Raw genomic sequence first — 55717 nt, 5'->3', positions numbered from 1 at the left:
CGCCGGCGGCGGTCAGGACGTTGGCGGCGGTCGAGCGGGCGCCTGATATTTCGGCCCAGATCGCGGCGAGGTGGCTCTTGCCGCTGCCTTCCGGGCCGGCGAGCCACATGATCCGGTTCGGCCATTCCGGCCAGCTGTCGATCAGCGCCACACCGGCCGCGTTGGCGGGGCCCTCGAGGAAATTGTCCCGGCTGAGGCTCTCCGCATGCGGAAGCGAAAACGCCAATTGTCGGGGATGGACGCGGCCTGCCACGCTTGTCTTGCTCCATGCCGGCGCGCCGGCCCGTCTGAAGAGAATTCCGACTTGATCGGGCGGGAGTTGGCCTTTTGCGGGGCCGCATTCCCTCATTTGGCCTCGATCGTACTCATGTGCCGCAGCCATTCGACCAGATAGAGCGACACCGAGGAGAGCGTGAAGACCGTGACGAGGCCCATCAGGATGATATCATAAGGGGCCGGCTTGAAGCCGAAGGCAAGCGCCGCCAGCACCAGCGCCGCGAACGCCACTTGTGCAACGGTGTTGAGCTTCGACACTTTCGACGGCTTCATCTCGACCGGCCGGTCGAACAGCCAGGATACGATCACGGCGGCGACAATCATGATGTCGCGCGAGACCACCAGGATCACGATCCAGCGCGGGATCGCGCCCCAGATGCCCAGCGCCATGTAGATCGAGACCAGCAACGCCTTGTCCGCGAGCGGGTCGAGCAGGGCCCCGAGCTCGCTCGTCATGTTGAAGCGCTTGGCCAGGAAGCCGTCCACGGCGTCGCTGATACCGGCGATCAGGAAGACGGCGAACGCGACCTCCATTTGGCTCGACACGATGGCCCAGACGATGATCGGGACCAGCATGATGCGGCCCAGCGTGATGATGTTCGGAATACTCACGAAAGCGCTTCCCGGCACCCGGTCTGACCTCGAATCCGGCCCCTCGGGAGGCTGAACCGGTTGATATCTACATAGTATAGGCAGGAGCGCCATGCGAGCCATTGCGTGTCCCCGGAATTCGACGTAACCAGCCGCAAACCCACTGGAAATCGGGCATGACCGACCGCAAAAACGGCCTCACTTACGCCGATTCAGGCGTCGATATCGACGCGGGCAACCGCCTGGTCGATCTGATCAAGCCGATGGTGCGCGCCACAGCGCGGCCGGGCGCCGACGCCGAGATCGGCGGCTTCGGCGGCCTGTTCGACCTCAAGGCGGCCGGTTTCAAGGACCCCGTCCTGGTCGCCGCGACCGATGGGGTCGGCACCAAGGTCAAGATCGCGATCGAGACCGGGCTGCACGGCGGGATCGGCATCGACCTCGTCGCCATGAGCGTCAACGATCTCGTGGTGCAGGGCGCCGAGCCGTTGTTCTTCCTGGACTATTTCGCCTGCGGCAAGCTCGACCCCGAGGCCACGGCCTCGATCGTTGCGGGCGTCGCGGAAGGCTGCCGCGAATCCGGCTGCGCCCTGATCGGCGGTGAGACCGCCGAGATGCCCGGCCTGTACAAGGACGGCGATTACGATCTCGGCGGATTTGCCGTCGGTGCCGCCGAGCGCGGTACGCTGCTGCCGCGCAAGGACATCGCGGCGGGCGACGCCGTGATCGGTCTTGCTTCATCAGGCGTGCATTCCAACGGCTTCTCCCTGGTCCGCAAGATCGTGGAACAATCAGGCCTCGGCTTCACCGCACAGGCGCCGTTCGCACCCGTGATGACGCTCGGCGGCGCGCTGCTGACACCGACGCGGCTCTACGTCAAATCCTGCCTGCGCGCGATCCGCGAGACCGGCGCGGTGAAGGGCCTTGCCCACATCACCGGCGGCGGCTTCACCGACAACATTCCGCGGGTGCTGCCGCAGCATCTCGGCGTCGGCATTGACCTCGCGCGTCTGCCGGTGCTGCCGGTGTTCAAATGGCTGGCGGCACAGGCCGGCATCGCCGAGCTGGAAATGCTGCGCACCTTCAATTGCGGCATCGGCATGATCGCGATCGTCGAGCCCGACAAGGTCGACAAGGTGATCGAGGTCTTCACCGACGCCGGCGAGACCGTGGCGCAGCTCGGCACCGTGATCCCGGCCGAGGGCGAGCACCGCGTCGTCTATAACGGCCATCTCGATCTGGCGCTGTGATGAAGCGCCGCGTCGCCATCCTGATCTCCGGCCGCGGCTCCAACATGGCCGCGCTGATCAGGGCCGCAAGCTCGGCGGATTTCCCGGCGGAGATCTCGGTTGTCATTTCGAACAAGGCCGATGCGCTCGGACTGGAACGGGCCAAAGCGAGCGGCGTCAACACGCTGGTGATCGAGAGCAAGCCGTTCGGGAAGGATCGCGCCGGCTTCGAGAAGGTGCTCCAGGCAGCGCTCGATGAGCACGGTATCGAGCTGATTTGTCTCGGCGGCTTCATGCGCCTGTTCACGGCCGAGTTCACCAAAGCCTGGTACGGGCGGATGCTCAACATCCATCCGTCGCTGCTACCGTCGTTCCCCGGCCTTGATCCGCACGGCCAGGCCTTGCGTGCCGGCGTCAAACTTTCCGGTGCGACGGTGCATTTCGTGATCCCCGAGACCGACGCCGGCCCGATCGTGATGCAAGGCGCGGTGCCCGTCAGCGACCACGACACGGGAGATACGCTGTCGGAGCGCATCCTCGAAGTCGAGCACCGCATCTATCCCGAAGCGCTGCGGCTGCTGGCAACCGGCAAGGTCCGGATTGAGGGCGATGTGTGCAAGACGGATGGCAGCGGGCCGTCTGAGAATTTCCTGATTGCGCCGGTGGTGGGCTGAAGCGCCGTCCTCGCGGCGCTCATCGCAAATAAAATCCCCCGGCAGAGCCGGGGGCAACGTCATGATCTCTCGTGTGTCAGCTTCGAGAGAAATCAGGAGACCTTGAGGTTCTCCGCGGATGCCTTGCCGCGGTTCTCCACGAGGTCGTATTCAACCACCTGGTTCTCGTTGAGGGTCGAGAGTCCGGCGCGCTCGACGGCGGAGATGTGAACGAACACATCCTTGTCGCCGCCGTTCGGCTTGATGAACCCATAGCCCTTGGTCGGGTTGAACCATTTGACGGTGCCCTTTTGCGGCATCGCTAGTCTCCTCCACTAGATAGAAAAAAGACGCGGCCGCCTTTTCGCGTGCCACGCCACAAACGGGCTTCCGGAAGTCTGTTCGAGTCTCAATGTCACGAAACGCACAGCCGAGCGGCCAATTCCGATTGTGTCCGATATTGCAACATGAAAATCGCGCGTTAGCAAGCCGCGCGCGCTTTTCAAGACCGGGCCGGGTACCATCGTTTGCTTTTTGCGACCTGTGGCCGCGGAACCACAACCGAGGGCAATAGGCACGGCGACAGCGTGCCAGGCGGTTGACCCTCCGTGGCAGTTCGGCCCAAATCGCCACACATGCGAGCCGTTCGTGTTGCATTTTTGCGGACCGCCCTTTGCTTCGGGATTAGTCGTCATGTGCTGCACCTCGCAGCCTTCAGGGACAGGGCAGACGATCGGGCGGAGCCGCGTCGGCAGGGTCGCGGCCGCGATCGCGATGGCATTTGCGATCGTCGTGATGATGTCGGCCATATCGCCAGTCCTGGCGCAAAGCACGACGCCAACGCCGACGCCGACACCCACGCCCACGCCCACGCCGTCACCGACTCCGGTCCCGACGCCGACATCGACCAATTACGACCAGTCGGTCCGCAGCGGCGCGCTCAATCTCGGCTCCAGCTTCCTGGAGCGGCTTGGCAACCAGGTATCGGGTGGTTTCAACCGGGCGTTCCGGACCAATCCCGGCGGCGGCGGCGCATCGGCCAGCACGGAAGATCCGCGTTACCGCACCTGGTTCGAGGGCTACGGCATCTCGGTCCGCTCCGATGCGCAAGGCGACTTCGTCGGCGACAAGCGCAAGACGGTTGGCGGCGTCGCCGGCTTTGGCGCGCGCGTTGCGCCGGGTGTCAATCTCGGCTTCTCCGTCGACCAGAGCCACACCGACATCGACGTGCCGCTGGCGCTGCAATCGGCGACGCTCGACCTGACGCAAATCGGATTCAGCGGCTCGGTCGACAAGGGCCCGTGGACCTGGGCCTTCGCCGTGGTGCACGGCTTCGGCAAGGTCCGCTCCAGCCGCGACACCGGTCTCGGCCTTGCGACCGCGGGCTATCGCGCGGCGATCGACGGCGCGCTGACCGAGATCAGCTATTACTGGACCCAGGACCAGATGCGTGTCGTGCCCAAAGGGGCGCTGGAATATGTGCGCGCCACCAGCGCGGCGTTCCAGGAGACCGGAGGCCTCGATCCGCTCAACGTCGGCTCGACGGCGCTCTCGCGCGCACGCGTCATGATCGGGGCCGAGGTCGGCCGTTACTTCGTCATCGATCAGAAAATCCTCGACCTGTCCGCCTACGGCAAGTTCGTCGACAATTTCTACCAGGATCTCGGGTCGATCCAGGTCAGCCTGGGAAGCCAGAGCATCATCGTTCCCGGCATCGGCGAGAGCCGTTACGGCGCGGATGCCGGCGCCTCGGCTTCGCTCAGCCTGACCAGTGTGGCGCGGCTCTACGTCAATTACGACGGCAAATTCCGCAACGAGCTGACCTCGCACCAGGGCATGGTCGGCTTCGAATATCGGTGGTGAGCGGACGTTCGCCCCTGCCTATGTCGGCGTCGCCGCGACATATCCCGTCAGCCCAAACCCCTCGCGCGCGGCCGTCATCATCGGCACCAGCGCGTTCGGATGGATGAACTCGTCGCGGAAGCAGGGATAGGTTTTGGGATCGAAGATCTGCTTGAGCCAGTCGACCACGATCTTGTGGCGCTCGGAGGTCCGGAACTCCTTGTGATAGGTGAGCCAGAGATCGGCGTGGTGGCTGACGCCGAGATCGACGGCGACCAGCGGCGCGCCGAGCGCGATCGAGACCGTCGGCAGGAAGCCGATGCCGGCGCCGCGTTCGACGGCGTAGAGCACGCCGACCGAGGAATTGGTCTTGATCCCGACGATGCCCTCCAGCGACTTCAGTCCGAGCACGCGGGCATAGGCGCCGTCGTCGACCTGCGGTGCGCTCTGCTTGATGATACGGTGGTCCTTCAGCTCCGCAAGGGTCGTCGGCACACCGTAGAGGTTTTCGTACTCCTTGGAGACGAACGGATAAATGTGCAGGCGGCCGAGCTTGGCGACGATCAGGTCGGGGTTGGTCGGCGGCTCGAGCTGGATCGCGATGTCCGATTCAAGCCGTGCGACGTCGGCCTGCTCCATCGCGCAACGCAGATCGACGGTGATCCTGCGGTAGGTCTTCTGGAAGTCGATCAGTCGCGGCAGGATCCAGAAATTGCCGGGCCCCTCCGTCACCGCGACGCGCACGGTGCCCGAGGTGTCGTTCGACGATCGCGAAGCGCGCCGGAAGACGTTGAAGGCATGACGCTCCATATGCGCAACGTCTGCGATCATCGCGGTGCCTTCATCGCTGAGCGTGAGCCCGCTCTGGTCGCGCAGGAATAGCTTGCAGCCGATGCTCTCTTCGAGCCGGTCGACCCGGCGCATCAGCGTGGTCGAGGTGAGCCCGAGCTCCTCGGCGGCATTGCGAAAACTTTTATATTTTGCGCATGCTAAAAACAGTTTCAAATCGTCCCAGGACGCATCCAGGGCCTCTTCACGGTGCTGCATCATCGCAGCACCCCGGTGCAATAACTGGTGCATACTCCTGATCTCCAGCCGCTAAGCTCGTCGACGTAGCGGGGCACGAAAGCCTCGAACGATAGAGGCGCGATATGGGTATGGAAAGGGGCTCGTTTGACGCAAGGCATGATTTCGATGCCTTGCCGCTGAGCCCGGATGTCGACGTCCGGTGCGCGCAATCTTCCGAAATCGCCGCGCTGGCGCAGATGGCGCACCGGCTGGTGCCGGGCGTGCGGATCGGAGCGGAAGAGCTTGCGCGATACGCCACGTTCGATCCCCAGAGCATTCTGACGTTCAGCCGAAAGGGCCATCTCGTCGGCGGCATGGCCTTTCTGTTTCTCAATGACCGCGGGCACGATGCGCTGCTGCTCGACGAGATCTGCCTTACCGCGCCCGAGACGCACTATCTCGCTGCCGCGAAGGAAGACGTCGCCGCTATCTACATCTGGGCGATCGCGGCGACGGGACGCGGCATCGCCGGTCTCGGAAAAGCGGCAGCACATCTGCGACAGCTAAGGTTTCGCGGCGCGGATTGCTATGCGCAGCCGTCAACGGTGGCCGGACGCGACATCATGAAGGCGACCGGCTTTGCACCGGTGCCAAGCTTCCAGCCCGACCTCTGGTGCTACGAGCGGCCCTGGCATCGGCAGCCGATGCGTATGTCCGCCGCAATCATTCAAGCAAGGAGTTTTGCAGATGCACGGTACTAGGATCCCTGTCGCCAAGCCCTGTTCCCGCGCCATCACCATCCGCCTTGCGCGCGATCCAAACGATCTCATGCTGGTCACCGCCATTCGTTCCGCGGTCTATCTCGCCGAGCAGGATTGTCCATTCGAGGAGGAGTTCGACGGCAACGACATGGTCGCGGCGCACTTCATCGGCTTCGTCGGCAACGAACCCGCGGGCTGCCTGCGGGTGCGCTTCTTCGGCGATTTCGCCAAGGTGGAGCGGCTCGCGGTGCGGCACCAGTATCGGCGCTCGCGCGTCTCCTTCAAGCTGGTGCAGGCCAGCGTCGACTATGTGAAGCGGAAGGGCTTTCGCAAGATCTACGGTCAGGCGCAGGACAGGCTGGTGGATTTCTGGGCGCATTTCGGCGCCAAGCCGCTCGGCCATAATCGCAAGATCACGTTCTCGGATTTTTCCTACACGGAGATGCTGTTGGAGATCGAGCCGGGCCCGGACGCGATCACGCTGGACAGCGATCCCTATGTGATCATCCGTCCCGAGGGCGATTGGGACCGGCCCGGCGTGCTCGACGCCTCGGCGGGGCGGGCGGTGACCTCACCGCTGCGGGACCTCGCGCTCGCCGACCGCTGAAACTGGTGCAGCTCGGCGCAAGACAATGCTGGCTTCCATCCATGACGATCCGCCGATCCTGGTCTGCGCGGATCTGCAGATCGAATATCTGACGCCAGGGCGCCGCCACGTCATTCTCGACGGCGACGCCGCCATGGCGCGCTGCCTGGAACTCGTGACGCTGTGGCGCGGCAATCTGTGGCCGGTGATGCACCTGAAGCGCATCGCGCAGGCCGCCTGGTTCAATCCGGCATCCAGGCTGACCGATTGGATCGCGGAGATGAAGCCGCGGCCGGGGGAACTGACGTTCGAGCATCCGCTGCCCTCCGCCTACAGCTCGTCGCGGTTTGTGGACTACATGTCCAATATCCGCAATGTGCGCTGCATTCTGGTCGGGTTTTCCCTGGACGAGACGATCCTGGCCACCGCCGCCGAAGGGTTTCACCGCAGCCATCGCTACCAGGTGGTCGCTGACGCCGTGGCTTGCCGCCAGCCGGGCACTGGCGATGCCGTCGCCTATAAGCATGCGGTAGTGAATGTCATCGGGAACTTTGCTACAATCCAGTCCAGCGCCGAACTGATCAGAACCAGCGGCGTCGTTGCGGTGTAGGCGGCCGCGACCGGCGGATGGGGTGAGAGATTGTCACGGGGAGACGAGCTCAAGGAGCTGGCCAGCGACCTGTCGCATGCCGCCGAGAAGGCACGCAGGCTTGGTCTGCCGACGACGGTCTATCTGCTGTCGATGGCGCTGGTGGAAGTGAGGGAAGCCGCAGCCGGCGCCGACGACGGGCATGACGACGACGCGGCGTGAGAGCTGCCTCGCCAACAGTTTCTGACGTGCGGTTCTGCGATGTGCCGTTCCGTGATGGGCTGCTTTGTCATTTGCGGCTTTGTGCAACGCTGCTGAGCGCTTGCTGCCGGCAAATTGGCGTTGCAAGTTCTGCGCTGTCGCAATAGCCAAGGGACTTGATCATCGAGTGATGACGCCGGCTATGCCTGCGACGTGACGCTTTCAAGGATCTTCGCAAATGTCCATGCTGCCCAATTCGCAAGAGGCCCGGGATGTGGCCTACCAGCTCCATCCCTACACCAATGCGCGCACGCATCAGCAGGCCGGTCCCCTGGTGATCGAACGCGGTGATGGTCCTTACGTCTTCGACGCGTCGGGCAAGCGCTATTTCGAGGCGATGGCCGGCCTGTGGAGCGTCGGGCTCGGCTTCAACGAGAAGCGGCTGGTCGAGGCGGCGCACAAGCAGATGCAGGCGCTGCCGTTCTATCACACCTTCTCCGCCAAATCGCACGGGCCCTCGATCGACCTCGCCGAGAAGCTGGTCGCGCTTGCGCCGGTTGCGATGAGCAAGGTGTTCTTCACCAATTCCGGCTCGGAAGCCAACGACACCGTGTTGAAGCTGATCGCCTATCGCTCCAACGCGCTCGGCCAGCCGCAGCGCAAGAAGGTGATCAGCCGGATGCGCGCCTATCACGGCGTCACCATCGCCTCCGCCAGCCTCACGGGGCTGCCGAACAATCACCGCTCGTTCGACCTGCCGCTGCCGAACATTCTGCACACGGGTTCGCCGCATTTCTACAAGGACGGCGCCGCCGGCGAGAGCGAGGAGGCGTTTGCGACGCGCCGGGCCGAGGAGCTCGACGCGCTGATCCAGAAGGAGGGGCCCGATACGATCGCGGCGTTCTTCGGCGAGCCGGTAATGGGGGCGGGCGGCGTCATCGTGCCGCCGGCGACCTATTGGGACAAGATCCAGGCGGTCCTGAAGAAGTACGACATCCTCTTGGTCGCCGACGAGGTGATCTGCGGCTTCGGCCGCACCGGCAAGATGTTCGGTTGCGAGACCTACGGCATCAAGCCGGATGCGATCGTGGTCTCCAAGCAGATCACGTCGAGCTATTTCCCGCTGTCGGCGATCATGCTGAACGAGCGCATGTTCGAGCCGATCGCGGACGAGAGCAACAAGATCGGCGTGCTCGGCCATGGTTTTACCGCCGGCGGCCATCCGGTCGGCTCGGCGATTGCGCTGGAGAACCTCAAGATCATCGAGGAACGCGGCCTGGTCGCGCATGCGGCCGAGCTCGGCGCTTACATGCAGGGCCGCCTGCGCGAGCTCGCCAGTCATCCGCTGGTCGGCGAGGTTCGCGGCGTCGGCATGATTGCAGCGATCGAGCTCGTGCTCGACAAGGGCCGCAAGACGGCCGCGGCAACGCCGGGCGCGGTCGGCGGCATCGCCAGCCGCATCCTCCAGGAGCGCGGCGTGATCTCGCGTAACATGCTGGACGCCATCGCCATTTGCCCGCCGCTGATCGTCAACAAGTCCCACATCGACGATCTGGTCGCCGCGATTTCGGGCGTGCTGGACGACATGAAGGCGGAAGTGGCCAAGCTGACGCCGGCGTAAGCCATACTGTCGCGTCGAATTCCGTCATTGCGAGCGAAGCGAAGCAATCCAGACTGCCTGTGCGGAAAAACTCTGGATTGCTTCGTCGCAAGAGCTCCTCGCAATGACGGGGTGGAGACAGCGAGCTCCAATCCATCCCCCGTCACCCTGAGGTGCTCGCCTCTTCGGCGAGCCTCGAAGGGCGACGGCCCGACTGCCGCAGCGGGGCGCTGCGCGGTTGGCAATTGGCAGCGATGTTACGCCCGCTGCACCCCGATCACGCGACCCTTCTCGATCGCCAGCGCCAGCTCGCCGCGCTTCAGCTTGAGCGCGGCATCGCCGAACAATTCGCGGCGCCAGCCGCGCAAGGCGGGCACGTCTGCCTCGTCGTCGGCCGCAATCTCCTCGAGATCGTCGACCGTCGCGATCACCTTGCTGGCGACCGCGTGGCGCTCGGCGGTCATGCGCAGCAGCACCTTCAACAGCTCGACGATGGCGGCGCCGTTGGAATTGTTGCGTGGCTTCTCGAGCTTCGGCAGCGTCGCAGGATCCCGCTTGAGCCCGCGCTCGACGGCGGCGACGATGTCCGCGCCCCATTTGGACTTCTCGAACCCTTTCGGCACCGAGCGCAGGTTGGCGAGCTTCTCCAGCGTGGTCGGCGCGTGGGTCGCGATGTCCGAGATCGCCTCGTCGCGCAGCACGCGGCCGCGCGGCACGTCGCGGCTCTGCGCCTCCTGCTCCCGCCAGGCCGCGACCTCCATCAGCACCGCGAGATCCTTCGGCTTGCGCACGCGGGTCTTCAGCCGCTCCCAGGCGCGTTCGGGATGGAAGTCGTAGGTTCTGGGGGAGGTGAGGACCTCCATCTCGATGGAGACCCATTCGCTGCGGCGGCGCTTCTTGAGGTCGGCATCGAGCGCGGCGAACACGTCGCGCAAATGCGTAACGTCGGACACCGCGTAATGCATCTGCTCTTTGGTCAGCGGCCGGCGCGACCAGTCGGTGAAGCGGTGGGTCTTGTCCGGCCGGTGGCCGGTGACCTTCTCGACCAGGGCGTCGTAGGCGATGCTGTCGCCGTAACCGAGCACCATCGCGGCGACCTGGGTGTCGAACACCGGGTGCGGGATGATGTTGGCTTGGTGCCAGATGATCTCGATATCCTGACGGGCGGCGTGGAATACCTTCAGCACGCTCTCGTTGGCCATCAGCTCGAAGAACGGCTTGAGGTCGATGCCAGCGGCCAGGGTGTCGATGACGATGGCTTCCTCGGCGCTGGCCATCTGCACCACGCACAGCAGCGGGTAGTAGGTGGTCTCGCGCAGGAACTCGGTATCGACGGTTATGACGGGGTGCTTGGCCAGCCGGCTGCAGGCAGCCGCGAGGTCAGCGGTGGTGGTAATCAAATCCATGAACGGCCCATGACACTTGATATCAGCCGTTCTGCCGAAAGCGCTGTGATGTCAAGGGGCTCGATGCGAATTCGAGCCTTGCATTGGGGCCGGAATCGCTTTTTCCGACGAAATTCCTATTCGTAGCGGACCCGGTGCGAGGATTTGCGGGCGCAGGGCAGCGCCACCACGATCACGCACATGGCGACCAGCGCCAACCCCAGGAACTCGAAAACCAACAGATCCACGGCGAAATCTCCAGAAACATTGATAGATTTGTCGGGGGTGTGTTGAGGGTCTGTTAATTCCAATGGTTACCGGCGGCGGGGCGGGCCGGATGGTGGACGGGGGGTTAATGGGGCCGTCCTTTATGTCATCAGCTTCGGCAGGGCTGCGGCCAAGGTATCCACGGCCACTCGGACCTTTGGCGGCAAGTGGGGTGAGCGCGGCCAGAGCGCGTGGCATTCGTAGAGGAATTCCGGATGGCCGCTGAGGAGACTGATCAGCGCGCCGGTGGCGAGGCGCTCGCGGACCAGCCAGTACGGCAGCCAGGCGAGCCCCATGCCCTGCGTGGCGGCATCGGCAATCGCCTCGAGATCGTCGAGCCGTAGCCGGCCGGACGGCATGATCTCGCGCACGGACCCGCCGCCTTGTGGAAACAGCCACGGACGGACGTGCCCCGAGCGGCGATAGATGATCGCCTGATGCGCGGTGAGATCGTCGATCGATTTCGGCTTGCCGCTTGCCCGCAAGTACGAGCGCGCGCCGCACACCACCATGCGCTGGCTTGCGATGCGGCGTGCGGTCAAGCCGGACTGGTCGTCGAGATCGCCGGTCCGGATCGCAAGGTCGTAGCCGGCCTCGATGATGTCGGCGATCGGATCGCCGAAGGAGAGGTCGAGTTCGAGCCGCGGATGTTTTCGCGCGAGCTTCATCAGCAAGGGAGCGATGCAGTGCCGGCCTAGCAGGGCCGGCATGGTCACGCGCAGCCTGCCGCGCGGCTCGGACAATTCGTCGGCAACGACGGCATCGGCGGCGTCCGCTTCGAGCAGTACCACGCGACAGCGCTCGTAATAGGCTTGCCCAGCCTCGGTCAGGCTCTGGCGGCGCGTGGTGCGGTTGAGGAGGCGGACGCCAAGCCGCTCTTCGAGGAAGCGCACATGCTTGCCGACCATCGGGCTCGACATTTCCAGGGCATCGGCCGCGGCCGCGAAGGAGCCGAGATCGACCGCCCGAACGAACACGGCCATGCTGGTGAGGCGGTCCACGATTGCAAACTCCTGGTTTCGACTGTTCGCCCGTTTCGGCGATTTATCCGCTTCTCCAGGGGCGGCATAGCTCCATTCAGTTCAACTGTTGGAGTGTCTCATGGCACGCGTCGTTCGCTTTCATCAACATGGCGGCCCCGCGGTGCTGCACCTCGAGACTGTCGAGGTTCCAGCGCCGGCAAAGGGCGAGGTTCAGATCCGGGTCAAGGCGCTCGGCCTCAACCGTGCGGAAGCGCTGTTGCGGCGAGGCACCTATATCGAGACCGCGAAATTCCCGTCGGGTCTCGGTCTGGAGGCGGCCGGGCTTGTCGAGGCCATCGGTGAAGGCGTGGCCGGATTTGCGCCGGGCGACGCCGTGAGCATCGTGCCGCCGATGTCGATGGTGCGATGGCCGGCCTATGCCGAGATCGCGACATTTCCCGCCGAACTCGTCGTGAAGCATCCGCCGGAGCTTGGCTTCGAGGCGGCGGCTGCCGTGTGGATGCAATTTCTGACAGCCTACGGCGCTCTGGTCGACATCGCCGGACTTCGGCGCGGAGACGTAGTCGCCATCACGGCGGCATCGAGCAGTGTCGGGCTTGCCGCCATCCAGATCGCGAACCGGGTTGGCGCTATCCCGGTTGCCCTGACGCGCACCTCGGCCAAGCGTTGCGCTTTGCACGATGCCGGCGCCGCCCATGTCATCGCCTCGGACGAAGAGGACATCCGATTGCGACTTGAGCGGATCGCAGGCTCAACTGGTGTCCGCGTGGTATTCGATGCGGTCGGCGGTCCCGCGTTCGAGCCGCTGACCGCGGCGATGTCGTCGGGTGGTATCCTAATCGAATATGGCGGGCTCAGCCCCGCTCCGACGCCGTTTCCGCTGTTCAGCGTCCTGACGAAGAGCCTAACGTTGCGCGGCTATCTGGTACACGAGATCATCAGCGATCCTCCGCGCCTTGCGCGGGCCAAGGCGTTCGTTCTCGATGGCTTGGCGGACTGTACGCTGAAGCCTGTTATCGCGAGGACGTTCCGGTTCGACGAGATCGTCGAGGCGCATCGCTTCCTGGAGTCGAACGAGCAATTCGGCAAGATCGTGGTGACGATCTGAGCTCGCGCCATCCCAACGAAAGCATTCGGCGCCCCGCATGACGGAGCGCCGATGATCGTTTGCAGATGTTGGCCGCCTTACGGCAGCTTCAGAGACGTCTCCGCATTGTACGGCTTCAGCGTCTCGTCGGCGGCCTTCTGCGCGGCGGCGAGGGCCTCCTTCGGCTGCTTCTTGCCGTTGAGGACCAGCATCACTTCGTCCTCGAGGTTCTTGCGGACGGGCACGGTCTTGTAAGTCGCAAACCACGGCTTTGCGACGTCGAGCTGCTCGACGGCGGTCTTGGCGTCGGGGTTCTTGTTCAGGAAGTCGACCATGTCAGGCGTCTTGTACGCCGCCATGTTGGGCGCGAAATAGCCGGTGGCGCGGCTCCACCAGGCGCTCTTCTCGGGCGAGGTCATCCACTTGATCAGCGTCCAGGCGGCCTTCTGCTTCTCGGCTTCGAGACCGGCCGGAACGATCAGCGAGGCGCCGCCGATCGGCACGGCGTTGCGGACGTTGCGCGGGATGAAGGCGACCTTGTAGGCGAACTTGGCGTTGTCACGCACGTAAGTGAGCGAGCCCGTCGACAGCATGATCATCGCGGCATTGCCGGAGATGAAGGACGTGCTGACGGCAGGGCCGGGCGTCGCGCCGGGCGGGTGGACCTTGTGCTTGGTGACGAGGTCGTTCCACCAGGAGAGCGCGCCCAGCATCGAGGGCGTGTCGTAGTAGACCTCGCCGCCGAACTCCTCGTTGTAGTAGCGCCCGCCATTGCTCATGGTGAGCGTTTCCATCATCCAGCCGCAATAATCGTAGGCGCAGGGGATCGCGATGCCCCATTGGGTCACCTTGTCGCCCTCGCGTTTGGTCAGCTTCTTGGCCCAGTCGGTGAGCTCGGCCCAGGTCTGCGGCGGCTTGCTCGGATCGAGGCCCGCCTCCTTGGCCTTGTCGGCATTGATGTAGAGCAGCGGCGTCGAATTGTGGAACGGCACGCCGTAGACCGAGCGGTTGATCACCGCGTTGCCGTGCAGGGCCGGGAAGAACTGGCCGAGGAACTGCTCCTTGGTGGTGCCGTCGGCCTTGATCAGCGCATCGAGATTGGTGAGCTCGTTCTCGATCTGCATGTCGAGCAGGAAGTTGGCCGACATGATCACCGCGGACGGCGGCTTGCCGGCCTTGATCGCGGCGCGCGTCTTGATCAGCGTGTCGTCATAGGAGCCGGTGTAGACCGCGGTCGCCTTGACGCCCGGGTGGGTCTCGTTGAACTCCTTGATCAAGGTGCCCATGTCGCGGGCGAGCTTGCCGTCGACGGGGACGGGGAAGAACAAGTCGATCTCGGTCGGGCCTTCGGCGAAGGCCGGGAAAGCGAGCGCACCGGCCATGGTGCCTATCATGGCGAGGCCGAGTGCAAGCCTGCGGGAAAACAGCATCGAAGAATCTCCTATTTGATGCCTGAGGTGACGAAAGAGCTGATGAATCGCTTCTGGAAGATCAGGAAGGTGACGAGCAGCGGGCCGATCACCATCAGCGTGCCGGCGGCAATGGTGCCCCAGGCCTGCGTGCCTTCGGCGGTCTTGGTGAAGACCGACAGGCCCACCGTGAGCGGCCGCTTGTCGGGCGAGTTGATCACCATCAGCGGCCACAGGAAGTCGTTCCAATGGCTGGTCACCGAGATGATGGCGAAGGCCGAGAAGCTCGGCATCGACAGCGGCACGTAGATGTGGCGGATGCGCTGGAGCAGGCTGGCGCCGTCGATCAGGGCTGCGTCTTCCAGCTCGGTCGGAATCGCCTCGAAAGCCTGGCGCATCAGGAAGGTGCCGAAGGCGGAGGCGAAGAACGGCATCATCACGCCGGTGAGCGTGTCGTAGAGTCCAAGCTGCGCCACCAGCGACAGGTTCGGCACGATCAGCAGCACCGGCACCAGCATCAGCTGCATCAGGAACAGGTAGAAGATCAGCGTCTTGCCGACGAACTTCAAGCGCGCAAAGGCAAAGCCCGCGAGCGTGATCGTGACGAACTGCACCAGCAGGATGCCGGCGCAGATGATCGTGGTGTTGAGCGTGTAGCGCGGGAAATCGCCGATCTCCCAGGCATCCCTGACGTTGTCGAGCGTCGGCTTCAGGCTCGGCATCAGCTCGGCCATGGCGTTGATGCCGTCGGAGGCCGGGCGCAGCGTCGCCACGACCATCCACAGAAACGGGATGAGCCAGACGATTGCGAGCAGCACGGTCAGCAGGAAGCCGAGCTTGGGCGTGATCTCGCCCCTTGTGGCGAGCGGAGCGTCTCCGAACAGGCGATCGAACAGCTTCATGGCCCGCCCTCGCGGTTCGCCATGGTGCGGAAGGAGAGCGCGGTGAGGCCCATCAGCGCGGCGAGCGTCAGCAGCGTCGCGGCCGAGGCCTTGCCGATATCGTAATGCTCGACCGCCTGCTGGTAGATGTAGAACAGCACGAGATTGGTCGAGTTCGACGGTCCGCCCTGGGTCATGACGAAGACGTGGTCGACCTGCGTCACCGCGTTGAGGATCGCGATGACGGTGACGAACAGGAAGGTTGGCTTGAGCTCCGGCAGGATGATGTGGCGCAGGCGCTGATATGGGCCCGCGCCGTCGAGATGGGCGGCCTCCATCACGTCCTCGGGCACGGCCTGGAGACCGGCGAGGAAGAACAGCATGTAATAGCCGGCATTCTTCCAGATCGTGATGACCATGATCGCATAGAGCGCGACGTCGGAATCGCCGAGCCAGTTCGGCAGCACCGGAAGCAGGCGGCCGATATAGTAGTCGAGCAGGCCGACGTTGGGCAGGAAGATGAACATGAACAGCGCGGAGGCCGCGACCATCGGGATCAGCACCGGCAGGAACAGCGCGGCGCGCAGCGCGCTGCTCACGACGTTGGTGCGCGCCAGCGCCAGCGCGAACAGCAGCGCGAGCGCGATGCTCGGGATCGCCGTTCCCACGGCGTAGATGAGGTTGTTGACGACCGCGCCGGTGAAGGCGGGGTCGGTCAGAACCGCGCTGATATTGTCGAGGCCGACGAAACGCAGCGGCGCCTTGGGCGTGGCGCGCTGATAGAGCGCATCGACGAGCACGCGTCCCATCGCGCCATAGGTGAACAGCGCGAGGAAGACCAGCGAGGGCAGCAGCAGCAGGTAGGCCGGCAGCGAGGCTTTGAAGCGGGTGATGAGGCGCTTCAGGACATCGAGGCGCGGTGCCGCCGAGGTCGCGACCGGGAGAGCCGCGGGTTCAGCGAGGCTCATCTCACCGTGCCGCGAAGTTGAGCGCATAGTCGCGGCCGTCGACTCCCGCCGGCGGCTCGAATGGGAAGCGCAGACTTTCGTCGAGGAAGTCGTGGCTGTGCACGACGACGTTCTCGTCGTCGATCAGCACCACGCCATAGGCGGGGGGCTCGTGGCTGGCGAGGTGCGGGGCGCCCGCATTGAGCTCGAACCAGACCTGGTGGTTGGTGCCGCGCAGCGTCGAGAACGGGATCTTGCCAAAACTGCCGAAGATCGGCCGGTGCACGTGGCCGAAGAACAGGTGCCGGATGCGCGCGCGGTAGGGTGCGATGATTTCGCCGAATTCGGTGCTCTGCTTCAGCCCGATCTCGTCCATCGCGTGGACGCCGATCGGGAAGGGCGGATGATGCATGAAGACGACGAACTCCTGCTCGGCAGGCGCGGCCGCAAGCGTGCTCGCAAGCCAGCCGAGGCGCCTTTCGCACATCTCGCCGGCGTGGCTGGTCTCGTCCAGCGTGTCGAGGAAGACGAACAGGCCGTGCTCGGTGGTGCGCGTGCCCTGCACGAAGCCGTTGGCATCGCGCGGCGCGGCTTTCAGCGCGTCGAGGCAGGTGACGCGCCGGTCGTGATTGCCGACCATGGCGATGTACGGGATCTTCAGCGCAGCCATCGCCTCGGCGAAATTGGCGTAGGATTCAGCCTCGCCCCAATGGGTGAGATCGCCGGTCACCACCGCAAAGGCGGCGTCGGGCTGGTGCTGGTTGATGTCGGCGATGGCGGCGTCCAGCCGGGCGCGCGGGTCGAGGCCGTACAGCTTCATCCCGGGGTTCGCGAGATGCGTGTCGGTGAGGTGGATGAATTTGAAGGGCATGGCGCTTGTCGGGACCGTTGGAGGATGGACGTCTCCGGCAAGACGACCCTGACAGGCGGTTAGTGCGGGTGTGTTTCAGTTTGATGACAGCGGTTCCGGGGTCCACAATCGCCGCTGCGTAGGGTGGATTAGCCGAAGGCGTAATCCACCACTGTGAGCCAACTTCAAGTTGTGCTATTGGAGGCAAATGTCCGACTACCGCCGCGCGTTCGTCCCCGGAGGCTGCTGGTTCTTCACTATGAACCTGCTGGATCGGCGGAAGGCCCTGCTGACCGATCAGATCGAAGTCTTACGAGAGGCGGTCGCAGCTACGCGCCGAAGCCATCCGTTCACCATCGATGCTGGTTCTGCCTGATCATCTGCACGCGATTTAGCAACTGCCGCCGGGCGATGCCGATTTTTCCATGCGTTGGCGCCTGATCAAGACGCGCTTTGCCAAGGCGCTCCCGGCCAATGAGCGACTGAGCGCCGTCCGTGCCGCGCGGAACGAGCGCGGCATCTGGCAGCGCCGATTCTGGGAGCATCTCATTCGCGACGAGAACGATTACGCTCGCCACTTCGAATACTGCTATTACAATCCCGTCAAGCACGGGCACGTCTCGAAGGTGTGCGACTGGCCGTACTCTTCGTTTCACCGCGATGTCCGCGCCGGATTGCTTCCGGAGGATTGGGGTGGGGACGCGAAGATTGAAGGTGAGTTCGGGGAGAGATCCTGATGACCGCGCCAGCTTGCAGAACGGGCGAGCGGAGCGCGGGCCAACTCTCTTGCGGCCATCGGGAGATGTGGTGGATTACGCCTTCGGCTAATCCACCCTACACACCGAACTCGCCTCACGTCCCGCAGAACGTCTGCAATACCCGCTGGTCCGGCAGCGGCGGATCGGCGTAGGCGGCGTAGTCCGGCTGGTCCTCGAACGGCCTCGCCAGCACCTTCACCAGTTCCTCGAACGGTGTGTAATCGTCGTCGTTCACGGCGGCCTGGATCACGGCTTCGACGCGGTGGTTGCGCGGGATGAACATGGGATTGACGGCGTGCATGGCGGCCTGCCGCTCGGCTGCGCTCTGCGGCTCCAGCGCGATGCGCGCGCGCCAGCGGCCGGCCCATTCGTCGAAAGCGGCGGGCTCCATGAACTGGGCGCGCACGTCGGCGCCATCATCGGCCGCGGCATCGCCGAGCTTGCGGAAGGTGAGGGTGAAGTCGGCCTGGTTCTTGGCCATGGCATCGAGCAGGTCCTGGATCAGGGCCTCGTCGTCGTCACGCATCGCGAACAGGCCGACCTTCCTGCGCAGGCCGGCCTGATAGGCGGCGCTGAACTGGTCCGAGAAGGCGCCGAGAATGTCCTGGGCCTCCGCGACCGCCTTTTCCTGCTCGTCCGAGAACAGCGGCAGCAGGCATTCGGCGAGGCGCGTCAGATTCCAAAGTGCGATGCGCGGCTGGTTGGCATAGGCGTAGCGGCCCATCTCGTCGATCGAGGAAAACACCTGCGCGGGATTGTAGGCGTCCATGAAGGCGCAGGGGCCGTAGTCGATGGTCTCGCCGGAGATCGAGCTGTTGTCGGTGTTCATCACGCCGTGGATGAAGCCGACCAGCAGCCAGCGCGCGATGAGCTCGGCCTGGCGCGCGACGACGGCGGCGAGCAGCGCGTGATACGGCCGCTCGGCGTCGCGCAGCTCCGGGTAATGCCTGATGATGACGTGATCGGCGAGCCGGCGAATGGCCTCGGTGTCGCGGCGGACGGCAAAGAACTGGAAGGTGCCGACGCGGATGTGGCTGGAGGCGACGCGCGTCAGCACCGCGCCGGGCAGCGCCGTCTCGCGAATGACGTGCTCGCCGGTGACGACGGCGGCGAGCGAGCGCGTGGTCGGAATGCCCAACGCGAACATCGCCTCGCTGACGATGTACTCGCGCAGAACCGGCCCGAGCGCCGCGCGGCCGTCGCCGCGCCGGGAGAACGGGGTGGGGCCGGAGCCCTTGAGCTGGATATCGCGGCGGACGCCCTCCCTGTCGATGACCTCGCCGAGCAGGATGGCGCGGCCGTCGCCGAGCTGAGGCACGAAATGCCCGAACTGGTGCCCGGCATAGGCCATGGCGATGGGATCGGCGCCTTCGGGAACCGTCTTGCCGGCCAGGATCGCCGCGCCTTCCGGCGTCTCCAGCAGGTCAGGATCGAGCCCGAGCTGGACCGCCAGCGGCCGGTTCAGCTTGATCAGCCGGGGGGCGGCGACCGGGGTCGGCGCGACGCGGGCAAAGAAGCTGTCCGGCAGCGCCGCATAGGAGTTCTGGAAGGGGAAATGCATCGTCATGGGCTCAAGATAGGGCTGGAACGCCTGTCGGCAAAGGCTTGGCCTCTGAAAAGGCTTGGCCTCTGATAAGCCAAAAATGGGCCCTCCGGGTCCAAAACAGGGCGTTCCCTTGGTTGCCGCCTTGGGCCTCGTCGGGTAAACCCTGCCGCAATCTCGGACCGGCCATGACAGGCGGTTCGATTCGCTATCCTTCAGACATTGATTTTGGGACGACCATGCATCGCTACCGGTCACACACATGCGGCGCGCTCCGCGAGAGCAACATCGGCGAGACGGTCCGCCTGTCGGGCTGGGTCCATCGCGTCCGCGACCATGGCGGCGTGCTGTTCATCGACCTGCGCGACCATTACGGCCTGACCCAGTGCGTGGTCGATCCGGACTCGCCGGCGTTCTCGCTGGCCGAGAAGCTGCGCTCGGAATTCGTGGTGCGGATGGACGGCAAGGCCCGCCGCCGCCCCGAGGGCACAGACAATGACGACCTGCCCACCGGCAAGGTCGAGGTCTATGTCAGCGAGATCGAGGTGCTGGGCCCGGCCGGCGACCTGCCGCTGCCGGTGTTCGGCGACCAGGAATATCCCGAAGACATCCGGCTGAAGTATCGCTTCCTCGACCTGCGCCGCGAGAAGCTGCACCAGAACATCATGACGCGCATCGAGATCATCAAGTCGATGCGCCGTCGCATGGAGGGGCAGGGCTTCTTCGAGTTCAACACCCCGATCCTGACCGCGTCCTCGCCGGAAGGCGCGCGCGACTTCCTCGTCCCGTCGCGCATTCATCCCGGCAAGTTCTACGCGTTGCCGCAGGCGCCGCAGCAATACAAGCAGCTGCTCATGATGAGCGGCTTCGACCGCTACTTCCAGATCGCGCCCTGCTTCCGCGATGAAGACCCGCGCGCCGACCGTCTGCCGGGCGAATTCTACCAGCTCGACGTCGAGATGAGCTTCGTCACTCAGGAGGACGTCTTCGCCGCGATGGAGCCCGTCATCACCGGCGTGTTCGAGGAGTTCGCGAAGGGCAAGCCGGTCACCAAGGGCTGGCGCCGGATTCCGTTCGCCGAAGCCTTGCGCAAATACGGCAGCGACAAGCCGGACCTGCGCAACCCCATCGAGATGCAGGATGTCTCCGAACACTTCCGCGGCAGCGGCTTCAAGGTGTTCGCGCGCATGCTCGAGGATCCCAAGAACCAGGTCTGGGCGATCCCGGCTCCTGGCGGCGGCAGCCGTGCGTTCTGCGACCGCATGAATTCGTGGGCGCAAGGCGAGGGCCAGCCCGGCCTCGGCTACATCATGTGGCGCGAGGGCGGCGAGGGTGCAGGTCCGCTCGCCAACAACATCGGTCCCGAGCGCACCGCCGCGATCCGCGCGCAGCTCGGTACCAAGGAAGGCGATGCCGCCTTCTTCGTCGCCGGCGATCCCGACAAGTTCTGGAAGTTCTCAGGGCTCGCCCGCAACAAGGTCGGCGAGGAGTTGAACCTCACCGACAAGGAGCGGTTCGAGCTCGCCTGGATCGTCGACTTCCCGATGTACGAGTACAACGAGGACGACAAGAAGGTCGACTTTTCGCACAACCCGTTCTCGATGCCGCAGGGCGGCCTCGAGGCGCTGAAGGGCCAGGATCCTCTGACCATCAAGGCGTTCCAGTACGACATCACCTGCAACGGCTACGAGATCGCCTCGGGCGGCATCCGCAACCACGTGCCGGAAGCGATGGTGAAGGCGTTCGAGATCGCAGGTTACGGCGAGCAGGAAGTGGTCGACCGCTTCGGCGGCATGTACCGCGCCTTCCAGTACGGCGCGCCGCCGCATGGCGGCATGGCGGCGGGCGTCGACCGCATCGTGATGCTGCTCTGCGGCACCACGAATCTGCGCGAGATCTCGCTGTTCCCGATGAACCAGCAGGCCATGGACCTCTTGATGGGCGCCCCGTCGGAAGCCACCACCAAGCAGCTGCGCGAGCTGCACGTGAGGGTGAACCTGCCGCAGAAGTGAAGCGTGGGGCGCTGCTCCTAAGGCGCGAGCCAGCCGCTCCAATTTCGTCATGCCCGGGCTTGTCCCGGGCATCCACGTCTTTTCAGCTGCGTGAAAGAACGTGGATGGCCGGGACAAGCCCGGCCATGACGGCGGTAAAGGCGTGCGCTCCTCACTCGCCTCCTACAGCCCCGTCGATGCCTCAATCCTGAACTGCGCCAGCGCGCTGTCCGGGGCGGTCTGGATCAGCTGCATCAATTGCATCAGCGGCACCTTGGCGCGGGGCGTGAGCTTGAGGGTCAGCGTCTGTCCTGACGTCTCGACGAAGCCGGCGAGCGCAGCCACCGCGCCCCTGGCATCGACGCTGGACCCCGCGATCTTCTCGCCCTGCGCCCGGATCATCTCGACGATGGCGCTGCGCGCGGTGTCGCGGCTGACATTCTGCATGCGCGCGAACTGCGCCACGATCAGATCGACCACGCCGCTGTCGCGCAGCGAGAGCTCGAACGCACCGGTCTCGACCTGCGCCGCCTGGCCCATCGCCTGCACCGGGTCGGTGGTGAACAGGCCGCGCGGCACGTTGGCGAGCGCGAGGCGGGCCTGTGCCCTGGCGAGGCTGCCGAGATCGATGGTGGCGGGCGCAAGCGCAAATGCGCCTGTCGATTCCGTCCATCCGGCGCCGAGATCGAGGTCGATCGCGAGCTTGTCGATGCCGGCCATGGTCAGCGGCTGCAGCGCCGGATTGGCCGGATCGGTCGGCGTGACCATCTTGACGACCAGATTGGCCCTGCTCGGGATCGAGCCGACCAGCTGGCCCCAGTTCAGGCTGATCGTGTCGACGGTGAATAGCTGCCGCGTATTCTTGTAGGGCGCGACCACGCCCTTGATCTCGGCGCCTTCGAGCACGCGGAACAGGCCGAGCATTTGATCCGGCGAGGGCGGCTGTCCGGACGTCTGGAGGCTCGCCGCCCAGCGCATCAGATTCGCCGCGCTGAAGGACTTCAGCGCGAAGCGCTCGATCTTGAGCTGCCCCTGCGGCAGCGGCATGTCGAGGCCTTCCAGCGCGACCTTGTCCTGATCGTATTTGACGGCGCTGAGCCGCCCCGTTCCTTGCGGCGTCTCGACCGTCTGCTTGCCGATTTCGACCTTGCCGATCTGGAAGCCTTCGAAGAAGTCAGCCACTCTCGCGATCATGTCGCGCGACTGCGCCGGCGTTGGGATCGCGCCGTCAGCCGGCACCAGCGCGATGATCTCGGCCGGCCGGAATTTCGAGGGCCGGATGGCAATGTCGTCGAAGGTGAAGCCGTCCACCTGCATGCGCATGCCGGGCGCCGCCGTCACGACATAGGAGTTGACCGAGATGCGCCGATAGATCCTGTGAAAATTATCGTCGTTCGATCCTTGCTGATCGAGCGCGGCCCTCACAGCGGTTGCGTCGAAATCGTAGATGGCCAGACCGGACATTTCGCCGGTCATCTTCGCGGGCTTGCCCGGCTGCGCCAGGTCGATCGTATAGGTAACGCGGTCCATCTTCGCCGTTTCGATCTTGCCCCGGTTGACGTTCTGGACCGATAGACCTGAATAGACATAATCACCGCTGCCGGCATTCCTGCCCGCATCGACGTTGACCGCGAGGGTCGGCACCGCGATCTCCGACGCCGAGATCGTCCCGTATTGCGCGAGGATGAAGCGGTACATATCGATGATCGAGCCGGCCACCGGCGTGCCGTCTGCGCGGGTCGGGCCGGAAAAATCTCGCGCGCTGATCTGCGGGATCTTGTAGTTCGCCTTCACGGTTATCCGCTCGGTGGATGTGAAGCCGAGCTCGACCCCCGATGCCTCGATGCTGTCGGCCGAGAAACGGGCCTCGTCCGGCTGGCGCACACCGACGGCCGTGATCTTGGCGACCTTGAAGGTGGCGAACTGCGGCTGGGCAGGCTCGACCGCAATGTCCTCGATCGTCAGCGTCCGGGTCGCGAGCGCGAACGTGATCTTGCCGTGGCTGGCTTTGCTGCCACCAGCGCGAAGCCGCTCGAAGGCCGTCTCGACCTCGCTGGTCGCCCGGTGCTGGACATAGAGATTGAAGCCGAGCCACCCGCCTGCGCCGAGCGCGGCTGCCACGATCAGGCCGATCAGGATTCGCTTCATTCCCAGCTCCAGTTGCTCGTTTCGCACCGCGCAACCTGCCATATTCGCGAAACGCCGCGCGGTCCAGGGAAAGCTATGGTTTTCAAACATTTGACTGCGCGCCCTGTTGATGGGCGCGCAATCGGATGTTGCCACCGGGGCGGCCGGCGTGCTTCATCCCGTTTCCATGATCCGGAAATTCGGCTCGCTTGGACAGCGGCTCCGGATCGCGCATTTTGAGGCCGGTAACGCAAGGCGAGACAACGCATGTCGTCCTATTCCGATGATCTCCACCAGGCGGCGCTCGCCTACCATCGTCTGCCGCGCCCCGGCAAGCTCGAGATCCAGGCGACCAAGCCGCTTGCCAACCAGCGCGACCTCGCGCTGGCCTATTCGCCGGGCGTCGCCGCGGCCTGCACCGAGATCGCCAAGAACCCGGCCGAGGCGGCCACGCTCACCACCCGCGCCAACCTGGTCGCGGTGGTCTCGAACGGTACCGCCGTGCTTGGCCTCGGCAATATCGGCCCGCTGGCCTCCAAGCCCGTCATGGAGGGCAAGGCGGTCCTGTTCAAGAAGTTCGCCGGCATCGACGTGTTCGACATCGAGATTGCCGCCGACACCATCGACCGCGTGGTCGAGACCGTGGCGGCGCTCGAGCCGACCTTCGGCGGCATCAATCTGGAGGACATCCGCGGACCCGAGTGCTTCGAGATCGAGACGCGCTTGAAGGAGCGCATGAAGATCCCGGTCTTCCACGACGACCAGCACGGCACCGCCATCATCGTCGCGGCTGCCATCACCAATGGCCTCAGGCTGAACGGCAAGAAGCTGTCCGACGTCAAGATCGTGGCGTCCGGGGCAGGGGCCGCGGCGCTCGCGACGCTCAATCTTCTGGTGTCGATGGGCGCGCAGCGCAAGAACATCTGGGTCTGCGACATCGACGGCCTCGTGCACGAGGGCCGCAATACCACGATGGACCGCTGGAAGGCGGTCTATGCGCAGAAGACCGACAAGCGCACGCTCGGCGACGTCATCGGCGGCGCCGACATCTTCATCGGTCTCTCGGCACCGGGCGTGCTGACGCCGGAGATGGCGAAAGCGATGGCGGACAAGCCGTTGATCATGGCGCTCGCCAATCCCACGCCGGAGATCATGCCGGAGGAGGCGCGGAAAGCGCGGCCCGACGCCATGATCTGCACCGGGCGCTCCGATTATCCGAACCAGGTCAACAACGTTCTCTGCTTTCCCTTCATCTTCCGCGGTGCGCTCGACGTCGGCGCCACCGCGATCAACGAGGAGATGAAGCACGCCGCGGTCGAAGCCATCGCGCAGCTCGCACGCGAGGCGCCCTCGGATGCGGTGGCGCTGGGGGTCGAGACCAACGAGGCGGGCGGTTTCGGTCCGGGCTCGCTCATCCCGAGCCCATTCGATCCGCGGCTGATCCTGCGCGTGGCGCCGGCGGTTGCGAAGGCGGCGATGGAGTCGGGCGTCGCGACGCGTCCCATTACCAATTTCGACGACTATGCCGCGCAGCTCATGCGCTTCGCCTTCCGCTCCGGCCTCGTCATGAAGCCGATGTTCGCCAAGGCCAAGACCCAGCCGGTGCGCGTGATCTACGCCGAAGGCGAGGACGAGCGCGTGCTCCGCGCCACGCAGGTGGTGCTGGAGGAGAACCTGGCGCGGCCGATCCTGGTCGGCCGTCCTTCGGTCGTGGAGGCGCGCATCAAGCGCTTCGGCCTCTCGATCCGCGCCGGCAAGGATTTCGACCTCGTCAATCCCGAGGACGATCCGCGCTACCGTTCCTACGTGCAGTCCTATGTCGAGGTCGCCGGCCGCCGCGGCGTGACGCCGGATGCGGCCCGCACCGTGGTGCGCACCAACAACACGGTGATCGCCGCGCTCGCGGTCACGCGCGGCGAGGCGGACGCCATGCTGTGCGGCGTCGAGGGCCGCTACATGAGCCATCTGCGCCACGTCCGCGAGATCGTCGGCTTCTGTCCCGGCATCAGCGACTACGCGGCGCTGGCGCTGCTGATCACGACCAAGGGCGCCTTCTTCATCGCCGACACGCAGGTGCGCCCCAATCCGAGCGCGGAGGAGCTGGCCGAGATCGCATCGCTCGCCGCGGTGCATGTCCAACGCTTCAACATCAAGCCGAAGATCGCCTTCGTCTCGCATTCGGATTTCGGCAGCTACGACACCGATTCCTCGCGCAAGATGCGGCTGGCGACCCAGCTGTTAAAGGACAAGCATCCCGAGATCGAGGCCGACGGCGAGATGCAGGGCGATACCGCGCTCTCCGCTGCCGCGCGAAAGATGGTGCTGCCGCATTCCAAGCTGGAGGGCGAAGCCAACATCCTGATCATGCCGACGCTGGACACCGCCAACGTCGCCTATCAGATGATCAAGTCGCTGGCGGACGCGCTGCCCGTCGGCCCGATCCTGGTCGGCCCGGCGCGCCCCGCACACATCCTCACCCCGTCGGTGACGGCGCGCGGCATCCTGAACATGACGGCGGTCGCCGTGGTCGAAGCCCAGGAGCGGGCGGCCCGGCAGCCGACGTTGTTCACGTAGGGGCGGGCTTCCGCGAACTCGTCACGCGCGGGCCGCGGGGAGCTAGCGATGACTGAGCATCTCCAGAGCGTGAGCCGGATGCCGTCGACAGAGATCAGCGATGCGCCGCGCTTCCTGTTGGGATCTGTCTCCATCAAAGGTCGCGTAACGGGGAATATTTCGAGTTGGAAACGCTGAAGCCCTGCCGTATCGCCGCCAGCCCACGTAGTATTAGTAACGCCGTTTTCGAAAACTAGCGCACCAAGAAAAGGGGCCCCTTTCGATGGGCTCACGAGGCGCCCGAAGGGCCGCCGACATGGTGACCCCCCGACTTCACCGCCCGGCCACCGACGTGGACCTGATCGACCTCGACAACCTCGCCGCCCGGGCTCGGCGGCGTTCGGCCGGCCCAGCGCGCCCTTGCGCGGGCCGAACGGCAGCCAAGCGGGTCGCCGGGATGGCCGCTGGTACCCGGCTGGACGGGATACGCGAAGACGCCGCACTCACACCGGCGGAGTTGAACTCCGCTGCCAATTAGTGTAACTGATATTCAGTTACAAAGCGGATGGAGCATGTCGCAAACGGACAAGCTGAAGCACTCATTTGGGTGTTGCCGGGGAACGTTCCGATATTCCGATTTTAAGCGAGTGATCGTAACCATGGGGTTCGATCAACTCAGAGCTGGAAAAACCGGAGGGAGCAGGCGGAAGTTCATGCATCGAACCACGAAGGCGATGATATGGCTTGATGAGCCGCACGACGGGGAGATGCGGCCATCGATGGTTCGCCGCCTGCAAAAACAACTGGAAGACATGGGTCTGCTATGAGCACAGTCCGCTATCGCGACTATCAAGGGGCGGTTGAGTTCGAGGATGGCAAGCTTGTCATCCGCGTCCTTCACATCGATGATCTAATCACGACGGAGGTCGAAAGCGCTGCCGATGTGGAGGACGCGTTCGGGGAACTCGTTGACGACTATCTCGCGACCTGCGCTGAAGTCGGCAAGGAACCTGCGCGCCCGTTCAAAGGGCTTTTCAATGTCCGCGTCCCACCCGAGCTGCATCGGCAGGCTGCATTCGCGGCAGCGCGCGAGGAATTGACCCTTAATTCCTATGTAACTGCTGCATTGGAAGAAAAACTGAGCCCGGCAGTGCCGGTCGCCCCGCCAGATGCCGAGCGCCTGGTCTCTCCCTTTGAGGGGTTTCTACGCCTTGCACTCGTGACATGCCCGGTCCGGCTGCATCCTGTGACCGAGGATGAGCGTCATCTAGAACCCGATGGTGATGTCACCATCGAGATCGGAGGTTTCGTGAAGTCGAACGAGATTGAACGCGAATATTGCGCTGCCTCGTACTATCTCGTTCCGCAAGGTGTAGTCGGTCACGATGCGTACGCGGTGATCCGCGAAGTAATGGCAGCGACCAAGCTCATCGCGATAGCCTCTCTCGGCGAACACACTCTCGCGCTTGAACCTCGCCGGGTCGGCATGGTTGCGACCTTACTTCGCAACGCAGATCAGGTCCGTGATCCAAGTGAGCTGTTCCAGTCAATTGCAGATGTGAAGATCACGGAGGACATGCTCGATCTTGCGACGCATATCGTGATGGCTAAAACAGCAACGTTCGATCCCGCCAAACTGAAGGCCGCACCGAAAAAGCGCAGGAAGGTTGTAGAGAAGCAATCCAGGTCGTCATTGCCGCGCGGCGACAATGTCATCGACTTGATGGAGGCTTTGCGTCGAAGCAATCGGCGCCAGTCGACACCGGATCAGGAGACCGGAGCGCCGCGACGCAAGGCGTAAGCATTTCTCCACGATCATCGCGGGCTTTGGCCGATGATTGAATCCAATGTGACCATCGAGAGCTATTGGCCGCGCTCTCGCCATCCGATGCACCAGTGCAGTAATGCTGCCCTCCACGTCATCGCCCCAGCGCTGGTGGCGTGGCCCGTTTTTTTGCGTGTGACTGGTGATGCGGTGGAGGTCGATTATTCCGTAACAGCGTCGCATGTCATGGAAATTGACCGGCTGCAACAGCACTGAAGATCACCCGGCTGACTGATGACGAGCGCCGCGCCAAGACCCGCGAGCAGGTGCGACGGCACTGGGCAAAGCAGAAACCGTGACGCGTCGCAGAGGTCCGAAGTCTGTGGATAAATGCGGAGACTTGCGTCAAGTGCTTGTTCGGCGCGCTACTCTGGGCAGCATGGGAGTAATGGACAACTTTAAGCGTGCGGCTGGTATTGGCAGCATCGCTCATTTCCTTTGGACGCTGCTGCCCGCAGCGTGGCAACTGGCGGCCATTGGCGTTCTTGCCACTATCACGGAGCATTACGGCTACACACAGCTGGGTCTTGCCAAAAGTTTGTATTACTCCTCTGGCGTTGTTGCCTTCGGGATGCTGAGCTTCTTTTGCTACTTGCGCATCCAACAAATGATCGGGATTTTCAAGCGGATATCCGTGCCGATCATGGGCGCGCGTAGCGTGGTGCTCGACAAAAGCGAGACCGAAATTCAAAACATCATTCTCGCGATAGATATCAGAAACGATAGTCAACAGCCCGTCTTCTACCGTCTGGAACGATGCAGTGCGACGCTGGCTGGTCGCGCGCTCGCTAGCCATCTTATCGATGACCAAAACACATTCATCATGGCGGCCTTCGGCGGTTTGGCATCTATCAATCTGGGGTCGATCTTAGGAGTTCCGCTCCGAGAAGGACCCCCATCGGGCATCGTCGAACTTGAACTCGATTATGGTGGCGTCGACGGGGAGCTCTCGTATCACCTGCACTACAAAGCAGCGATACATGTGATGATTGTCACTCCTATCGGCACGAAGCAGAAGCAGGTGCAGATAATTGCCGAGGTGGCGAAACTGGAGCACAGCAAGGCGCGCCGGCGATAAGGCGGCCTGAGACCGCATCATTCACCGCTTCGGAAACTTCGGTCGCACCTCCGCGCCGCGCCCGACGACCTCTGTCGCCAAGCAACGCCGCTCTATCGTTCGGGCATCGCGGTCAAGAGGGTTTTCGAGTCGATGTTGAGACGTCGGGGCTTACGACCGTCGTCAGCGCAGGTCATGACGAAGCTGCCTGTGCGCTCTTTCGGGTTACCCGTGTGCCTTTTGGAATGGTTCGGTATTGGGCGATGTTCGGCTGAACGGCAAATGGTTTAAGGCATCCCTCGATATCGCGCGTAAGGGCGAGACGCGTGAGCCGGAGGGTGTCCATTCATCATCGACAATGGCAGGTGACGAGACAAAGCTTACGAGAACAAGGTAGGTGGTGCCCTTGCCACAACAAGAGACCGGTCTCGAAAAGCCGAAATCGCCTCTCGTCTTTCCGCAAAACGTTCTACAGTTTCGCAGAGTAAGAACGCTAAATCATAATCATGAAATGTCTAAAGGGAAAGATGTGGATCGACCCGCTAGGGGGTGCCAATCGTCTCCGCCGCCAACCTTGAATTCCTCGCAGTTCTCCATTTCCCCGTTTGTAAACCGGCGCACGACTCTCCATAATCCTGCCAAGCATTCCCGCGCTTTGAGCTTGCCAAGAGGCCGATCATGCCAGCGTTCGTGACTTTCGGGCGAATTCTGTTCGCCGTGCTGTTCATCTACACGGGCGCGACCAAGCTCTTTGCCGTCCAGGCGACGGCCGACTTCATCGCCACCAAGGTCGTGGTGCCCGACATCGTCGCGCCCTACGCCAAGGAGATCGAGACCGTCGCCGCCATGACCACGCCGCAGCTGCTGGCGATCGCGATCGGCGGGCTCGAGATCATCGCAGGCCTGATGATCGCGCTGAATTTCGGCGCCCGGTTCTTCGCGATGCTGATGATCATCTACGTCGCGGTTGCGACCGTACTGTTCAACGACTTCTGGAACCAGGCGGCGCCCGACAATGCGAAGGTGGTGGTCGACGCGCTGAAGAACCTGTCGATCATCGGCGCATTGTTCATGCTGATGGGCTACGGCCGCACGACGCGTCCGGCCGAGGCGGCCTACGGGGACGTGTAGGGATCAATCTGCACGCGGGGGCGCGATCTCGCGCATCCACCGCGAGATCGTTGCGTTGCTCGTTCCGTCCATGTCCCGCTGCACACCGAGCAAGGCGGCCTCGCGCGCGGCGCGCGGCGTGATGCCATAGGCTGCCTTGAAGGAGCGTGTGAAATGCGCATCGGTGCCGAGCTGCCAGCGCCGCGCGACTTCGCTGATCCTCAAGGTTCTCGCATCTGAACTGGCGAGGTCGAAGAAGGCGCGGTGAAGCCGCCGGCTGCGGATGTAGTCGGCGATGCCGCCGACCGGCGCGAACAGCCGGTACAGGGAAGCCCGGGACAGGCCGAAATGGGCCGCGATCGAGCCGGCCGACAGCTCGTTGCTGGCAAGACCAGCCTCGATGTATCGGCGAATCCGCATCAGGGACGGACCCGCCGTGACGGCTTGGTCGGCGTCGGGATCGCCACGCTCGAGCTCGTTGCGCAGGCACGCCGCCAGCAGCGAGACCGTGCCCTCGACCACCGATTGGCATTCGTCGAGGCTCATGCGCGGGGCGAATTCGAACAGGGCGGTGAGATGCCCGGCAAGCAGCCTCGCGATCACGCTGCTGCCCGGCAAGACGAGACCATGCAAATCGTCGACCCGCAGGAGATGGGTGCCGAACATCGGGCGCGGAACCACCAGCGTGACATTCTCGAAGGCCGTCGCCTTGGTCTCCAGGGTCTGGGCCAGGTCGAACAGGCAGATGTCGCCGGCGCGCACACGGATCGGACGATCGCCTGCGATGCCGTCATAGCCACCCCTGACGTAAAGCTGGAGGATGATGTGGTCGACGCCGCTGCGCGCGATCGTCTCGGCGGTCCGGCGGAAGCGCTGGCCGCTGGCCCGGCTCAATCCGATCAGCACCGGCCCCATGGCGTAGGAGCTGATGTCGGCGCGGAACGGGCCCGGCTCGTCGGCGGCGAGCTCGTCGACGTCGAACAGCGTGGCGACAGCCTCCCGCCACGCCGCGACGTTGGCATTGGCCTCCATCTGATCGGCGCGGAAGCCGAATGCCGGAAGCAGGGATGAAATCGGCGCTGCATCAGCAGCCAGCCCGGAGGCGTCAGTCGATCCTGTCGTCGTCGCGTCGTCGCTCATGGTGGTCGGGGTCGCGTTCTGATCGGCAGTGAAGAAGCGGGGAAGGGCGGCGCCGGGCCAAGCAGGCCCGGCTGGAGGTTGATATCCGGCGAAGGCAAAGGGTTCGTTTGCGCGGGAGTCCTGCCGCCCGCGCGGCGACAGCCTCGAGCCGAAGCCGTCCAGTTTTGCGCTTTTGTCTCAGTCTATTGATGCGGCGTTTCGGAATGGTCGGCTCGTATTGACGCAGCGCCACAGAGGTTGGCTATAGCGCCATCACCGCCGTCGGGGCCGATTATTGGTCTCGGCAAATATGCTAGCCGGCTTTGCGCTGGCCGGCGGCGGGACCAATTTTCAGCGTGATATCGGCGGGATACGTAATGGTGTCATATTGCCGGTACTGTGCATGGGGTTGTTTTTCCGATTTTGATGGGAGCTAGCCGGGCCGCCACGGCGTCACGGTCACCTCATGCGCCGCGTCGAGCACATACGGCGCGCCGGGTCTCATTCCGTGCGAAGCCAGCACCTCGTGCGGCGTCCGCTGGGGTACGCCGACGAAACAGCCTTCACCGCCGGGCAGGCGCACATGCGGGGCTTCCGACAGCCAGAACGTGTCGTAGCGATCCATGAATAGGTCGAACACGACGGGGCCGCCGATGACGGCGACCATGCCGGAGGCGACGTCGGCAAAGGCGCAGGCCTCCTCGAAGCTCGCATGTTCCGGATTCCACAGCGTCGCGTTCGGCAGCTCCGGATCGACGGTGAGCGCCTTGATCTTGCGGGTCAGGATCAGCCGCTTGCGATTCGGCGAGTTCGGCTGCTGCTCATGCGAGTTGCGGCCGTGCACGATCAGCGCGGCGCGGTCGAGCGCCTGCTCGAAGAACAGCTTGTCGCCCTCGAACTTCAGGCTGTCGGGCATGACGCGACCGGCGTCGGCAAGCATGCCGTCCGCCGAGACGATGACGTAGCCTTCGATACGGAAAGACAATGGCCGTCTATTCGGAAACGGTCGTCACCACGGAATTGACCGGGCGCTGGCTGACGGTCGGCAGCTTGATGTCCTTGCCCAGATCCTGGTCGTATTCCGGCAAGGAGGACGCCGGGAATTTGGCGCGCATCGCCACCACCTTGTAGCCGCCGGCCTTGAGGCGCTTGAGCAGCTCGGGCAGGGCTTCCGCAGTGTGCTTCTGGAAGTCGTGCATCAGGATGATGCCCTTGCCCCTGGTATCGAGCTTCTTCATCACGGTCTCGACCACCTTCTCAGGCTTGGAGGCCTTGAAGTCGAACGAGTCGATGTCGCAGGAGAAGATCGCGGTGTTGCGGTTGCCGAGATAGGTGACCATCTCCGGCGGATGCTGAAGTGCCGGGAAGCGGAAGAACGGCGAGGGCGAGATGCCGCCGAGCGCCCACTTCACCGCGGAAACGCCCTTCTCGATCTCTTCCTTGCGCTGTGCTTCGTTGAGCTTCTTGTTGTTGAGATTGGCGTGCGACCAGGTGTGGGTGCCGACGGTGTGGCCGGCGTTGTAGACCTGCTTCAGGATCTCCGGCTCGTAGGTCGCGTGCTTGCCGATGGTGAAGAAGATGCCGGTGGTGCATTCATCGGCGAGCGCCTTCAGCACTGCGGGCGTGTTGCGCGGCCATGGGCCGTCGTCGAAGGTCAGCACCACCTCCTTGTCGCGCAGGAAGTCGAGCTCCTTGAAGTGCTCGAAGCCGAAGCCCGGACCGCCCGTGGTGTCGATCTCGACGGTGCGGGCGACACCGAGCGCGCCCGGCGTGTTGCAGGCCGCGCGCGCCGGTTGCGGCGCCTGCTTGGGCGGAGGCGGATTGACGAAACCCGCCGGCGCGGCGCCTGCCGCGGGAGCCGCGGGCGGAGCGGCGGCCGCCGCTGCCGGCGTTGCCGCGGGAGCGGCTTGTGTCGCAGCTGCGGGCTTTGCCGGGGTCTGCGACCACGCCGCGCCGGTCATGGCCAAAGATATCGCGCTTGCCAAAATCAGTCCTGCCGCCACGCGCATGGTGTTGTCCTCGAGATTGATCCCGTTGTTCCGCCGCGGCTTTTCGCCACCGGCAAAACCATCCTGCCCCAAACCAATCCTAGCCTAGATGGTAGGCCATCGCCATTGCAACGGCTGTTTGGCATCTCGCCACGATTGTGCCCAGCCCGATTGGGCACGCCTCGCGTCAGCCGGCGGCCAGCGCTTTGGCAACGGCTGTTTTGATTCGCGTGTCGGTTGGTTCGACCGCCGAGGCAAACACGTCGGCGATATAGCCGTCGCGGCCGATCAGGTATTTGTGGAAGTTCCAACGCGGAACCTCCCGAGGCCTCGCCTCGGCGGCCCACTTGTAGAACGGATGCGCCTTGGTGCCGACCACGACAGCCTTGGCCGTGATCGGAAAGGTAACACCATATTGGTGATGCGCGGTCGCCGCGATCTCGCCGGTACCGCCCGGCTCCTGGCCGCCGAAATCGTTGGAGGGCACGCCGATCACGGCGAGGCCGCGTTCGCGAAACTCGTTCCAGAGCTCCTGCAGGCCGGCATATTGCGGCGTGTAGCCACAGAGCGAGGCCGTGTTGACAACCAGCAACGGCTTACCGGTGAACGCGGCGAGACGGATGTCGTCGCCGGACAAAGCAGAGAAAGAAAAGGCATAGGCCGAGATTCGGCTCATGCCGCCATCGGCAAGCACACGCGTCGCCGGCGCGAGCACACCCGCCAGCGCCACGGTGAGCATGGTCCTGCGGTTCACCATGACGGCGTCCCCCGAAATGATCCGAGGGGCATGTTACTCCGCGACAGCGCCCCGCCTCGTCAACACCGCGTTATCGGACGCGGTGAGACACTAGAGCGGAGTGGCTTAAGGTTGAACCGATTGCCGCAGGGGCGTTCACCTCTCCCGCTTGCGGGAGAGGTCGGCGCGTCCGGGCGATGCGAAGCATCGTCCCGCGCGCCGGGAGAGGGCTTTCTCCTCTTGGGGATTGTCCCATTGAGGAGACACCCTCTCCCCAGCCCTCTCCCGCAAGCGGGAGAGGAAGTGCACCTCCGTCATCGCGGCAATCGAGCTTGATCCCATCATGCTTTAGTACAGGCGAACGATGAAGTCGGTGCCTTCGCCGGTCTCGCCCTGGTTGATGCCCTGGTCGGAGATGATGATGGAGCCGCCCGTTGTCAGCATCTCGTTGATCCTCGCCATGGTGTCGGCGGGGATCGAGATGCGGTCGAGGGCCTCGGCCGGGCTGTCAGGCGTGACCAAGGGCTTGGCGGTGACAGGCTTGGCGGCGACAGGGATCAGGGCAGCGCCACCCTTGCGGCGCGTGAGGCGGCTGTCGTCCTCGCGTGCCGCGGCACGGGCGGACACCGGCAGCGACACCACCGACCAACGCAGCGCATTGGAATCGGTCTTGTCGAGTTCGGCGGTGAAGATATGCGTGCCGAGCGGACGGTCGCTGGTGGCGATCGTGACCGGGACATCGAACAGCGGCGCAAAATTCTGCCGCACGTAGAGCTTGGAATCCTTGCGGCTGATGAAGACGGCGATCTGGCCGGCCCGCTTGGGTGCTTCCGGCTTCGCGGCCGGCGCCGGTTCGGCAAGGCGGCTCTCGTCCTTCTTGGCGTCGGACGAGGCGGCGATCGAAGGTGCCCGTGCGTCGGGTGTCTTAGCGGCGTTCGCGTTGGCCGGTTCGGATTTGGCCGGCTCGGCCTTGACGGCCTCGACCTTGTCGGCGGGCTTGTCCTCGTTCGCCGACTTGGCGGCTCCGTCCGACTGAGGCTTGGCCGCATCGGATGCTTCGGCGGTCCTGACCTCCTCGGCCGGGGCGGCGACATCCTCGCGGACGGGCGCATTGCCGGTGGTCACATCCGACATCACGGTGTGGCCGACGGAGGCGCGCAGCTCGAGCACGGCGTCGGCGCTGGCGGTCTTGGTTTCGGTCGGTTTGGCTTCGGCGGCTTTGGTTGGCGCCGCGCCCTTGTCGGCCTTGTCGCCGGCATTGGTCTGCGGCTCGAGGCTGGCGGCGGGCTGCGGCGGCACGCGCGCGGAGGCGAGCAGGGGATGGGAGAAGCTGTGCGGCGATATCTCTCCGGGCGCGACGATGACGCGCGCGCCCATCCTGGTCCAATTCCACATCTTCATCGCGAACGACATCGGCATGCGGATACAGCCATGCGAAGCCGGATAGCCCGGCAATACGCCGGCATGCATGGCGACGCCGGACCAGGTGATCCGCTGCATGTACGGCATCGGCGCGCCGCTATAGATGTTGGAATGGTGGAACTTGTGCTTCTGGATGACGCTGAACACACCCATCGGCGTGGAATGGCCCTTCATGCCTGTCGACACCGGAGATTCCGCGAACACGCCATTGGTGTCGTAGACCGTGACCTTCTGCCGGTCGATCGAGACGACGATGACCAGCGGCCCTTGCGGCTTGGTGCCGGCTTCCTTCTCGGCGACGACCGCCTTCTTGCCGGTCGCGCTGCGCTTCTGCGGCTTCTGGCGCGGTATCTCGGGACGCCGGTCCTGCCGGGGGTAATAGGATCCGTCGGAATAATCCGTCCAATAATAGAATGCTGCGTTTGCCGGGCTGGTCGCGCCGATCGCACCCGCCGCCGTCAAAATGGCGACCTGCCAGAGCCGCGCCGGCTTGGCGGAAAAACCCGACCCGTTCACGCTGTTCATCCTCGAATCCATAATCCAAATCAAACGTTAGTCTCGCAAAGGGACTACGCGTTCACTAGCAGGGTGGTTCTGCCGTCGCCTACTTTTGTTCAAGACGTAGCAAAAAAGCCTCACAGAGCGGTAAACGGCGGCCACCCCCGGCTGCGCGTCGTCTTCCTGTCGGGCTGACGCGCTCCTACATTGCGAGGACTTGTTAGCGGAGAACTTCATGTCATCTCGTTTCCCTGGTCTTGCCGGCATCCGCCTGAAAGGCCTCGCCTTATTCCTCCTGGCCTTGGCTGTGCCGGCAGCGTCGGTCCAGGCTGCCGACGAGCCAGATCTGATCTTCCGCCGCTCCACCGTGTTCAAATGGATGAGCCCGAACGACAAGCTTGCGACCTATGGTCTCGACGATCCCGAGGTCGAGGGTGTCGCCTGTCATTTCACGGTGCCGGAGAAGGGTGGCTTCAAGGGCTGGCTGGGCCTTGCCGAGGAGGTCTCGGACATCTCGCTGGCCTGCCGTCAGGTCGGCCCGATCAAGTTCAAGAACAAGATGGAGCAGGGCGACGACATGTTCCGCCGGCGCCGCTCGCTGTTCTTCAAGAAGATGCAGATCGTGCGCGGCTGCGACACCAAGCGCAACGTGCTGGTCTACATGGTCTATTCGGACAGGCTGATCGAGGGTTCGCCGAAGAATTCGACCTCGACGGTGCCGATCATGCCGTGGGGAGCGGCAGACGCAAACGTTCAGAAGTGCGGCGAGTTCTTCACGGATTGACGCGCTTGGCGAGATGCGAGCCGGTCAGCCGCGCGAAGGCTTGCGGCGTGGCCTCAAAGCCGCGGCCGGACTGCAGCGACATCGCGCCGGCCGAGGCGACGCGGCTGGGGCGTTGATCGCCGCCGTCGCTCCGTTGGTCCGCCTCGCGCGGCGTTGCGCGATCTTGCCCCATCATGATGGCCATCCCTCAGCTGAACGCGCCCGGTGATCCCGGGCGTCTCGGTTTCGATGGCTTGGGTCGCAGCCGATGCGCCCCCGGTTCGACGGGACCCAGCCTTCGTTCGTCCCTCTTCAACAGAAAAACGTAAAATGCGTGTGAAGCGGGCAAGGCGGAACCGTGACGACGCCGACGCAAGGGGTGCTCGCAAACCGCATGCGGAACCTGTCAGGCCGCTTAGAGTTCCGGCGCGAGCTGACTGAAATAATTGGCGGATTTCGAGAATTGTGTCGTCGCCTCGGACCCGACGAAACAATTCTCACGCAGGATGAAACCATTTTGCGCTTTCGGCGCATCACGCGCGAAACCGCCCATGGTTATCAACTCGACAACGACGAACGGCGCACCGCCGGCCACGGAATTCGGAGACCACACCATGCGCGCGTTCAGCTTCATCCTTGCTTTCGCTTTCGTGGTTGCCGGGTCCTCGTTCGCGGGCGCGCCGGACGGCAGTCTCCCGGGTATCGGCACCTTCCAGTACAGCGGCTCGCCGGTGAGCACCGCGACGTCGCAGCCGATCTTGGTTGCCGCGCGCTTCTGATCGACAATAAGAAATCAGCCGGTAAGGCCGTCATGCTCGTTCGATTTTGCGCCGCTGCGTTCGTCTCCATTCTGACGATCGGCGCCGCTCAGGCGCAGGTGCGCGCCCCCTCCAGATTACCGGATCCCCGCACTGAGTTCGTGCGTCAATGCGCGCCGCGGATGCTTGGGCGGTGGGAACATCCTGAGGAAGTCTGCGGCTGCCTGCACGATCACGCCGCGGCGGCCGTCGAGGACCGCGATCTGCGCGAAGCGCTGTTGCGCGGCATCAGCGAAACCGGCGTGCCCACCATCGAGACCGACTGGGTGCCGGCTTCCAAGCAAAGCGAAATCGGCCCGACCTTCACCAAGATCGCCAAGCCGACCTTGCAATGCATGTTCGATCCGGCGAAGTAGCAGCTATTTCGTCTTCGGACCGTATCGCGGCACACAGGTGCTGGTGCGCGCGACGCCCTTGTCCGTCATCCTCGCTCCACGCACTTCCTTGACCTGTCCGGCGGGACAGGTTCCGTCATCCACCTGCACGCGCTGACCCAGCTTGAGATCGACGATGTCCTGCTCGCGTCCAACCGAGCCGGCATGTGCCGTCGCGACAAGCACGATGGAGATCAGGAACGAGAGGCGTAGCAGCATGGCGATAGGTCTCGGCGACGGTGCGGCAATGTAGGGACTGGCCGGCGATTCTCATAGTGAACGTTCGTCACGCGCGCCGAGCGGCTCTGGTTCCCGCGCGCAGGGCTGCGCGCGACTCCCGCGCGAGCCGTTCGGCGGAGGCTTTGAGCTGCGGAACCGCGTGGCCGGAAAACCCCAGCACGAAGCCGGGCAGAGGGCGCGCGCGCGAATAGGTGTCGGCCAAGAGCCAGCCTTCCGCGCCGCACGCCTGCTTGGCCCGCGCGGCCACCGACGGGTCGATCGATGGATCGAACCTGGCGACCAGATGCAGGCCTTGTGACGGCACCGGCACCGAGAGCACGCCATCGGAAGCGGCTTCCAGCGTTTCGGCCAGGACATCGCGCGCATCGCGATAGAGTTTTCGCACGCGCTTGAGGTTTGCGGCGAATGCGCCCGAGTTGAGCATGTCGGCGACCGCGCCTTCCATCAGCGTGCCGGGGAAGCGATCGAGCGCCGCGCGCGCAGCCGTCACGTCGGCGATGAGGCGCTCGGGCAGGGCGCAATAGCCGATGCGCAGGCCCGGAAACAGCGTCTTGGCGAAGGTGCCGAGGTAGATGACGCGCTGGAGACGGTCGATGCCGGCGAGCGACATCAGCGGTGCGCCGTCATAGCGAAACTCGCTGTCGTAATCGTCTTCCAGCACGAAGGCGCCGGCCTGCCTGGCCCAGTCCAAAAGCTCGAGCCGCCGCGGCATCGACATCTGCACGCCGAGCGGAAACTGGTGCGACGGCGTGATGTAGGCCGCGCGCGCGGACGGCGCCGTGGCACGGCCCTTGGCGATGCGCATGCCGTGCGCGTCGACGGGAACGGGCACGGCGCGATAGCCGCAATGCGCGATGGTCTTTCGCGCGGCGGGATAGCCGGGGTCTTCGCACCAGACCTGGTCGCCCGGCTTGAGGATCGCGCTCAGCACGATGCGCAGCGCGTGCAGAGTGCCTGACGTCAACATGATCTGATCGGGATCGCAGCGCAGCCCGCGCGCCGACAACAAATGATCGGCGATGGCGGCGCGCAGCTCGCGGCTGCCGCGGGGATCGCCGTAATGCAGATGTTCGGACCCGAAGGCGCGCATGCGCCGCCCGACGAAGGCGCGGAAGCGCTGCACGGCGCGGTCGTCGATATGGGTGCAGCCGAGCGCGAACGCACCTTGCCTGGGCGCTTCGACAACCGCCTTCGGCGTGCTCGGCGCGGCCGTGCGCGCTGGGATGCGCGCGGCGACGAAGGTGCCGGAGCCGACTTTGGCCTCGGCAAACCCGTCGGCGATCAGGCGCTCATAGGCGATGACGATAGCGTTGCGCCGAAAGCCCGTCTGCCTGGCCAGCGTGCGCGAGGGCGGCAGCGGCTCGCCAGGCTTGACGAGGCCGGAAACGATCATCTCGCACAAGGCCTGATAGAGCCGGTGCGCGGCGGAGGCGCCCGCCGTGATGTGGGGGCCGGCGAGGTCGAGCGGCAGCTCGGTCTTGGCCGGTGAGGGCAGGGAATTGGTCGGAATTTTTCGCATGGAATTGGAACTATCGCAGACCAAATGCGCCGCTACAACTATTCCCGATCTTTCCAATCCGATCAGGAGCGGCCGTGAGCCAGACCGAGACCTCGAATTCCTATCCGACATCGGCGCGCAACCAGGTGAAGCGCCGGCACGACCGCGGCTTCTACGATCACGACACGGTTCATCGCATCCTGGATTCCTCGATGCTCTGCCACGTCTCCTACGTGATCGACGGCCAGCCCTATTGCACCCCGACCTTCTTCTGGCGCGAGGGCACCAAGCTGTACTGGCACGGCTCGAGCGCCAGCCGGATGCTGCGCAATCAGACCAAAGGCGAGCGCGTGTGTCTCACCGTCGCCCATCTCGACAGCCTCGTGCTGGCGCGCTGTGGCTTCAACCATTCCGCCGACTACCGCGCGGTGATGGCATTCGGCACCGCCTATCTCGTCACCGATCCCGATGAGAAGGAGCGGGCGGTGATCGCCATGGTCGATCGCTTTTTCCCGGATCGCACCGCGAGCCTTCGGGCCAGCACCACCCAGGAGATCAAGGCGACGTCCTTCATCGCGATGGAGATCGAGGAAGCCTCGGCCAAGATACGCGCCAAGGGTGTTGCTGACGACGACGAGGACTATGCGTTGCCGATCTATGCCGAGCGCATTCCGGTGCGCACGGTGCTCGGCGCGCCGGAGCCGTGTCCGCGCCTGCTCGACGGCGTCAGCCGGCCTGCGACGCTGGACGGCTATTCGGAGGGGCGACTGCTCGAAGATGCATTGCGGGATGCATATTTTGTGGAGTACCCGAACGGCTGAAATCGGCTAGCTTGCGCACTCCCTGGGACCCTTGGAATGCCTGGAGTTGCCTGATGAATGCCGAAACGCAGCAGAGGATTCTCGACGCCGTCGATGCCGGCTTCGAGGACCAGCTTGCCACCACACGCGATTTCGTCGCGATCCCTTCGACCCGTGGGGCGGAGGGGCCGTGCCAGGACATGATCGGCGACCTCCTGCGCGAGCGCGGCTACGAGGTCGACGATTGGCACATCGACGTCAACGATCTCAAGGATCTGCGCGGCTTCGGCCCGATCGAGCATGATTTCTCCAAGGCGCGTTCGGTGGTGGGGACCTACCGTCCGCAAACGAACGGCGGCAAATCGCTGATCCTGCAGGGCCATTGTGACGTGGTGCCCGCTGGCCCGCTGGAATTGTGGGACACGCCGCCGTTCTCGCCCGTCATCAGGGACGGCAAGATGTTCGGCCGCGGCGCCTGCGACATGAAGTCGGGCACCATCGGCGCGCTCTATGCGCTGGATGCGATCAAGGCTGCGGGCTTCAAGCCGACGGCTCGGATCCACTTCCAATCTGTCATCGAAGAGGAGAGCACCGGCGTCGGCGCACTCTCGACCTTGCAGCGCGGCTACCGCGCCGATGCCTGCTTCATTCCGGAGCCGACCGGCGGCAAGATGGTGCGCTCGCAGGTCGGCGTGATCTGGTTTCGCCTGCGCGTCAAGGGGCATCCGACTCACGTGGCGTTCGCCGGCTCCGGCGCCAATGCGATCATGGCCGCCTATCATTTGATCCAGGCGTTGCAAAAGCTCGAGATCGAGTGGAACGAGCGCGCCAAGGCCGACAGGCACTTCAAGACGCTCAACCATCCCATCAACTTCAATCCCGGCATCATCAAGGGCGGCGACTGGGCCTCCAGCGTGCCGGCCTGGTGCGACGTCGACTGCCGGATCGCGGTTCTGCCGGGCTGGTCGATCGCCGATCACCAGAAGGAGATCATGGCCTGCGTCGCGGCCGCGGCGCGCAACCACCGCTTCCTCGCCAACAATCCGCCTGAGATCGAATGGTCGGGCTTCCTGTCGGAAGGCTATGAGCTGACCGACGCCGCCGCGCCGGAAGCTGCATTCGCCAAGGCGTTCGGCAAGGTCTATGGCGGCGTGCCGGAGGATCTCGTCTTCACCGCGCTCACCGACACCCGCTTCTATGGCCTCAACCACGGCATCCCCAGCCTCTGCTTCGGCGCCGGCGGCGGCGAAATGCACGGCTTCAACGAATTCGTCGATCTGGAGTCGCTGAAGAAGACGACCAAGGCGATGGCGCTGTTCATCGCGGAATGGTGCGGGCTGGAGAAGGCTTAGCGCCGCCTCAGTCGCAGCTCTCGCAGGGTGGGCAAAGGCGCGTTAGCGCCGTGCCCACGAGGTGTCTCGAACATGACCAAATGCGTGGGCACGCTGCGCTTTGCCCGCCCTACGATATCTCGGCTGGAATCCTTTAAGCTTAAAATAAAGACTAGGATGCGGCCCTGACCGGTGGCAGACTGACGCCTGATCGCAGAGCCCGAGTCCGAGGAGTGACAATGCGCGATTGGGATGATGCTTACGCCAATTCGGCCCATATCCCGGGATCGGACAAGATGCCGGCGCAATGGGCGGAGCGGGCGGCGGCCTACCGGGCCGGGCTGAAGAATTTTCGCGCTGATATCGCCTATGGCGCCGCTGAGCGCCAGAAGCTCGACCTGGTCCTGCCCGACGCCGACAGCAAGGGCCTCGTCATCTTCGTGCACGGCGGCTACTGGATGCGCTTCGACAAGTCGGCCTGGACCGATCTGGCCGAAGGCGCACGCCTTCACGGCTGGACGGTAGCGTTGCCGAGCTACACGCTGACACCGGCCGCGCGCATCTCCGACATCACTGCCGAGATCTCCGCCGCGATCGCGAAAGCGGCTTCTCTCGTCGCAGGACCGATCCGGCTTGCCGGCCATTCCGCCGGCGGCCACCTCGTCACGCGCATGCTGTGCGACGACAGCCGGCTGGAGCCCGCCGTCTTCAACCGTATCGCCGGCACGCTCTCGATCAGCGGCCTGCACGACCTGCGGCCACTGCTGAAGACCAAAATGAATGACACGCTGCGCATGACGATGGAGGAGGCGGCGCTCGAAAGCGCGGCGCTGCATCTGCCGCGCGGGCATTCGCCCGTGACCGCCTGGGTCGGTGGCGGCGAGCGGCCCGAATTCATTCGCCAGTCCGATCTGATGGCCAATATCTGGACCGGTTTCGATGTGCAGACCCGTCTCGTCGTCGATCCCGGGCTGAACCATTTTACCGTGATCGACGGATTGAAGGATCCGGCCTCGCCGATCACCGCGCGCCTGATCGGCCTCGACTGAGCAAGGCTGGGAAGATCGATCGAAAGGGCCTGCCCATGACGTCCAGCGATTATGATCCCACTAGCGAAGGCGCCGAGACCGATTTCGCCCGGCGCATGTCCTACGGCGACTATCTGGCGCTGGACGCGATCCTCGGCGCGCAACATCCGCTGTCTGAAGCGCATGACGAGATGCTGTTCATCATCCAGCATCAGACCACCGAGCTGTGGATGCGCCTCGCCATCCACGAGCTCAGTGCCGCGCGCCGGGCCATCGCCAGAGACGACGTTTCGCCCGCCATGAAGATGCTGGCGCGGATGTCGCGCATCTTCGAGCAGCTCAACAACGCCTGGGATGTCTTGCGCACGATGACGCCGAGCGAGTACACGCGCTTCCGCTCGCAGCTCGGTCAGTCCTCGGGCTTCCAGTCGCGCCAGTACCGACTGATCGAATTCCTGCTCGGCAACCGCAACCACGCCATGCTGAAGCCGCACGCGCACGATCCGGAGACGACGAAGCTGCTGGAGGCCGAGCTTGCGACCCCAAGCCTCTATGACGAGGTGCTCAGGCTCGCCGACCGCAACGGGCTCAAGATGCCGGCGGCTGTATTGGCGCGCGATGTGCGCGAGACCCACAGCTTCAACGAGGGCGTGCTGCAGGCCTGGCGCGTCGTCTACGAGGCGCCGGAGACGCATTGGATGCTCTACGAGCTCGCCGAAAAACTGGTCGACTTCGAGGATTATTTCCGCCGCTGGCGCTTCAACCATGTGACCACGGTCGAGCGCGTCATCGGCTTCAAGCGCGGCACCGGCGGCACCGGTGGTGTCAGCTATCTCAAGCGCATGCTGGAGGTGGAGCTGTTCCCCGAGCTCTGGCGCGTCCGCACCATTCTGTAGAAATGCCCATGACCAGATATCGCGTCTATGACGATACCAAAGCTCTGTTCGATCTGCCTGACGGCGTCGTCTATCTCGACGGCAACTCGCTCGGTGCGCTGCCATCGGGCGTTGCCGAACGGGTCAACCGCGTCATCACGAAGGAGTGGGGCGTTGAGCTGATCCGCGCCTGGAACACCGCGGGCTGGTACGTCCAGCCGCGCCAGCTCGGCGACCGCATCGCACGGCTGATCGGTGCGGCAGCCGGCTCGGTGATGGTCGGCGACACGCTGTCGCTCAAGGTTTACCAGGCGCTCGCCGCCGCGCTGGACATGAATCCGTCTCGCAAGACCGTCCTGTCGGACACCGGCAATTTCCCGACCGACCTCTACATGGCCGAAGGCCTGATCGCGACGCTCGGACGGGGCCATCAATTGCGTCTGGTCGCGCCGGAGGAAATCGAGGCGTCGTTGTCGGAGGAGATCGCGGTGCTCTACATCACCGAGGTCGATTACCGCACCGGCCGCCGCCACGACATGGCGGATCTGACCGCGAAGGCGCATGCGCTCGGCATCGTCACGGTCTGGGATCTCGCGCATTCCGCCGGCGCATTGCCGGTCGATCTCGCCGGGACCGGCGCCGATTTCGCGGCGGGGTGCACTTACAAATATCTGAACGCCGGGCCCGGCGCGCCGGCCTTCCTCTACGTTGCGCCGCGCCACGCCGACCACGCGCGCGCGGCGCTGTCGGGGTGGATGGGGCACGCCAAGCCGTTTGCGTTCGAGCTTGCCTATGCGGCCGCCGGCGGTGTCGAGCGTATGCGCGTCGGCACGCCACCGGTGCTGGCGATGGCGGCGCTGGAGGCCTCGCTCGATATCTGGGACCGCGTCGATATCGCTGACGTCCGCACACGCTCGCTGGCGCTCGGCGACTTGCTGATCGCCGAAGTCGAGCGCCGCTGTCCGTCCCTGAGGCTGATGACGCCGCGCGCGCATGATCACCGCGGCTCACAGGTCTCCTTCGCTTTCGACGGCGGTTACGCCGCCATGCAGGCGCTGATCGCCCGCGGCGTCATCGGCGATTTTCGCGCGCCTGACATCATGCGGTTCGGGATCACGCCGCTTTACATTGGCGAGCGCGAGATCATCCGGGCTGCCGAGATCATCGAGGAGGTCATCGCAGGCGAGGTGTGGCGGCGGCCGGAATATCAGGTCGTGAACGCGGTGACGTGAAAATCCATCACCGTCACCCTGAGGCGTGAGCTCGATGGCGCCGATGCGCCGCTGAGCGAGCCTCGAAGGGCGACGGCCCGGCGGCTTCGCGGCCGTTCATCCTTCGAGGCTTTCTGCACGGCGCTGCGCACCGCGCAACTCGCGCCTCAGGATGACGGAACCGAGAGAAGCCCATGCACTGTGCCGCCGATGTCAGCACGGCGATTACCTCGGACGTCATTGCTTTGCCGCGCGAAGCAATTCACGCTGAGACAACAACGAATTGGGAGAAGATCTGATGACGCCGCTCGAGAAACTTAAAGCGATGAAAATGCCGTTCGCCGAGCTCAAGGGCGTCGAGTTCGTCGAGGCCGGGAAGGACCGCGTGGTGGCGCGGATGACGGTCCGCCCCGATCTCTGCACGCTGCACCACACCATCCATGGCGGGGCGGTGATGGCGCTGGCCGATTCCGTTGGCGCGGCCGCGACTGTGATCAACCTGCCTGACGACGCCAAGGGTACGACCACGCTGGAGAGCAAGACCAATTTCATCGGTGGGGCCAAGGAGGGAACCACGGTGATCGCCACGGCGACCCCGGTCCATCGCGGCCGGCGGACCCAGGTCTGGACCACCCGGCTGGAGACCGAGGAGGGCAAGCTGGTGGCCGTGGTGACCCAGACCCAGCTGGTCCTGTAAGACTACGGGGCTTTGAATTCATTAACGAATTAGTCGTCTCCCGTGCCTTTAAGTTGGGCAGGTTCCTGTCTTGCAAAAGATGCTGCGATGCACAATATAGGGAGCCTAGGGATTCGAACGCCTCCTCGAGGGACACCAAGAGGAGTTTTGACGTGGTACTTCAAGAGACCGTCCGCACGGCTCCGGGCTATGTGCGGACCCTGATCCAGCAGGAAGAATTGCCGCTCCTGCGTGATCACCTGCTGAGGCTCGATGCCGCAAGCCGGCACGACCGTTTCAACGGTTATCTCGACGACAGCTTCATCGAGCGTTACGCCGCCCGCTGCGCCGAGGACGGCACCGTGATCGTTGCCTATATCGTCGACGGCGTGGTCCGCGGTGCGGCCGAGCTGCATCCGCCGGAAGATGAGGCCCTGCCTGAAGTCGCCTTCAGCGTGGAAGCCTCGGCGCGGCGCCAGGGTGTCGGCACCGCGTTGTTCCGCCGCCTGATCGCGGAGGCGCGCTGGAAAGGCTACAGGCGTCTGCGCATCACAACCGGTGCCGAGAATCACGCGATGCGGGCGCTCGCCAGGAAGTTCGGGGCGCATCTGGCTTTCCGCCAGGGCGAATCGACCGGCACGATCGATCTTGCCAAGACGCCCGAGGCAGAGCTTGCCGATCTCGCGGCTTCGCCCTTCACGGCCGGGCGCGCGCTTCTCAGCCTCAACTCGACCTGCTGGAAGATCATCTCCAGCATGTACGACAACCGCGCCGCCTGACTTCAAATCGCAGGCTGAATCAAAAAGCGGACCGGCATGGCCGGTCCGCTTTCGTATTTCGTAGATCGTGAAACGAACGCCTTAGGTGCCGGTACGCGTGCCGGTGCCGAAGCGGCGCACGGTGCGGCGTTCGACCACGACGGAGCGCTGTGCGCCCTGTTCGCCGGCGATCACGCGCGTCGCAGTGATGCGGCTGTTGGTGCGCGCCTGCTTCTTCACCTCGGCCTGCACGACATCGAGCGGCATCCCCATCAAGGCTGCGGCGATCTCGGCCTGCTGCCCCTGATCGTCGGTGATGCCGATGGCGGCGAAGATCGCCTCGTCCAGGGTGGGCGGATCGTGGCGGACGCGCCGCGTGCCATATTTGGTATTCCAGTCTGCGCTCATAACGGCCTCGTTTCGATGCCGGGGATACCTAGTGCCACCAATGTTGCATTGCAATATGAAATTGGTGTGGCATCTCAGCTATGCACCGGTCGGGTGTCATGACAGCGACGCAACAGCGGAATCGACCTCAATCCGTTGCTGTGGCCAGCGTTTCAGGGCGGCGTGTCCGGCCTCGGTGAGCCCGTAGATTCCCCGGTCGGCCCGTTCGAACCAGCCATACACATTGTTAAGCAAGATCTTGCCCGCATCAGGACAGCGTTCGCGCAATTCGCGCACGCGCCGCGGCCCGTCGGCGAGCGCCGAGGCGCAGGCCAGCGCTTGCTGCCGATAGGCCGTCATGATCGGCGCGCGGGTGCTGCCGCCGAGCACGGGATCGCCCTGGCGGCGCTGATGCTCGGCGACGAGGCGCGAGCGCACCTTCGGCTCGCGGCGCGGCGCTGCCGTCGGCGGCTTCACCAGCACCTCGACCTGGCCGCGATCGGTAACGCCGAGCATGCCGAAGCCGAGGCGGCGGCAGAGATTGCGATAGCGCGCATCGCTCTCGCGTCCCTTGCCTCGGGCCGACATCTTCGCCGCGATCCAGACCTCGTCACCGGCCGGCGCGCGGTCGACCGCCTGCAGGATCAGTTCGAGATTGAAGGCGAGCTTGAGCTCGCCGATCACCACGATCGGCGGATCGCCGGCGCTGAGGCCGACGAGATCGCAGCCGCCGATCTCGCCCTTCACGGTGAAGCCGAGTCCCTCGAGGAAGCGTTTGACGGGCAGGTAAAGGGCGGTTTCCAAAGGAAGGTCCCGGGTCGATGTTCGAACGGAGAATCAATTGCGCCAGTCTATCCCGGATCGGAGTTGAGCAGAGCGTTCAACCGACTAGCCGATCATAGTCCGCATGGGAACCGATCCAGAACCAGACGCACGTACCGTCAGTCTCGACTGCCAATGCGCGGTGCCGCAGGCCGACGCGAGCCGACCAGAATCGTCCGACCTTCTTGGAAATGCAGCGATGGGTGGCTGGGATCGCACTTCAAAAGGGCGAAATTGGCATCGGCCAACTTCTGAATATTGGCAGGCAAGGCTGCGTAGGCTTTCCAAAATCTTGGCGAAGCCGTGTGTCTCACAAGTCGCGCGTCTGCCCTGCGCGGTAAGCGTTTAACGCCTCCTCGGCGAACGCGTCGAGCCTTCCTGCCTGAGCGTCGCGCTCCAGGGCTTGATCAAAGCGCTGGGCTTCAAACTGTTCGAACCACGCGCGAAAGCGCGCAAGTTCGCTTGGCGTTAGCAGCTCTATCGCTTTCTCAATATCTTCGGTCGTCATGATCCAAATATAGCAATGTTGACTTGCCACGAAAAGATGCGTCCGACGCCCTCGACTTAGACCCGCCCGCCCACCGGGATCAACGCGCCGGTGACGCCGCTCGCGGCTTCGCTGGCGAGAAACAGAATGACCTCGGCGAGTTCCTGCGGCGTCACCCATCTGGAGAAGTCCGCCTTCGGCATGTCGGCGCGATTGGCCGCGGTGTCGATGATCGACGGCAGCACGGCGTTCACCGTGACCATTCCCTTCCACTCGGTGGCGAGCGCCTCGGTGAGCCGGTGCACGCCGGCTTTCGACGCCGCGTAAGGCCCCATGCCGGCGCCTGCCTGGAGCGCGCCCATGGCGCCGATATTGACGATGCGGCCAGCGCTGGACGCTGCGAGATGGGGCAGCGCCGCGCGCGAGGCGTTCAGCGCGGTGAGCACGTTGAGCGCATGCATGCGCTGCCACGTCTTGACGTCGCCGTCGCCGATGGTCTCGAAGGCGAAGCCGCCGGCGATGTTGATCAGCGCATCGAGCCGGCCGAGATGCTTGGCTGTCGCATCGACCGCCGTCCGCGCTTGCGCCGCGTCGGAGAGGTCGACGCCGCCGACCTCGATGCGGTCGGGCGTCGGGGGCACTTGCGAAGGCGCGTGGTCGATGCAGGCCACGCGCGCGCCGCGCGATCGAGCGATCTCCGCGACCACCTTGCCGAGCGCGCCGCGCGCGCCCGTCACGAGAACCACTTTTCCCTGCACGTTGCTCTCCGTCGTTACCCTTGCGCCCCGACATTGCGCGGGCCGAATTGGACTTGCAATGGCGGCGGCTTCAAGGCTGAATGAGTTCTGCAACCTTGAATAGCGTGAGGGCGTTGGCATGTCCGAAAGTCTGCCAGCCGTAGACATCCCGCAGGACATCATCGCGCTCAAATACCCGCTGCGACGCTTCTTTGACGCTCTGCGCGGAGAAGGTCCGGCTCGCATCGTGGCGATGGGATCATCCTCAACGGCGGGACGTGCGGATGTCGTGCCTTACCCCGCCCGCCTGGAGATGTATTTGAGGCAGCACTACGCCGGCCCCTTGCCGAAGCTTCGCATCGACGTCCTGAACCGCGGCAGGGGCGGAGAGGAGGCGCCGACAGAGCTCGATCGTTTCGACGCAGATATTTTCGCGGACCGGCCCGCGATGGTGCTTTGGCAGGTCGGCACCAACGCTGTCTTCCGCAAGAACGAGTTCAACTTTCAGCAGGTGCTGGACAGTATTGCCGAAGGCGTGCGCCGGCTGGGGCAGCATCCAATGGATGTTGTGTTGATTGATCCGCAATATGTCACCGCCATGCTCCGCGACGACAAAGCCGAGCTTTCGGAGCAGATGGTCTCGAAGATCCGGGAGATCGCGGAAGCTGCGAAGGTCAATGTGTTCCGACGTTGGGCCCTGATGCGGCATTGGCATGTGCAGAATGGCGTGCCATTCGACCAGATGCTCGATCCAACGGATCGACCCGACATGCTTCACCAGAGCGACTGGAGCACGCTTCAGGTCTCCAAAGCCCTGTGTCAGGCAATCACCGACGCTGTCCCGCCGGGGAGGTGGCTGATCGACCAAGCAACGTCGTGATCAGGCTTGCAGATAGCGCGCCTTCAGCGCGGCCCGCTCGGCTTCGCCGAGCTTGAGCCCGTCGCGCAGATAGGTTTCGAGATCGCCATACTCGCTGCCGACGGCCTCGAAGGCCGCAGCAAGATACGAGGTCTCGACGCTGCCGATGGCGTTGCGGACGTCCTCGGGCAGGTCCGTGCCGGCCGTCGCATCGCGCTTGTAGTGACGGTTGGTCAAGAGGTAATCCTCGGCGATGATGTCATCGGGCACGCCGAGCGCATGCAGGATCAGCGCGCTGGCAAAGCCGGTGCGGTCCTTGCCGGCGGTGCAGTGAATCACCAGCGGCGCACGGTCTTCCAGCAGATGGCCGAACAGGCTGCGAAAGCTGTGCGTGTGGTGGCGGACGTAGTTGCGATAGGACTCGCGCATCAGCTCGAGTGCCACCGGCGCGGTCAGTGTCCCCTTCGAGAGTTCAGCGCGCAGCGCAGCCACGACGGTCGGCTCGATCGGCAGCGAGTGCACATTGATCTCATTCACCACGCAGACGCCGGCCGCGCGCTCTTCAAGCCCGCGGAAATCGAATGCGCTTCGCACGCCCAGCGCGCGGACGATCTCGACATCGGCAGCGGTGAGCTGGCCGAGATGGTTGGAGCGGAAGATGTGCCGCCAGCGCGTGGTGCGGCCATCGGCGGTCGGATAACCACCGAGATCGCGAAAATTACTGGCGCCTTGCAGAGCCAGATGACGGGCAGGGGAGTCTCTCAGAGAAGAATCTTGCATGGGATCGACTTCGGTTACGGTTCCATTGGACGCACGAGGGGGCGTCCTTGAGATCCATTACAGGGGGCGATCATCGGCCGGCACAAGGCCATTCTTTTGCTGGCGGCTGGATCACGCTGACCATCGGAGTCCCGGCACCACCATGGTCAAGCATCCGAAGCGGCCGGCGACGGCCTGCGCCATAATCTGAACGGCGCGGATTCACCCGGGAATCAAAAAGGGCCGAAACATCGCTGTTTCGACCCTTTTTCAACTTCCGCCAGGCGTTTGTTCGAGCGCGGCGGTTTCACACCGAGCAAAGGCATCAGCGATCCCATTTCGGCTTGGCGTCGTCGACCGCGTCCTGGTGATACCAGCTGTCGCTGCAGATCGAGACGTTCGCGGGATGCGAGGCATGATCGGCAGGGAGGCGGGTCTCGCCATAGCGGCGTCCGGCGAGAGCTGCGCGGCCCCCGACCGGGAATTGGTAGATCGTTGCCGATCCGTGACTCAGACCATTGTTCATCATTGCGATTCTCCTTGGTCGAAGCGCATTGGCCTCCATGGTGCGCCCGACTCGTTCGATTGTGGTTACCGGAGTCCCCATATCGGCCGCGTCCCCTGGATTGGAAAGTGCTGAAAAGGAAATCAGTTGCCGCCCAATTTGTGGGCAGATGGAGGTCTGCTTCCCCTAAGGCAGCTTGCCGGAGGCCAACGCGGGGGCCATTCCAAAGGTTGCTGCGAAGGGGCGAGAGACTTTGCAAAAATTGCCGGCGGTTGATGCGCGTTTCATCGGCACCGTTCCGAGCCGCGCCGCCTGCTACAAAAACTGGCGGTTTCCGCGGCGTTTTTGCGTTGCGGCTTCACGCAGAGGTGCGCGGCTATGACGCATATCGCAGGAGGCGGTCTGCTCGCGGCGGGGAGTCCCCGATCGCGATGGAAACGTCCCGCACTGCGGCTTTTTGGCACGTAAAATGCTTGTTAGGGGCTGGCCGATGATGGCCGGGTACAAAACGTTCAGGGGCCTCCGGGCCCCCAAACCTTTCGCATCATCTACAGAGAGGCTCAATGACCAAGTATAAGCTCGAGTACATCTGGCTCGACGGATATACGCCGACTCCGAATTTGCGCGGCAAAACCCAGATCAAGGAATTCGCGTCGTTCCCGACGCTCGAGCAGCTTCCGCTCTGGGGCTTCGATGGTTCTTCCACCCAGCAGGCCGAAGGCCACAGCTCCGATTGCGTGCTGAAGCCGGTCGCCGTCTTCCCGGACGGGGCGCGCACCAACGGCGTGCTGGTGATGTGCGAAGTCATGATGCCCGACGGCAAGACCCCGCATCCCTCCAACAAGCGCGCCACCATCCTCGACGATTCCGGCGCATGGTTCGGCTTCGAGCAGGAATACTTCTTCTACAAGGACGGCCGTCCGCTCGGCTTCCCCGAGGCCGGCTATCCGGCGCCGCAGGGCCCGTACTACACCGGCGTCGGCTACAAGAACGTCGGCGACGTCGCCCGCAAGATCGTCGAAGAGCATCTCGACCTCTGCTTAGCTGCCGGCATCAACCATGAAGGCATCAACGCGGAAGTCGCCAAGGGTCAGTGGGAATTCCAGATCTTCGGCAAGGGCTCCAAGAAGGCCGCTGACGAAATGTGGATGGCCCGCTACCTGATGCTGCGCCTGACCGAGAAGTACGGCATCGACATCGAATTCCACTGCAAGCCGCTCGGCGACACCGACTGGAACGGCTCGGGCATGCATGCCAACTTCTCGACCGAGTACATGCGCACCGTGGGTGGCAAGGAATATTTCGAGGCGCTGATGGCCGCCTTCGACAAGAACCTGATGGACCACATCGCCGTCTACGGCCCGGACAACGACAAGCGTCTGACCGGCAAGCACGAGACCGCGCCGTGGAACAAGTTCAGCTACGGCGTTGCCGACCGCGGCGCCTCGATCCGCGTTCCGCACTCCTTCGTCAACAACGGCTATAAGGGCTATCTGGAAGACCGCCGTCCGAACTCGCAGGGCGACCCATACCAGATCGCTTCGCAGATCCTGAAGACGATCGCCTCCGTGCCGACCGATAAGAAGGCCGCGGCCTAAGTTCCTCCCGGCCCGGGCTGGGGGGCTGGCCCGGGTTGGTGCTCAATCCGCCGGAGCTGCAAGGCTCCGGCGGATTTTTTGCATTTGGATGACGGTCGTCCTGGTAATTGCCTGGCCCGGCCGCGCGACACTTGTCCATTGCCGCTGAAAGCGCGATAGAATGTCTTGGGATGCGCGCGAGGCCCGGGGACACGGTTGGTGTTTGAAGGCTTCTACAAGGTGAAATTTCAGCTCGGCGACGCCGTCGGCCGCAGCGTGATGCATGCCGGCAATGGCAAGATGCTCGGCGGCAATTCGGCCTTCGCCCATATCGGCACCTATGAGAAGACCGACAGCGGCGTCGATATCGTGATCAGCACCGTCCGCCATAATCCCGATCCGAATTACCGCGCCATGGCGGGCACTGACGACGCCACCTTGCTCGCCAAGGGCTGGGCGGATGGCGACCTCTATCGCTTCAAGGGCGAACTGAAGGAGCTGCCGGGCATTCCCTTCCAGTCGGTGATGACACCGATCACGGACGACGAGGTGCCGATTGCCGGTGGCATCGGCGAAGCCGGCATCGCCGATGGTCTCTATTCCATCCATCTGCGCATGCTCGACGGTCTCGACGGCGGCCTCACCGGCGTGATGCTGCTCAACCGGGGCCGCATCCTCGGTGGCGATGCCTCGTTCTACTATCTCGGCAGCTACACCGCCGCGAACGGCCGCTGGAAGGGCCAGATCCTCAACCAGGAGCACACGCCGGCCAAGGACGATCCGATCTTCGGCGGCCACGAGGTCGGCATCGGCTTCTCCGGTCGCTACGATGCGGAAGAGGCGGTGATGGAGGCGGCCGCGCTTGCCGGCAAGCGCAGCCTGCGCCTGACCGCCGCGCTCAAGCTGATGCACCGCGCCTGATCGTGACGGGAAGCGCACATGGAAAAAGTCCGCATGCTTTCGACGCTCGGCCTGATGGGCGCGATGCGGAGCCTGTCCTGCGCCTTCGAGGCTGAAACAGGCATCCATGTCGACGCGGACTTCGCGCCGACCCTGGCCCTGCTGAAGCGCTTGCGCGACGGCGAGGCCGCCGACCTCGTCATTCTCACGCGCGAGGGGCTGGACGAGGTGATCGCGGAGGGCCGCGCGCTTGCCGATGGCGCGGCCGATCTGGCGCGCTCCTATGTCGGCATCGCGGTGCGGGCCGGGCAGCCGCAACCCGACATCGGCAGCGAAACGGCGCTGCGCAAGTCGCTGCTCGCAGCGCGGTCCGTTGCCTATTCGCGGCTGGGCGCGAGCGGCGTCTACTTCGCCCAGCTGATCGTACGGATGGGCATCGCGGCCGAGATCAACGCCAGGGCCAGCATCGTGGAGCAGGGGTTCACGGCGCAGCGCCTCGTCAGCGGCGAGGCCGATCTTGCCGTGCAGCAGATCAGCGAGCTGAAGCAGGTCGAAGGCATCGAGGTGGTCGGCCCGATCCCGCACGAATTGCAGACGCCGGCGGTGTTCTCCGCCGGCCGCGTGGCGAATGCGAAACATGCGGAAGCCGCTGACCGGCTGCTGCGCTATCTGGCATCGCCTGATGTCGTGCCCGTGCTGCGCCAATCGGGACTCGAGCCTTGAATTTGCCGGAACGGGAACGCAACGTGGCGACCATGCGGACTTATCTCCTTGCCATGCTGTTCGCGCTCGCCGTGCCCCTGACGGCGCAGGCGCAATCGGCCGATCTCGTTCTGTGCGACCGGGTCGCCGCCGATCCCAGCGATCCCGACAAGCCGGCCGACGTGAGGGGCGTGGCGGAGATCGCGGCCTCCGACATTGCAACCGCGATCAGGTTCTGCAAGCAGGCCGCGCCATCCTCGCGGCGCGCGATGTTCGCGCTCGGCCGCGCCTATGCGGCCAACCGGCAGTCCGGCGAGGCGATGGCGGCCTGGCGCAAGGCCGCCGACAAGGGATCTAGCGCGGCCATGGTCGAACTCGGCGTCGCCTACGCCACCGGCGCCGGCGTTGCCAAGGACGAGGCACAAGCGCGAAAGCTGTTCGAGAAGGCGGCGCAGGCCGGCAATCCCCGTGGCGTCAGCAATCTCGCCGCGCTCGGCGGCGCAGGTGGCGCCGCGCCGGCCGATCCCGCGCAGGCGCGCGCGCTGCTCGGCAGGGCTGCCGAGACCAACGCGGAAGCGCAGTACCAGCTCGGCCTGATGCTCTCCGAAGGCACGGGTGGCGCGAAGGACGAGGTCGCGGCTCGTGCGCTGTTCGAGAAGGCGGCGGCACAAAACTATCCCGGCGCATTGGAGCGGATGGGTGCCTTCGCGCAGGAAGGCCGCGGCGGGCCCAAGGACAAGGACGCCGCGAAGGCCTATTACGAGCGTGCCGCGGCGCTCGGCGACGAGGACGCCAAGAAGGCGCTGGAGCGCATTCGCTGTCCCTATGCGATCAAGGACAAGCAGGGCAAGCTCGTCACCACGCTGTGCTTCTGAGCAGAGCCAGGACCCGGCGGAACCTGGCTCGCGCATACGTCGTTGACGTCAGGACAAGACGGAGCGCGATCATGATCCGCAAACTGGCATCGGGCGAATACCGCCTCTATTCACGCAAGGTGAATCCCAAGACTGGCAAGCGTCGCAATCTCGGCACCTTCAAGAGCCGTGCGGCGGCCGAGAAGCACGAGCGCGAGGTGCAGTATTTCAAGCGTCACTGACGCCAGATGAGCCTCGCGGCACCCAATAAACGCGAAAACAACCCCATGCACAGTAGCCAAGTCCTTGAAATCGTTGACTGCGGATTAGGCGAAATGGATGGCTGTCCAGGGCAAAGCAGGCATGACGTCCGGGAGCCGCTGAGACCCGCAACGCCCCTGCGGGCAAAAGCCCGGTGGCCGAGACGCGGCGGCAATGCTAGGTAGCCCGGAGCACTTTTCCGATTTGTGGGCTGACTGCGTTGCTGGACGGACTCTACAAGGTTGAATACGGCGTCAACGATGCGTTCGGCTGCAGCATCATGTGCCTGCATGACGGCAAGATGCTGGGCGGCAATTCGGGCTTTGCGCACCTTGGCACCTACGACGAGCGCGACGGCGAGATCGTCGCCGAGGTGATCACCGAGCGGCATAACCTCGATCCCAACTACAAGCCGCTGATGGGCGCGGACGTCGCCAGGATCGGGGCGCGAGGGCGGCTGATCGGCGATCAGATCCGCCTGCAGGGCGGCGCCGACTGAGCTGGTCCCGCAAATCTGAACAGCGCGATAAGTGGAGTTTCTGCCTGACGGCGGGCAAGATTGACCCGCGAATCAGGAGAGACGATGAGCAGACGAGCACGGCGGAACCACACTCCGGCTTTCA

General features: G+C 64.4%; 58 protein-coding genes and 2 pseudogenes (1 of these 60 cut by a window edge). 32 read left to right on the top strand and 28 right to left on the bottom strand.

Features of this window, described 5'->3' with window-relative positions:
• Positions 1 to 253: the start of a P-loop NTPase family protein gene (locus AC066S_RS27955; protein WP_135169488.1), read on the bottom strand. It extends 425 nt beyond the left edge of the window; the window shows 253 of its 678 coding nt (coding positions 1-253); its start codon is at positions 251 to 253; its stop codon lies off the left edge, out of view.
• Between the two features lie 92 nt (positions 254 to 345).
• The gene (locus tag AC066S_RS27950; RefSeq protein ID WP_025035876.1) at positions 346 to 888 is read right to left on the bottom strand and encodes a CDP-alcohol phosphatidyltransferase family protein; all 543 of its coding nucleotides are present in this window, start codon (positions 886 to 888) and stop codon (positions 346 to 348) included.
• Between the two features lie 155 nt (positions 889 to 1043).
• On the opposite strand from AC066S_RS27950, the gene purM reads away from it, so the two are divergent.
• Together purM and purN are read left to right on the top strand one after the other, a co-directional pair.
• A complete protein-coding gene (gene purM / locus AC066S_RS27945; protein ID WP_126258434.1) occupies positions 1044 to 2117 on the top strand; it encodes a phosphoribosylformylglycinamidine cyclo-ligase in 1074 nt (357 codons plus the stop codon).
• Positions 2117 to 2770, top strand: a complete 654-nt coding sequence (gene purN, locus AC066S_RS27940) for a phosphoribosylglycinamide formyltransferase (protein ID WP_478271128.1) — start codon at positions 2117 to 2119, stop codon at positions 2768 to 2770. The genes purM and purN overlap by 1 nt, the downstream gene beginning before the upstream one ends.
• Positions 2771 to 2862: 92 nt before the next feature.
• On the opposite strand, the gene AC066S_RS27935 is transcribed toward purN, so the two are convergent.
• Together AC066S_RS27935 and AC066S_RS27930 are read right to left on the bottom strand one after the other, a co-directional pair.
• Positions 2863 to 3069 (bottom strand): cold-shock protein, encoded by a 207-nt coding sequence (locus AC066S_RS27935; RefSeq protein WP_018645416.1) that lies wholly within the window; start codon positions 3067 to 3069, stop codon positions 2863 to 2865.
• A 15-nt stretch (positions 3070 to 3084) separates the two neighbouring features.
• Positions 3085 to 3558, bottom strand: a complete 474-nt coding sequence (locus AC066S_RS27930) for a hypothetical protein (RefSeq protein WP_478271182.1) — start codon at positions 3556 to 3558, stop codon at positions 3085 to 3087.
• Between AC066S_RS27930 and AC066S_RS27925 the strand changes: the two genes are divergently transcribed.
• Positions 3443 to 4612, top strand: a complete 1170-nt coding sequence (locus AC066S_RS27925) for an autotransporter outer membrane beta-barrel domain-containing protein (protein WP_478271127.1) — start codon at positions 3443 to 3445, stop codon at positions 4610 to 4612. The genes AC066S_RS27930 and AC066S_RS27925 overlap by 116 nt on opposite strands.
• An 18-nt stretch (positions 4613 to 4630) precedes the next feature.
• Here AC066S_RS27925 and AC066S_RS27920 read toward each other — a convergent pair whose 3' ends face one another.
• A complete protein-coding gene (locus tag AC066S_RS27920; RefSeq protein WP_126258431.1) occupies positions 4631 to 5671 on the bottom strand; it encodes a LysR family transcriptional regulator in 1041 nt (346 codons plus the stop codon).
• 71 nt (positions 5672 to 5742) lie between these two features.
• On the opposite strand from AC066S_RS27920, the gene AC066S_RS27915 reads away from it, so the two are divergent.
• The 5 genes from AC066S_RS27915 (at position 5743) to AC066S_RS27895 (ending at position 9357) form a co-directional block, all read left to right on the top strand.
• The gene (locus tag AC066S_RS27915) at positions 5743 to 6360 is read left to right on the top strand and encodes a hypothetical protein (protein ID WP_167767509.1); all 618 of its coding nucleotides are present in this window, start codon (positions 5743 to 5745) and stop codon (positions 6358 to 6360) included.
• Positions 6347 to 6967, top strand: coding sequence for a GNAT family N-acetyltransferase (locus tag AC066S_RS27910; RefSeq protein WP_024338084.1), 621 nt, complete (start codon positions 6347 to 6349; stop codon positions 6965 to 6967). The genes AC066S_RS27915 and AC066S_RS27910 overlap by 14 nt, the downstream gene beginning before the upstream one ends.
• A gap of 25 nt (positions 6968 to 6992) precedes the next feature.
• Positions 6993 to 7556, top strand: a complete 564-nt coding sequence (locus tag AC066S_RS27905) for an isochorismatase family protein (RefSeq protein WP_478271126.1) — start codon at positions 6993 to 6995, stop codon at positions 7554 to 7556.
• A gap of 30 nt (positions 7557 to 7586) precedes the next feature.
• The gene (locus AC066S_RS27900) at positions 7587 to 7757 is read left to right on the top strand and encodes a hypothetical protein (protein ID WP_164718707.1); all 171 of its coding nucleotides are present in this window, start codon (positions 7587 to 7589) and stop codon (positions 7755 to 7757) included.
• A gap of 217 nt (positions 7758 to 7974) precedes the next feature.
• Positions 7975 to 9357, top strand: coding sequence for an aspartate aminotransferase family protein (locus tag AC066S_RS27895; RefSeq protein WP_478271125.1), 1383 nt, complete (start codon positions 7975 to 7977; stop codon positions 9355 to 9357).
• A gap of 236 nt (positions 9358 to 9593) precedes the next feature.
• Here the strand turns inward: AC066S_RS27895 and rnd are convergent, their stop codons facing one another.
• Positions 9594 to 10742, bottom strand: a complete 1149-nt coding sequence (gene rnd, locus AC066S_RS27890; RefSeq protein WP_126258427.1) for a ribonuclease D — start codon at positions 10740 to 10742, stop codon at positions 9594 to 9596.
• Positions 10743 to 11089: 347 nt separating this feature from the next.
• Positions 11090 to 11989 (bottom strand): LysR family transcriptional regulator, encoded by a 900-nt coding sequence (locus AC066S_RS27885; RefSeq protein WP_478271124.1) that lies wholly within the window; start codon positions 11987 to 11989, stop codon positions 11090 to 11092.
• Between the two features lie 100 nt (positions 11990 to 12089).
• On the opposite strand from AC066S_RS27885, the gene AC066S_RS27880 reads away from it, so the two are divergent.
• Positions 12090 to 13079, top strand: coding sequence for a zinc-dependent alcohol dehydrogenase family protein (locus AC066S_RS27880; RefSeq protein WP_478271123.1), 990 nt, complete (start codon positions 12090 to 12092; stop codon positions 13077 to 13079).
• A 77-nt stretch (positions 13080 to 13156) separates the two neighbouring features.
• On the opposite strand, the gene AC066S_RS27875 is transcribed toward AC066S_RS27880, so the two are convergent.
• Genes AC066S_RS27875 through AC066S_RS27860 form a run of 4 tightly spaced genes read right to left on the bottom strand, consistent with a single transcriptional unit; the run spans position 13157 to position 17166 of the window.
• Positions 13157 to 14488 carry an ABC transporter substrate-binding protein gene (locus AC066S_RS27875; protein ID WP_478271122.1) on the bottom strand — a complete coding sequence of 444 codons (1332 nt, stop codon included), beginning with the start codon at positions 14486 to 14488 and terminating at the stop codon, positions 13157 to 13159.
• An 11-nt stretch (positions 14489 to 14499) separates the two neighbouring features.
• Entirely contained in the window at positions 14500 to 15369 is an 870-nt protein-coding gene (locus AC066S_RS27870; protein ID WP_478271121.1) for a carbohydrate ABC transporter permease, read from the bottom strand.
• Positions 15366 to 16316, bottom strand: coding sequence for a carbohydrate ABC transporter permease (locus AC066S_RS27865; RefSeq protein WP_478271120.1), 951 nt, complete (start codon positions 16314 to 16316; stop codon positions 15366 to 15368). Before AC066S_RS27865 ends, AC066S_RS27870 begins: the two co-directional genes overlap by 4 nt.
• A 1-nt stretch (position 16317) precedes the next feature.
• Positions 16318 to 17166, bottom strand: coding sequence for a phosphodiesterase (locus tag AC066S_RS27860; RefSeq protein ID WP_478271119.1), 849 nt, complete (start codon positions 17164 to 17166; stop codon positions 16318 to 16320).
• A gap of 187 nt (positions 17167 to 17353) precedes the next feature.
• Here AC066S_RS27860 and AC066S_RS27855 point away from each other — a divergent pair.
• Positions 17354 to 17882, top strand: a pseudogene (locus AC066S_RS27855) (REP-associated tyrosine transposase).
• Between the two features lie 115 nt (positions 17883 to 17997).
• On the opposite strand, the gene AC066S_RS27850 reads toward AC066S_RS27855, so the two are convergent.
• Positions 17998 to 19470 carry a protein adenylyltransferase SelO gene (locus AC066S_RS27850; RefSeq protein WP_478271118.1) on the bottom strand — a complete coding sequence of 491 codons (1473 nt, stop codon included), beginning with the start codon at positions 19468 to 19470 and terminating at the stop codon, positions 17998 to 18000.
• Between the two features lie 215 nt (positions 19471 to 19685).
• Here AC066S_RS27850 and aspS point away from each other — a divergent pair, with 215 nt between their 5' ends.
• Entirely contained in the window at positions 19686 to 21458 is a 1773-nt protein-coding gene (gene aspS / locus AC066S_RS27845; RefSeq protein ID WP_135165346.1) for an aspartate--tRNA ligase, read from the top strand.
• Positions 21459 to 21620: 162 nt separating this feature from the next.
• Here the strand turns inward: aspS and AC066S_RS27840 are convergent, their stop codons facing one another.
• Entirely contained in the window at positions 21621 to 23585 is a 1965-nt protein-coding gene (locus AC066S_RS27840) for a hypothetical protein (RefSeq protein ID WP_478271117.1), read from the bottom strand.
• Positions 23586 to 23831: 246 nt separating this feature from the next.
• Between AC066S_RS27840 and AC066S_RS27835 the strand changes: the two genes are divergently transcribed.
• The 5 genes from AC066S_RS27835 to AC066S_RS27815 all read left to right on the top strand — a co-directional run bounded on the left by AC066S_RS27835 (position 23832) and on the right by AC066S_RS27815 (position 30130).
• Complete coding sequence (locus AC066S_RS27835; protein WP_126258415.1) at positions 23832 to 26138, top strand: NADP-dependent malic enzyme; 2307 nt, start codon at positions 23832 to 23834, stop codon at positions 26136 to 26138.
• A gap of 802 nt (positions 26139 to 26940) precedes the next feature.
• Entirely contained in the window at positions 26941 to 27918 is a 978-nt protein-coding gene (locus AC066S_RS27830; protein ID WP_478271116.1) for a toxin-antitoxin system HicB family antitoxin, read from the top strand.
• A gap of 33 nt (positions 27919 to 27951) precedes the next feature.
• The gene (locus AC066S_RS27825) at positions 27952 to 28158 is read left to right on the top strand and encodes a hypothetical protein (RefSeq protein WP_478271115.1); all 207 of its coding nucleotides are present in this window, start codon (positions 27952 to 27954) and stop codon (positions 28156 to 28158) included.
• 172 nt (positions 28159 to 28330) lie between these two features.
• Positions 28331 to 29020, top strand: a complete 690-nt coding sequence (locus AC066S_RS27820) for a hypothetical protein (protein WP_478271114.1) — start codon at positions 28331 to 28333, stop codon at positions 29018 to 29020.
• Positions 29021 to 29677: 657 nt separating this feature from the next.
• A complete protein-coding gene (locus tag AC066S_RS27815; RefSeq protein ID WP_478271113.1) occupies positions 29678 to 30130 on the top strand; it encodes a DoxX family protein in 453 nt (150 codons plus the stop codon).
• A 3-nt stretch (positions 30131 to 30133) separates the two neighbouring features.
• On the opposite strand, the gene AC066S_RS27810 is transcribed toward AC066S_RS27815, so the two are convergent.
• The 5 genes from AC066S_RS27810 to AC066S_RS27790 all read right to left on the bottom strand — a co-directional run bounded on the left by AC066S_RS27810 (position 30134) and on the right by AC066S_RS27790 (position 35899).
• The gene (locus tag AC066S_RS27810) at positions 30134 to 31249 is read right to left on the bottom strand and encodes a helix-turn-helix domain-containing protein (protein WP_478271112.1); all 1116 of its coding nucleotides are present in this window, start codon (positions 31247 to 31249) and stop codon (positions 30134 to 30136) included.
• 412 nt (positions 31250 to 31661) lie between these two features.
• Entirely contained in the window at positions 31662 to 32213 is a 552-nt protein-coding gene (locus AC066S_RS27805; protein ID WP_164718705.1) for a dihydrofolate reductase family protein, read from the bottom strand.
• 7 nt (positions 32214 to 32220) lie between these two features.
• Complete coding sequence (locus AC066S_RS27800; RefSeq protein ID WP_135169503.1) at positions 32221 to 33237, bottom strand: polysaccharide deacetylase family protein; 1017 nt, start codon at positions 33235 to 33237, stop codon at positions 32221 to 32223.
• Between the two features lie 166 nt (positions 33238 to 33403).
• Entirely contained in the window at positions 33404 to 33973 is a 570-nt protein-coding gene (locus AC066S_RS27795) for a glutathione peroxidase (RefSeq protein ID WP_478271111.1), read from the bottom strand.
• Positions 33974 to 34300: 327 nt separating this feature from the next.
• Positions 34301 to 35899 carry a L,D-transpeptidase gene (locus tag AC066S_RS27790; protein ID WP_478271110.1) on the bottom strand — a complete coding sequence of 533 codons (1599 nt, stop codon included), beginning with the start codon at positions 35897 to 35899 and terminating at the stop codon, positions 34301 to 34303.
• Positions 35900 to 36107: 208 nt separating this feature from the next.
• On the opposite strand from AC066S_RS27790, the gene AC066S_RS27785 reads away from it, so the two are divergent.
• The gene (locus AC066S_RS27785) at positions 36108 to 36656 is read left to right on the top strand and encodes a CreA family protein (protein ID WP_126258409.1); all 549 of its coding nucleotides are present in this window, start codon (positions 36108 to 36110) and stop codon (positions 36654 to 36656) included.
• Here AC066S_RS27785 and AC066S_RS27780 read toward each other — a convergent pair.
• Positions 36646 to 36831, bottom strand: coding sequence for a hypothetical protein (locus AC066S_RS27780; protein ID WP_164718703.1), 186 nt, complete (start codon positions 36829 to 36831; stop codon positions 36646 to 36648). The two genes, AC066S_RS27785 and AC066S_RS27780, sit on opposite strands and share 11 nt — an antisense overlap.
• A 615-nt stretch (positions 36832 to 37446) precedes the next feature.
• On the opposite strand from AC066S_RS27780, the gene AC066S_RS27775 reads away from it, so the two are divergent.
• Positions 37447 to 37809, top strand: a complete 363-nt coding sequence (locus AC066S_RS27775) for a hypothetical protein (RefSeq protein WP_126258406.1) — start codon at positions 37447 to 37449, stop codon at positions 37807 to 37809.
• A gap of 3 nt (positions 37810 to 37812) precedes the next feature.
• Here the strand turns inward: AC066S_RS27775 and AC066S_RS27770 are convergent, their stop codons facing one another.
• The gene (locus AC066S_RS27770) at positions 37813 to 38046 is read right to left on the bottom strand and encodes a DUF6719 family protein (protein WP_126258405.1); all 234 of its coding nucleotides are present in this window, start codon (positions 38044 to 38046) and stop codon (positions 37813 to 37815) included.
• A 67-nt stretch (positions 38047 to 38113) separates the two neighbouring features.
• Entirely contained in the window at positions 38114 to 39586 is a 1473-nt protein-coding gene (gene pdxR / locus AC066S_RS27765; RefSeq protein ID WP_478271109.1) for a MocR-like pyridoxine biosynthesis transcription factor PdxR, read from the bottom strand.
• Between the two features lie 74 nt (positions 39587 to 39660).
• Between pdxR and AC066S_RS27760 the strand changes: the two genes are divergently transcribed.
• The 7 genes from AC066S_RS27760 (at position 39661) to AC066S_RS27730 (ending at position 46265) form a co-directional block, all read left to right on the top strand.
• Positions 39661 to 40386: a pyridoxamine 5'-phosphate oxidase family protein gene (locus AC066S_RS27760; protein WP_126258403.1), complete on the top strand. Its 726-nt coding sequence runs from the start codon at positions 39661 to 39663 to the stop codon at positions 40384 to 40386.
• A gap of 53 nt (positions 40387 to 40439) precedes the next feature.
• Entirely contained in the window at positions 40440 to 41717 is a 1278-nt protein-coding gene (locus AC066S_RS27755) for an ArgE/DapE family deacylase (RefSeq protein WP_478271108.1), read from the top strand.
• A 218-nt stretch (positions 41718 to 41935) separates the two neighbouring features.
• On the top strand, positions 41936 to 42745 hold the full coding sequence (locus AC066S_RS27750) for an alpha/beta hydrolase (protein WP_126258401.1): 810 nt from the start codon (positions 41936 to 41938) through the stop codon (positions 42743 to 42745).
• 35 nt (positions 42746 to 42780) lie between these two features.
• Complete coding sequence (gene kynA, locus AC066S_RS27745) at positions 42781 to 43620, top strand: tryptophan 2,3-dioxygenase (protein ID WP_126258400.1); 840 nt, start codon at positions 42781 to 42783, stop codon at positions 43618 to 43620.
• Between the two features lie 8 nt (positions 43621 to 43628).
• Positions 43629 to 44831 (top strand): kynureninase, encoded by a 1203-nt coding sequence (kynU, locus tag AC066S_RS27740; protein ID WP_478271107.1) that lies wholly within the window; start codon positions 43629 to 43631, stop codon positions 44829 to 44831.
• A 277-nt stretch (positions 44832 to 45108) separates the two neighbouring features.
• Entirely contained in the window at positions 45109 to 45507 is a 399-nt protein-coding gene (locus AC066S_RS27735; protein WP_478271106.1) for a PaaI family thioesterase, read from the top strand.
• A 152-nt stretch (positions 45508 to 45659) separates the two neighbouring features.
• Positions 45660 to 46265, top strand: a complete 606-nt coding sequence (locus tag AC066S_RS27730; RefSeq protein WP_126258397.1) for a GNAT family N-acetyltransferase — start codon at positions 45660 to 45662, stop codon at positions 46263 to 46265.
• An 81-nt stretch (positions 46266 to 46346) separates the two neighbouring features.
• Here AC066S_RS27730 and AC066S_RS27725 read toward each other — a convergent pair whose 3' ends face one another.
• From AC066S_RS27725 to AC066S_RS27705, 5 genes and pseudogenes are all read right to left on the bottom strand, one after another.
• Complete coding sequence (locus tag AC066S_RS27725) at positions 46347 to 46652, bottom strand: hypothetical protein (protein WP_126258396.1); 306 nt, start codon at positions 46650 to 46652, stop codon at positions 46347 to 46349.
• Between the two features lie 96 nt (positions 46653 to 46748).
• The gene (locus AC066S_RS27720) at positions 46749 to 47435 is read right to left on the bottom strand and encodes a DUF2161 domain-containing phosphodiesterase (protein ID WP_478271105.1); all 687 of its coding nucleotides are present in this window, start codon (positions 47433 to 47435) and stop codon (positions 46749 to 46751) included.
• Between the two features lie 76 nt (positions 47436 to 47511).
• Positions 47512 to 47767 (bottom strand): annotated as a pseudogene (locus tag AC066S_RS27715) (hypothetical protein).
• Entirely contained in the window at positions 47764 to 47961 is a 198-nt protein-coding gene (locus AC066S_RS27710) for a hypothetical protein (protein ID WP_126258393.1), read from the bottom strand. Before AC066S_RS27710 ends, AC066S_RS27715 begins: the two are co-directional and overlap by 4 nt.
• A gap of 56 nt (positions 47962 to 48017) precedes the next feature.
• The gene (locus AC066S_RS27705) at positions 48018 to 48698 is read right to left on the bottom strand and encodes an SDR family oxidoreductase (RefSeq protein WP_478271104.1); all 681 of its coding nucleotides are present in this window, start codon (positions 48696 to 48698) and stop codon (positions 48018 to 48020) included.
• Between the two features lie 118 nt (positions 48699 to 48816).
• Here AC066S_RS27705 and AC066S_RS27700 point away from each other — a divergent pair, with 118 nt between their 5' ends.
• Positions 48817 to 49557 (top strand): SGNH/GDSL hydrolase family protein, encoded by a 741-nt coding sequence (locus tag AC066S_RS27700; protein ID WP_478271103.1) that lies wholly within the window; start codon positions 48817 to 48819, stop codon positions 49555 to 49557.
• On the opposite strand, the gene AC066S_RS27695 is transcribed toward AC066S_RS27700, so the two are convergent.
• Positions 49558 to 50301: a tyrosine-protein phosphatase gene (locus tag AC066S_RS27695; RefSeq protein WP_126258712.1), complete on the bottom strand. Its 744-nt coding sequence runs from the start codon at positions 50299 to 50301 to the stop codon at positions 49558 to 49560.
• Between the two features lie 319 nt (positions 50302 to 50620).
• Positions 50621 to 50824, bottom strand: a complete 204-nt coding sequence (locus tag AC066S_RS27690; RefSeq protein WP_028136764.1) for a DUF2735 domain-containing protein — start codon at positions 50822 to 50824, stop codon at positions 50621 to 50623.
• 539 nt (positions 50825 to 51363) lie between these two features.
• Between AC066S_RS27690 and AC066S_RS27685 the strand changes: the two genes are divergently transcribed.
• From AC066S_RS27685 to AC066S_RS27660, 6 genes are all read left to right on the top strand, one after another.
• Positions 51364 to 52398, top strand: coding sequence for a glutamine synthetase beta-grasp domain-containing protein (locus AC066S_RS27685; RefSeq protein WP_126258389.1), 1035 nt, complete (start codon positions 51364 to 51366; stop codon positions 52396 to 52398).
• A 198-nt stretch (positions 52399 to 52596) separates the two neighbouring features.
• On the top strand, positions 52597 to 53298 hold the full coding sequence (locus AC066S_RS27680) for a GrlR family regulatory protein (RefSeq protein WP_126258388.1): 702 nt from the start codon (positions 52597 to 52599) through the stop codon (positions 53296 to 53298).
• A gap of 18 nt (positions 53299 to 53316) precedes the next feature.
• Positions 53317 to 54000 (top strand): substrate-binding domain-containing protein, encoded by a 684-nt coding sequence (locus AC066S_RS27675; RefSeq protein WP_478271102.1) that lies wholly within the window; start codon positions 53317 to 53319, stop codon positions 53998 to 54000.
• Positions 54001 to 54032: 32 nt separating this feature from the next.
• Positions 54033 to 54854, top strand: coding sequence for a tetratricopeptide repeat protein (locus AC066S_RS27670; RefSeq protein ID WP_478271179.1), 822 nt, complete (start codon positions 54033 to 54035; stop codon positions 54852 to 54854).
• A gap of 71 nt (positions 54855 to 54925) precedes the next feature.
• Positions 54926 to 55075, top strand: coding sequence for a hypothetical protein (locus AC066S_RS27665; protein ID WP_007609497.1), 150 nt, complete (start codon positions 54926 to 54928; stop codon positions 55073 to 55075).
• A gap of 239 nt (positions 55076 to 55314) precedes the next feature.
• Positions 55315 to 55593, top strand: coding sequence for a hypothetical protein (locus tag AC066S_RS27660; protein ID WP_478271101.1), 279 nt, complete (start codon positions 55315 to 55317; stop codon positions 55591 to 55593).
• Positions 55594 to 55717 lie beyond the last annotated feature (124 nt).

The sequence above is a fragment of the Bradyrhizobium sp. CFUWI genome, from assembly GCF_056429085.1.
This window is presented reverse-complemented; position numbering and strand designations above follow the sequence as displayed.

Excerpts from the sequence above, each read along its gene's own strand:
- purM (WP_126258434.1), top strand. The coding sequence starts at position 1,044 with ATGACCGACCGCAAAAACGGCCTCACTTACGCCGATTCAGGCGTCGAT.
- purN (WP_478271128.1), top strand. The coding sequence starts at position 2,117 with ATGAAGCGCCGCGTCGCCATCCTGATCTCCGGCCGCGGCTCCAACATG.
- AC066S_RS27935 (WP_018645416.1), bottom strand. The coding sequence starts at position 3,069 with ATGCCGCAAAAGGGCACCGTCAAATGGTTCAACCCGACCAAGGGCTAT.
- AC066S_RS27925 (WP_478271127.1), top strand. The coding sequence starts at position 3,443 with ATGTGCTGCACCTCGCAGCCTTCAGGGACAGGGCAGACGATCGGGCGG.
- AC066S_RS27930 (WP_478271182.1), bottom strand. The coding sequence starts at position 3,558 with ATGGCCGACATCATCACGACGATCGCAAATGCCATCGCGATCGCGGCC.
- AC066S_RS27920 (WP_126258431.1), bottom strand. The coding sequence starts at position 5,671 with ATGCACCAGTTATTGCACCGGGGTGCTGCGATGATGCAGCACCGTGAA.
- AC066S_RS27915 (WP_167767509.1), top strand. The coding sequence starts at position 5,743 with ATGGGTATGGAAAGGGGCTCGTTTGACGCAAGGCATGATTTCGATGCC.
- AC066S_RS27910 (WP_024338084.1), top strand. The coding sequence starts at position 6,347 with ATGCACGGTACTAGGATCCCTGTCGCCAAGCCCTGTTCCCGCGCCATC.
- AC066S_RS27905 (WP_478271126.1), top strand. The coding sequence starts at position 6,993 with ATGCTGGCTTCCATCCATGACGATCCGCCGATCCTGGTCTGCGCGGAT.
- AC066S_RS27895 (WP_478271125.1), top strand. The coding sequence starts at position 7,975 with ATGTCCATGCTGCCCAATTCGCAAGAGGCCCGGGATGTGGCCTACCAG.
- rnd (WP_126258427.1), bottom strand. The coding sequence starts at position 10,742 with ATGGATTTGATTACCACCACCGCTGACCTCGCGGCTGCCTGCAGCCGG.
- AC066S_RS27880 (WP_478271123.1), top strand. The coding sequence starts at position 12,090 with ATGGCACGCGTCGTTCGCTTTCATCAACATGGCGGCCCCGCGGTGCTG.
- AC066S_RS27875 (WP_478271122.1), bottom strand. The coding sequence starts at position 14,488 with ATGCTGTTTTCCCGCAGGCTTGCACTCGGCCTCGCCATGATAGGCACC.
- AC066S_RS27870 (WP_478271121.1), bottom strand. The coding sequence starts at position 15,369 with ATGAAGCTGTTCGATCGCCTGTTCGGAGACGCTCCGCTCGCCACAAGG.
- AC066S_RS27865 (WP_478271120.1), bottom strand. The coding sequence starts at position 16,316 with ATGAGCCTCGCTGAACCCGCGGCTCTCCCGGTCGCGACCTCGGCGGCA.
- AC066S_RS27860 (WP_478271119.1), bottom strand. The coding sequence starts at position 17,166 with ATGCCCTTCAAATTCATCCACCTCACCGACACGCATCTCGCGAACCCC.
- AC066S_RS27850 (WP_478271118.1), bottom strand. The coding sequence starts at position 19,470 with ATGACGATGCATTTCCCCTTCCAGAACTCCTATGCGGCGCTGCCGGAC.
- aspS (WP_135165346.1), top strand. The coding sequence starts at position 19,686 with ATGCATCGCTACCGGTCACACACATGCGGCGCGCTCCGCGAGAGCAAC.
- AC066S_RS27840 (WP_478271117.1), bottom strand. The coding sequence starts at position 23,585 with ATGAAGCGAATCCTGATCGGCCTGATCGTGGCAGCCGCGCTCGGCGCA.
- AC066S_RS27835 (WP_126258415.1), top strand. The coding sequence starts at position 23,832 with ATGTCGTCCTATTCCGATGATCTCCACCAGGCGGCGCTCGCCTACCAT.
- AC066S_RS27830 (WP_478271116.1), top strand. The coding sequence starts at position 26,941 with ATGAGCACAGTCCGCTATCGCGACTATCAAGGGGCGGTTGAGTTCGAG.
- AC066S_RS27825 (WP_478271115.1), top strand. The coding sequence starts at position 27,952 with ATGATTGAATCCAATGTGACCATCGAGAGCTATTGGCCGCGCTCTCGC.
- AC066S_RS27820 (WP_478271114.1), top strand. The coding sequence starts at position 28,331 with ATGGACAACTTTAAGCGTGCGGCTGGTATTGGCAGCATCGCTCATTTC.
- AC066S_RS27815 (WP_478271113.1), top strand. The coding sequence starts at position 29,678 with ATGCCAGCGTTCGTGACTTTCGGGCGAATTCTGTTCGCCGTGCTGTTC.
- AC066S_RS27810 (WP_478271112.1), bottom strand. The coding sequence starts at position 31,249 with ATGAGCGACGACGCGACGACGACAGGATCGACTGACGCCTCCGGGCTG.
- AC066S_RS27800 (WP_135169503.1), bottom strand. The coding sequence starts at position 33,237 with ATGCGCGTGGCGGCAGGACTGATTTTGGCAAGCGCGATATCTTTGGCC.
- AC066S_RS27795 (WP_478271111.1), bottom strand. The coding sequence starts at position 33,973 with ATGGTGAACCGCAGGACCATGCTCACCGTGGCGCTGGCGGGTGTGCTC.
- AC066S_RS27790 (WP_478271110.1), bottom strand. The coding sequence starts at position 35,899 with ATGAACAGCGTGAACGGGTCGGGTTTTTCCGCCAAGCCGGCGCGGCTC.
- AC066S_RS27785 (WP_126258409.1), top strand. The coding sequence starts at position 36,108 with ATGTCATCTCGTTTCCCTGGTCTTGCCGGCATCCGCCTGAAAGGCCTC.
- AC066S_RS27780 (WP_164718703.1), bottom strand. The coding sequence starts at position 36,831 with ATGATGGGGCAAGATCGCGCAACGCCGCGCGAGGCGGACCAACGGAGC.
- AC066S_RS27775 (WP_126258406.1), top strand. The coding sequence starts at position 37,447 with ATGCTCGTTCGATTTTGCGCCGCTGCGTTCGTCTCCATTCTGACGATC.
- AC066S_RS27770 (WP_126258405.1), bottom strand. The coding sequence starts at position 38,046 with ATGCTGCTACGCCTCTCGTTCCTGATCTCCATCGTGCTTGTCGCGACG.
- pdxR (WP_478271109.1), bottom strand. The coding sequence starts at position 39,586 with ATGCGAAAAATTCCGACCAATTCCCTGCCCTCACCGGCCAAGACCGAG.
- AC066S_RS27755 (WP_478271108.1), top strand. The coding sequence starts at position 40,440 with ATGAATGCCGAAACGCAGCAGAGGATTCTCGACGCCGTCGATGCCGGC.
- AC066S_RS27750 (WP_126258401.1), top strand. The coding sequence starts at position 41,936 with ATGCGCGATTGGGATGATGCTTACGCCAATTCGGCCCATATCCCGGGA.
- kynA (WP_126258400.1), top strand. The coding sequence starts at position 42,781 with ATGACGTCCAGCGATTATGATCCCACTAGCGAAGGCGCCGAGACCGAT.
- kynU (WP_478271107.1), top strand. The coding sequence starts at position 43,629 with ATGACCAGATATCGCGTCTATGACGATACCAAAGCTCTGTTCGATCTG.
- AC066S_RS27735 (WP_478271106.1), top strand. The coding sequence starts at position 45,109 with ATGACGCCGCTCGAGAAACTTAAAGCGATGAAAATGCCGTTCGCCGAG.
- AC066S_RS27725 (WP_126258396.1), bottom strand. The coding sequence starts at position 46,652 with ATGAGCGCAGACTGGAATACCAAATATGGCACGCGGCGCGTCCGCCAC.
- AC066S_RS27710 (WP_126258393.1), bottom strand. The coding sequence starts at position 47,961 with ATGACGACCGAAGATATTGAGAAAGCGATAGAGCTGCTAACGCCAAGC.
- AC066S_RS27700 (WP_478271103.1), top strand. The coding sequence starts at position 48,817 with ATGTCCGAAAGTCTGCCAGCCGTAGACATCCCGCAGGACATCATCGCG.
- AC066S_RS27690 (WP_028136764.1), bottom strand. The coding sequence starts at position 50,824 with ATGATGAACAATGGTCTGAGTCACGGATCGGCAACGATCTACCAATTC.
- AC066S_RS27685 (WP_126258389.1), top strand. The coding sequence starts at position 51,364 with ATGACCAAGTATAAGCTCGAGTACATCTGGCTCGACGGATATACGCCG.
- AC066S_RS27675 (WP_478271102.1), top strand. The coding sequence starts at position 53,317 with ATGGAAAAAGTCCGCATGCTTTCGACGCTCGGCCTGATGGGCGCGATG.
- AC066S_RS27670 (WP_478271179.1), top strand. The coding sequence starts at position 54,033 with ATGCGGACTTATCTCCTTGCCATGCTGTTCGCGCTCGCCGTGCCCCTG.
- AC066S_RS27665 (WP_007609497.1), top strand. The coding sequence starts at position 54,926 with ATGATCCGCAAACTGGCATCGGGCGAATACCGCCTCTATTCACGCAAG.